Raw genomic sequence first — 57,671 nt, 5'->3', positions numbered from 1 at the left:
AGCCTTACGGGCGGCCTTGACGGCACGGTCAATATCGGCAGCGTCGCCTCGGGGAATGGTAGTAAAAACCTTGCCATCGCTGGGAGCGACGACGTCAATGGTTTGCTTGCTGGCGGCATCCGTTTTCTGGCCGTCGATAATCATTTGAGTCATAGCACTTTCCTGTCTTACAAAGTTTTCTGAAGCTCGATGGAGCCCCGCTCGATGGACCATATCCGGTCAGGGATATCGCCCAACAATTTGATATTTGATTCGGTAATGACAACACACAAATCTGGCTGCATGGTTTTGAGCCGGCCAAGTGCCTGGGTATAGATCAAGCCCAGCTTGGGCGCCAGGCCCTGGTAGGGCTCATCAAGCAGCAACAGGCGAGTACCCACCATCAGGGCGCGACCGAGCGCCACCATCTTGCCCTGACCGCCCGACAAGGCCGAGCCCGAGCGTTTGAGCAGAGGCTTCAGGTCGGGGACTGCCTCGATCACTACCTCGAGGCGCTGATCAATGGCCTGACGCGATTGCTTCAGGGAAGCACAAGGCAAACGCAGGTTTTCCTCTACGGACATGGTCGGGAAGATTACCCTGTCTTCGGGGGAGTAGCCTATTTGAAGGCCCGCACGGGCATGTCCGGGCAAGGCGGCAAGATTCACGTCATCGAGCATGATTTCGCCCGAACGCAACTTGACCAGGCCCATGATGGAGCGCAATAAAGTCGTTTTGCCCGCTCCGTTGCGGCCCACAATCCCCACTGTGGAGCCCGCTACAAAATTGCAATGAATGTCGCGCAGAATTCGATTACCCGCAAGGTCGACATTGACACCGGTTAACTTAAGCATATGTCAGGTTCCCAATACTTCGCTCTTGATTTTCGGGTTGTTCAGCACTTCCTGGGGCGTGCCATCGGCCACGATGGCACCGTTGATCCAGGCTGCCACACGCGTAGCGTATTGCTCGACGATATCGACGTCGTGCTCGACAAACCAGCTGGTGACCTTGCGTTCTTTAAGTGCATTCATGACGGTTTGCATCAAACCGTGCTTGTCTTCGGAGGCCACGCCGCTGGTGGGCTCGTCCATGATGAGCAGCTTGGGGCGCAAGGCCAGCGCCATGGCCACGTCGAGCAGCTTACGCTTGCCTTCAGGCAAGTCGGCTGACAAGACATTGGCATCTTCTTTGAGCCCGACCAACTCCAGCGTACTTTCTACTTCGTGGCTATCGAGCGTGGCGGCCAATGGCTTGAACATGCTTAAACGCGCATTCTGGCGGGCCGCCGAAAGCTGTATGCACTCGCGCACCGTATGCTCAGTGAACAGTTGCGGAAGCTGAAAGGAACGGCCCAGGCCCAGCCGCACAATCTTGCGTGGCGTCATCGCAGTGATGTCTTGGCCATCGAAGTAGACTTTGCCGGAAGCGGGTGTCAAATACCCCGTGCAGATATTGATGAACGTGGTTTTACCCGCACCGTTCTGGCCGATAACTGCCAGGCTTTCGCCACTATGCAGTTCAAAGTCGATATTGTCGGCAGCCATGACCGCGCCGAATGTCAGATTCAGGCCGGTGGTTTTGACTAAAGCTTGCATTGCTTCGGCCCCCTTAGAGTTTGATACGCTTGGACAGCTCGCCGACGATGCCCCTGGGAAACAGGAAGATCACGATGATAAGCGTCAAGCCCAATATGAATTGCCACAGGCCCGGAAAGTAAGCAGTCGACACCAGCTTGACCGCCTCGAATACCAGCGCGCCCAGGAAAGCACCAATAACATGGCCGGCACCGCCCAGAATGGCAATGAAGACGTACTCGCCCGAGCGCAGCCACAAACCGATTTCTGGTGTGACCAGACCTTGTATGAGCGCAAGCATGCTGCCTGAGAAGCCCACCACAATGGCCGAAATCAGATAACCACGCCACATGACCGAGTAGGCCGAAAAACCCAGGTATTCGAGACGTGTTTCATTGGTCTTGATGGCAGCAAGGGCCTCGCCATTGCCGGAGCGAAAGTAGCGCTGTACCCACCACGCAAGCAAAAGCGCGATGAATAGCGTAACCACCAACAGGACGAATTCGTAAGGCGCGCGTTCGAGCTCCATGCCCAGGATGCTGGGCCGTTCGATGCGCAGGCCGTCGGTGCCACCCGTGATGTGATACAGCTTACCCAGCAGTGCAAACAACACCATGCTGAGCGCCAGATTAAGCATGCCAAAGAAAATGCCGCGATAGCGCGCCACGAACACACCAATCACCATACTGGCGATACCGGCGGCCAACACACCGGCCAGTACCAGCACGACGACATCCAGGCCTGGATAGGCACGGGCCAGGAACGCCACCGTGTAGGCTGCAATACACGCATACATGGCATGGCCGAAAGACACTTGACCCGCCCGCATCATGACGGAAACACCCAGTGCTGCAATGGCATAAGTGATGCCGATGATGATGGGCGTGATGATCCAGGACACAAAGTAGCCAGTAACCAGGGCCACTACCGCGCCAATAATTCCAATTGCGTAAATCATTAGATGGTCCTCGCCTGGGCAACAGTAAACAGGCCGTGCGGGCGAACAAGCAATACAAGACACATGATGATGTAGGGTACGGCAACCTCGAATTCGGGTGCCATGTAAACGGATATTGAGCGGACAATGCCGATCAGCAATGCGGCGACCAGTGCCCCCGTGATCTGCCCCAACCCGGCGGTAGCCACCACGGCAAACGACAACACAATCATGTCGGCGCCCACCCCAGGGACCAGCGACGTGGTCGGCGAGGCAAGCGCACCGCCAAGTACACCAAGCACAGCGCCGATTATGAAGGTGATCAAACCTATCTTGCTCGCATTGATACCTTGGGAAATCGCGACTTCACGGTGGTGTGTGACAGCCACCATCTGCTTGCCCAGATTGGTGCGGCGCAGAAAATACTCCAGGCCTACGTACGCCACCAGCGCCGTCACCGGTACGACAACAAGCTGATAGGTGGTATAGGTAATGTTGCCCAGTTCGATATTGCCCAGCCGATTGACCACTTCGCTGGCGCTATAGGGCTGAGCGCCCCAAATCAGACGCTGGATGTCTTCCAGCATGAGAAGCGCTCCGAAAGTAAGCAACAGCTTCAGAATGGGGTCGTAGGCTTGAGTGCGGCGTATCAGCAAGAACTCCATCAAGCCACCCAGCACTGTACCTACCACGATGGCGACCAGAAAGAGTGAAATGAGGGGAACCCAGGCAGACTCGGTGGCTGGCGCGATCATGATGATGAACGATGCGGCAGCATAGCCGCCAAAGGCGTAGAACGCCCCATGTGCAACGTTCAAAATACCCATGACGCCGAAAATCAGCGTCAGACCCATGGACACCAGGAACAACAAGCACGCGTAGGCGATACCATCAACCAGAGCCAGTGGCAGAATGTTAAAAAACACGGACTTTCCTCGGGAATTACAAAAAACACCCCCATGCTGCGCCCCGATTTTCTGCCCCACGAGGGACGTTTTTTACCTTAAGGCGGCCTGGCGGCAAAAAAAACTGTACCCCAGTGTAAGTAGCAGGCTCACTGGGGGCAATTAGCTTTTGTAAAAGCTAGGGTTTCTAACAAACGTAACCTCGGGTAAACCCTGGGACTTTTGGTTCAAGAACACGTTCAAGGAATCGACGGCACCTAGAATTTATACTGCAGGCCCGCCACCACAAAGCTGTAGCGCTGACGCCCCAGCCCTACGTCCCAGGATGCCGTAGGCAGATGCAGGCCGGGGTAATCTGTGGGCCCAAAGGTATAACTGGTGGAGCTGATGGACAGGTAACGATACTCGGTAAACAAATATAGATGCCTGGACAGCTGGCCTTTGACGCCCACTTTGAACTGCATGGCAAAAGCCGTGCTGGAGGCATCCGGGTCTGAGTTGAAGTGGTTGATGCCCGGCTCGGAAGGATTGGCCGAATCACTGTTCTTGACCGAGATAAAGGCCGCTCCTGCCCCGACGCCCAGATACGGAAAGACCTTGTCTGAATAAGGGGTCTTGAACGTCAGCACGGCATTGGCAAGCACCACCCCCGTCGACGTGGGAAAGTACACGTATTGAGTACCCAGGAAACGGGGCGTGACGGGCATTTCTCCCACGGCCGTATGCCTGGCTATGTAAAACCCTTCTATTTCGACGGCGGGTTTCAGGCCCCATTTGCCCCCACCCAAGCCCCGGCGCCCCCAGTCGTAGCCAGCCTGGACACCGCCCATCCCAACACGCGTATCGCCGGTGGCACCACGCGCATTGATGGGCAGCGACAAGTGCTGATTGAGGTGGACCGCGCCCTTTTGCTGCATGCTGGCTGACGCCGCCGAACCCAGGCCACCGAACACGCCCATGTAAAAGCCCGGCTCGCCGGATGCCTCGGCCAGGCACGGCATAGGGATGATCGCGCCCAGGCACAGGGGTAAAAGATAAGCAATGCCCTTCATATTGCCCCTCCGTTTGCAAAACAGACATGTTAGGTTACGAATACATACTAACTGCATTAATGCTCACTTGCCAAAACCTTAAGAGAAATCAGCATCTTTCAAATAGGAATTGATTTAAAATTACGTCCCGATTTTCACAGGGGCCAGCCCCATCATGAAACCCACGCGCGCACTTTCTGCGCATGTACTCGCGCCTCATGGCGCCACCACACGCCAGCCGGCAACCAACGACACCACCGCCTATAACCCTTGCCTGAGCTGCGGCGCCTGCTGCGCCCATTTTCGTGTGTCCTTCTATTGCGGCGAAGTCGCTGGCGAGAGCGGCGGCACGGTCCCGCCAGAACTGGTAACCCAGGTAGGCCCTTTGCGAGCCTGTATGCAGGGCACGGAATACGGCGGCAAGCGCTGTGTTGCACTGCGCGGCGAACTTGGTCATAGCGGTATTCACTGCGCCATCTACGAGCAGCGGCCATCGCCTTGCCGGGAATTTTCCCCCTGGCTGGAGCATGGCGAGCCCAACCCCGATTGCCAGCGTGTACGCAAGGGTATTGGCTTGCCAGCCCTGCCGCCCCGTCCTCATGACGATGATGAGACGCCCACTCATACACCTCCGCGGCGCGGCGATATCGCCGCCTAGCATCTTGCCTGGTGCTGGTACGATAGACGGGAGACAGGACTGCCCTGCGCAGTCCTCTCAACTCTTTTCAAAGGACGTACAGTGACTGACTTATCGAGCTTTCCCATTACCCACAAATGGCCGGCCCAACACGCTGATCGCATCCAGCTCTACTCCTTGCCCACCCCTAACGGCGTCAAGGTATCGATCATGCTTGAAGAAACCGGCCTGCCTTACGAGCCACATCGGGTGGGCTTTGAAACCAACGATCAAATGTCGCCGGAATTCCTGTCACTGAATCCCAACAACAAGATTCCCGCCATACTGGATCCCAACGGCCCCAATGGCAAACCCCTGGCTTTGTTCGAATCAGGCGCCATTCTCATCTATTTGGCCGAAAAAACCAGCCAGCTTCTACCGCAAGACCCCGCCCTGCGCTACGAAACCCTTCAATGGCTGATGTTCCAGATGGGCGGCATAGGGCCAATGTTTGGGCAACTGGGGTTTTTCCACAAGTTTGCCGGCAAGGACTATGAAGACAAGCGCCCACGCGACCGCTATGTAGCCGAGTCCAAACGTTTGCTGGGCGTGCTTGACGGCCGCCTGGCCGACCGTGCGTGGATCATGGGTGACGACTACACCATTGCCGATATCGCGACCCTACCCTGGGTACGTAACCTTGCTGGCTTCTACGAAGCAGGCGATCTGGTGGAAATTGACCGGTTCTTGAACGTCAAACGCGTCTTGCAGGCGTTTGTTGAACGCGAAGCCGTGGCAAAAGGCCTGCAGATTCCCGGCAATTGAGCATGACAGCGACCGCCTAAGAGCGCGCCCACGCATCAACGCCCAGACAAGGGCGGCGCCAACTGGCGCACTATTTCATTCAGACTGTCGGCAACGACAGTCTGCAAGCGTTCTTGAGGCAGGATGTTGGCCGGCCCGCCGCAGCTCAGTACAAAAGTGCCCTCGCCGGTCAATGTGGCGAACGGAGCTGCCACGGCATGTATGCCAGGCTGCCAGTCCCCGATACCAAAACAGCAACCAGTGGCTTTGAGCTCTCGACAAGCTTTGGATATCTTTGTGGACGATACCAGCCCGGGTTCCAGCGTTTGAAGAAGCGCTGTACGCTCCGGCAACGATAAACTGGCCAGATAGGCGCGCCCCATGGTGCTGTTCATTCCGACACGATAGCCCACTGGCAAGCGCAGATATAAGGCGGATGAGCCATGAACAGCCTCGATGTAGGTCATGGCCTCGCCATCGAAAGCACCCAGCGCGACAGCGGCGCCCGTTGTCTGGGCCAGCGCCTCCATGAGCGGGCGGGCCAGTTGGCGTACCCCTTGGTTGGCCAGACATGCGAAGCCCAGGGCCAATACACCATAGCTGGGTGAGTAACGTCCGGTATCGGTGTGATAGCGCAAATACCCGAGCGTGGTCAGCGTGTAGACAATACGGCTGACCGTAGACTTGGGCAAGCCCGTACGCTCGGCCAGCTCAAGATTGCCCAATGACTCCACGCTGGGATCAAAACAACGCATCACCTGCAGTCCTCGAGCCAGCGCTTCAACAAAATTCGGCGAGGCCGCACCCGCATGGTCCGGCTGACGCTTGCGCCTGGCTGGACGGCGTGAAGCCGATGAGGCGGACTGGTGGCTTTCTGAAGAGCCGGGACGACGGGAAAAGGTTTGCATTTATTAGATGAAGCTCTTATATTGAATCTAAAAACAGGAACTGAATTCCATTCTACGGAATTAAGTCATTTTGTTCAAACCATTTTGTACAAACAAGTTCACAGAACCCACCCAAAATCCCGCAGGAGACCTCATGTTAAAAACGTGCACCCGCATCATTGCAGCAGGCTTGCTCAGCAGCCTGGTCACACTTGCCTCAGCAGCGAACTATCCCGAGCGTGCAGTCACCGTCGTGACACCGTTTCCGGCAGGCGGGGCCACCGACGCCCTGGCCCGGGTTCTGACAGAACACATGAGCAAAACACTGGGGCAGTCCATGGTCGTCGAGAATCGGGCCGGAGCAGCCACAACCATAGGCGCCTCGTATGCGGCACGGGCAAAACCCGACGGCTACACCATACTTCTGGCCACCAACTCCACCCTGGTCACCAATCGCTATCTATTTAAAACACTGTCCTACGATCCTGACGCTTTCACGCCCATAGGCATGATAGGCATAGGCCCCATGGTGCTGCTCAGCGCAAAAAAACATGACTTCAAGTCTGTGGCGGACGTCATCAACTTTGCCAAGAAGCAACCCGGTGCGCTCAGCGTCGCATCCTTCGGCGCAGGTACCTCGTCACACCTGGCCGCCGAATACTTCCAGCAAGTGGCAGACATCGATATGCTGCATGTGCCTTTCAAAGGCTCAACCCAGGCGCTGCCACAGCTGATCAACGGGGACGTCGATGTATTTTTCGACATGGTCTCTACAGGCATGCCTCAAGTCGACGCCGGCAAGGTCGATGTGCTGGCCATTACCAGCAAAAACCGATTATCTTCCTTGCCCAAACTGCCCACCATCAGCGAAGCAGGCTATCCAGGATTTGAAATCACGGCATGGTTCACTCTGGTCGCACCACCGAATACACCATCAGACGTTACCAGCACTTTGCGCCAGGCACTGCAAGCCGCACTGAAAGACCCAAAGATTCATGACCAGATGTTGAATATGGGGCTGGAACCGGGTGATGGGTCCGCCGAAGCGCTGACCACACAAATCAAGACTGAAAAGCCCATTATCGAGGCGCTGGTCAAACGCGCAGGCATAGTCGTCCAGTAATTCATTCTCAATCACATACAAGAGGCCAACGTGTCCGCCAATTCGTTCTGGGAATTTCCCCACACAAGCCAGCGCATGCCTGTACTGGCCGCCAACGTCGTCAGCACCACACAACCCTTGGCAGCGCAGGCCGGCCTGCGCATGCTGCTTGCCGGCGGTAATGCTGTCGACGCCGCCCTGGCTGCTGCCATTACTCTTACGGTTGTCGAACCCGTCATGAACGGCCTGGGCGGCGACGCTTTTGCTCTGATCTGGGACCAAGGCAAACTGCACGGCCTGAACGCTTCAGGCCGTGCACCTCAAGCCTGGACGCCAGAGCATTTTGCAGGACTAGAGGCCATGCCTCAAATGGGCTGGGACACCGTCACGGTGCCAGGCCAGATAGCAGGATGGGCAGAGCTGTCCCAGCGGTTTGGCAAACTACCTTTCGCAACGCTCTTTGAGCCAGCCATCGCCTACGCTGCCGAGGGCTTTGCGGTTACCCCTATCATCGCCCGCCAATGGGCGTCGCAGGCACCACTGCTTAAAGATCAGCCTGGCTTTGCCAGCACGTTCTTTCCCGACAACTCAACCCCAAAGGCCGGTCAAGTCTGGCGCTGCGCAGCACAAGCACGCACACTGGAGCGCATTGCCAGCAGTCTGGGGCGCGACTTTTATGAAGGTGAATTAGCCGATAAGATCGCTGCCTTTGCCGCCAGTACCGGCGGAGCCCTGACAGCCGCCGACCTGGCCTCCCATCGCTGCGAATGGGTGGAGCCGCTCTCCATGCCATATCGGGGCGAATACACCTTGCACGAAATACCGCCTAACGGCCAGGGCATTGCCGCCTTGATGGCACTCGGCATGCTGGACAGCTTCGAACCTCCCCGCCCCGATCAGCCGCTCGATCTCTTCCACCTGCCCATCGAGGCAGTCAAGCTGGCATTTGCTGACCTGCACGAGTATGTGGGCGAACCGGCCAATATGGGCAAGTTGACGGAACAGCTGCTGGACCGCAGCTACCTGAACGAGCGGGCCAAGCTTATCGATCCCGCTATTGCGCGCACACCGTCAGCGGGCATGCCTTCGCAAGGCGGAACAGTCTATCTGACAGCCGCCGACAGCAGCGGCATGATGGTGTCGTTCATACAGTCCAACTACCAGGGCTTCGGCTCCGGCGTCGTCGTGCCGGAAACCGGTATTGCCATGCATAACCGGGGCCGTGGTTTTTCACTGAAGCCAGGACATAGAAACCAGGTAGGCCCAGGCAAACGCCCCATGCACACGATTATCCCGGCCTTCATCACCCGTCAGGGCCAACCTTTTGCCAGCTTTGGCGTCATGGGCGGAAACATGCAGGCACAAGGCCACGTCCAGATGATGCAACAACTGATCGACCTGGGCCGTAATCCTCAAGCAGCGGTCGACGCACTGCGTTTCCGGGTCGAAGCCGGCCCACGTGTCATGCTTGAAGCACACGCCCCGGCGGACTTGGCCGCCGCACTGCAGGCGTACGGCCACAAGGTCGAACTGCAAAGCCCAAACAGCCTTGACTTTGGCGCTGCACAACTCATACTTCGTCAGGATAATGGCATTTACATTGGCGCATCCGATCCTCGCCGAGACGGCCAGGCCGTCGGTTTCTGACGCTGTAACGATTTACCCACTAGGAGACACAACGATGATCAAAATACGTTTTCAAAGCGCCTGGGCCCACTATGCATGTACCGGCCTGGCTAGCCTGGCCATGGCTGCAACCGTTCAGGCCGCCGGTTTTCCCGACCATCCCGTTACTCTGGTTGTACCCTACCCACCTGCCGGCACCACCGACATCGCCGCGCGTACCATCGCTCAAGCTATGGAAGCCAGCCTGGGCCAGACCATTGTTGTCGAAAATCGCGCAGGTGCAGGCGGCAGCATAGGCATGGGTTACGTAGCACGAGCCAAACCCGACGGCTACACCCTCGGCATGGGTACGATAGGCACTCAAACCATCAACCAGTTTTTGTACAAAGACCTGCCCTTCAACCCCGAACAAGATTTCGAGCCTATTGCGCTCGTCATGACTACACCCAACATCATCGCCGTCAACGTAGAGTCCAAGATCAAGAACATGGATGACCTTATCGCCGCAGCTAAAGCATCAGGCGATGAAAAACTGAGCTATGCCTCGCCAGGCGTGGGCTCATCGGTACATTTGACGGGAGCCTACCTGGAACAAGTCGCCGGTATCGATATGCTGCACGTACCGTTCAAAGGTGTTTCAGGCTCTTTACCTGCACTCATAGGCGGCCAGGTGGATATCTTGATGGACAATCTGCCCAGCACCCTGTCCCAGGTCAAAGATGGTTCCAAGATTCGCGGCATTGCCATCACTTCGGCAGAACGCTCGCCGTCCATTCCCGACATCCCCACCGTTGCCGAAAGCGGTCTTAAAAACATGGACGTCACCGCCTGGTTTGCCTTGTACGTACCCAAAGGCACACCCAAAGACGCGAAGGACAAGCTGATAGAGGCAGCCAAACAAGCCTTGAACACACCTGAGCTGCAAGCCAAGTTTGTGACTTTGGGCGCGCAGGCCGGCACACTTTTCGGTGATGACCTGAAAGCCTTCGAAAAAACAGAACGCAAACGCTGGAGCACACTCATCCAAGAGCGCAACATTACAAAGCAGTAAATTCTTCCCCATTTGTTTAACGCGCCCTGTCAGGGCGCTCGCTTAAAAGGTTTTATCCATGAACGGTGCAGATAGTCTTTGCGACACCTTATTGGCCAATAACGTCGACGTGTGCTTTGCCAACCCCGGCACATCCGAAATGCATTTTGTTGCTGCGCTCGACAAAAAGCCCCAAATGCGTTGCATCCTTGGCCTGTTCGAAGGCGTAGTCACCGGTGCTGCCGACGGCTACGGGCGCATGGCCGATAAGCCTGCCGCAACGCTTCTGCATCTGGGTCCCGGCCTGGCCAATGGCCTGGCCAACCTGCATAATGCCCGCCGTGCCCACACCCCCATGATCAACATCGTGGGTGAGCACGCCAGCTATCACATTCAGTACGATGCCCCCCTGACCAGCGATATCGAAAGTCTCGCCCGGCCTATGTCAGACTGGCTGCATCGTATTGAGTCTGCAGCCAATGTATCGCCGGCTGCCGCCGCGGCCATCGAAGCTGCCAACCAGAATCCGGGCGGTATCTCCACACTGATTCTGCCCGCCGATGCAGCCTGGACGGAAGCACCGGAAGCCATACAGCACGCCAAGCCCATCCCAGCAACCGCGCTGGACACCCAAGCGCTTCAAGCGGCCAGCACTGCCCTGGGCAATGGGCGCAAAACTGTTATTTTGCTGTCAGGCAAAGCCTTGCGCAGCGGAGCGCTGGAAACAGCAAGCCGTATTGCCGCCAAAACCGGCGCCCGCCTGCTGGCACAGCAAGCCAATAGCCGTATTGAACGCGGCGCAGGCCGTGTCATGATCGACCGGGTTCCCTTCAATGTCGACTTGGCGGTCAAGGCCCTGGAAGGCACTGAGCAACTCATTCTGGTCGGATCTCGTGTCCCCGTTGCTTTCTTTGGCTATCCCAACAAACCCAGCGTACTCATTCCAGAAAACTGCGAAGTCATCGCACTCACTCAGCCTGGCAATGATTTACCACAAGCCCTGCACGAACTGGCCGATGCCGTCGGCGCTGACCGGGCAAGTCCCATCACGACAGCCGAGCGTAACGCCACCACGCTACCTACCGGTAGCTTGAACGCGGCGTCCGTCATCCAGGCCATCGGAGTACTCAGCCCTGAAAACGCCATCATCTGTGATGAATCGGTGAGCTCTGGCCGCGACTCCTTCAAATCCACTTTCGGCTCTGCCCCACACGACTTCCTGCAAATTACGGGCGGAGCCATCGGCATAGGCATTCCCTTGGCCACTGGCGCATCGGTGGCTTGCCCCGACCGAAAAGTCATTTTGATGCAAGCCGATGGCAGCGGCATGTATACCCCACAAGCCTTATGGACGCAGGCTCGCGAACAGCTCGATGTAGTCACCATTATTTTCGCCAACCGCAGCTATGCCATCCTGCATAACGAGTTGAAAATGGTGGGTGCCGGCGAGCCGGGCCACAATGCCCGACGCATGCTCGATCTTGATCACCCTGCCATCGACTGGGTTCACATGGCACAGGCTGCCGGAGTCGAGGCTGCCCGCGCAAGTACCCTGGATAGCTTCATCGATATCCTGCGCTCGGCAATTGCTCGCAAAGGCCCGTTTTTGATTGAAGCCCTTATTTAATCAAGCCCACGAATTTACACTGGACACCAGCCTTCTTTCAGGAAAAACCGCCATGACCACACTCAGTACGGCACAGCATCGCGATATTACCTATCAGTTGCACCCCTATACCAATGCTGTCAAGCATCGCCAGATCGGGCCGCGCATCATCGAGCGCGGCGAAGGCATTTATGTTTATGACGATCAGGGCAAGCAGTATATAGAAGCCATGGCGGGCCTCTGGAGCGTGGCGGTCGGCTTCAATGAAGAGCGACTCGTCGATGCCGCGCATCGTCAGATGCAAAAGCTGCCCTTTTATCACACCTTCACGCACAAGACGCATACGCCCTCCATTGAATTGGCCGAGCGCCTGGTCCAGGCCACGCAGGGGCAAATGAGCACCGCGTTCTTCACCAACTCGGGTTCCGAGGCCAATGACACAGTCATCAAGATGGTGTGGTACTACAACAATGCCCTGGGTCGCCACGACAAGAAGAAAATCATTGCTCGCAACCGCGGCTATCACGGCGTCACCGTAGCGTCGGCCAGCCTGACTGGCCTGACGCCCAATCATCGCGGTTTCGACCTGCCCCTGCCCACCATGAAGCACACGCTGTGCCCGCACTACTATCGTGAAGGCCTGCCAGGAGAAAGCGAAGAAGACTTCGCCACCCGCATGACCAATGAACTCGAGGCCCTGATACTGCGCGAAGGCCCCGATACTGTTGCGGCCTTCATTGGCGAGCCCGTCATGGGCGCTGGCGGCGTCATCGTGCCACCCAATACCTACTGGGACAAGGTCCAGGCGGTATGCCGCAAATACGACATACTGGTGGTTGCCGACGAAGTCATCACAGGTTTTGGTCGACTCGGTACTTTTTTCGGATCGGAAAAGTACAACATCAAAGCGGACATCATGGTCTTGTCCAAGCAAATCACCTCGTCTTATCTCCCACTGGCGGCTGTTCTGCTGAATGACAAGGTCAATTCCGTCATTACCCGCCAAAGTGGCGAGCTGGGCACCTTCGGTCATGGCTACACAGCCAGCGGTCACCCTGTCACCACCGCCGTCGCCATTGAAAATCTGAACATCATTCAGGAAAAAGGTCTGGTCCAGAATGCAGCAAGTACCGGCCAAGTCCTGCAATCGGCGCTGCGCGAACTGAGCGATCATCCTCTGGTAGGCGAAGTGCGTGGCACAGGCCTGATTGCCGCAGTCGAGCTCGTGGCCGACAAGGACAGCCGCCGGCCCTTCGATCCACTAGGTTCGGTCGGCGCCGCCGTCTATGAGCGCGCGCACGAGCACGGCCTGATCGTTCGTGGCATACAAGACAGCATCGCATTCTGCCCACCACTTATCATCACGGAAGCCCAAGTGCGTGATATTGTGGAGCGCTTTGTCACAACCCTGGATGAAGTGCATAAAACACTGTAGGCAGAAAAGAAATATGGATGTACACACTGCAAGTCACACGCCGACTGACGACCCACGCTGGCAATTCTGGGTGGATCGCGGCGGCACCTTTACTGATATTGTGGGCCGTAGCCCCGATGGCGCGCTCGTCACCCACAAACTGTTGTCTGATAACCCCGCACAGTATGCCGACGCCGCTCTGGCGGGCATACGCAAGCTGCTGGGCATTGCGCCAGACGCAGCGATTCCGGTCCACCTGATTGAAGCCGTCAAGATGGGCACGACGGTCGCTACCAACGCCTTGCTGGAACGCAAGGGCGACCGCACCGTGCTGTTTACCACGCGCGGCTTCCGTGATGCGCTGCGTATAGGCTATCAGGAACGCCCCCGCCTGTTCGATCTGCGCATCGTGCTGTCCGAACTGCTGTACGAGCGCATAGACGAGGTCAACGAACGGGTCGATGCCCAGGGCAATGTGCTGCAAGCACCCGATCAAAACGAGGTGCGTCGCCAATTGCAAGAAGCCTATGCGGCAGGTTTTCGTTCCATAGCAATTGTGCTGATGCATGCCTATCGCTACCCGGCTCACGAAAATGAAGTGGCCATATTGGCACGCGAAGTCGGCTTTACACAGGTATCGGTTTCGCACGAAGTCAGCCCCATGATGAAGCTGGTCGGCCGTGGCGACACGACTGTCGTCGATGCCTACTTATCTCCCATCTTGCGCCGCTACGTCGATGGCGTGGCTGGCCAGATGCAGGGCGTGCCCCTAATGTTCATGCAGTCCAACGGTGGCCTCACCGCAGCCGAGCAGTTCCAGGGCAAGGACTCCATACTCTCGGGCCCCGCCGGTGGTATCGTCGGCATGGCTCGCACCGCACAGTCCGTAGGCTACGGCGCCCTGATAGGCTTCGACATGGGCGGCACCTCAACCGACGTGTCACACTACAACGGCGAATTCGAGCGCGCCTTCGAAACCGAAGTAGCCGGCGTCCGCTTGCGCGCGCCCATGATGAATATTCATACCGTGGCAGCCGGTGGCGGCTCCATTGTGCACTTCGACGGAACCCGTATGCGCGTTGGGCCAGATTCGGCAGGCGCCAACCCGGGACCCGCCGCCTACCGCAATGGCGGCCCCCTTACCGTGACAGACTGCAACGTCATGCTGGGCAAGCTGCAACCCGAATTCTTTCCCAAAATATTTGGCCCCGAGGCCAATCAAGAGCTAGACCTGCAGACCGTGCGCGACAAGTTCACGGATCTGGCCCGAACCATCGAGCAAGACACCGGACATGCCAGCACACTCGAAGCGCTGGCCGAAGGCTTTATTGATATTGCCGTGGCCAATATGGCCAACGCCATCAAGAAAATATCGGTCGAGCGTGGCTACGACGTCACCAAATACACGCTGGTCTCTTTTGGTGGCGCGGGCGGGCAGCATGCCTGCCTGGTTGCCGATGCGCTGGGCATGACTCGTGCACTCATACATCCCTTGGCTGGTGTACTGTCAGCCTACGGCATGGGTCTGGCCGACATCACCGCCATGCGCGAGGCCAGCGTAGAACTTGTACTGGAAGAAAGCCAGCTGACGCAGTGCGAGCAGGTATTGGCCACCATAGGCCAGGCCGCTTACGAACAAGTAGCCCATCAGGGCGTGGCCGCAGAGCGCATCAAGCTCGTGCAGCGTGCGCACCTGCGCTACGAAGGCACCGATGCCGCGCTGGTCGTGGCGTATGGGTCGGTCTCTGAAATGCAGGCGCGCTTCGAAGACACTTATTCACAGCGCTACAGCTTCCTAATGCCCGACAAACGCCTGGTCATCGAAGCCGTATCGGTCGAAGCCATAGGCATGAGCGCCGAGCAAGCTCAGGCTGGGGCCGAGCCGGCCAATGCAACAGTCGACGAACCCTCGGCACAAGCCACTATTGCGCTGTACTCCAATGGCAAGCATCATGATACGCCCGTGTATCAGCGCGATGCCCTGCAAGCCGGTGCCCTCCTGCAAGGGCCGGCCATTGTGTGCGATGCAAACGGCACCACCATTATTGAACCTGAATGGCAAATGCAGATCCTGACAGGTGGCGAGCTCTTGCTTAGCCGCGCCGTACCCAAGGCTGGCCGGCACGCCATCGGAACAGACGTTGATCCCATCATGCTCGAGATTTTCAACAATCTGTTCATGTCGATTGCAGAGCAAATGGGTGCCACGCTGGCCAATACCGCCTTCTCAGTCAACATCAAAGAGCGTCTGGACTTTTCCTGCGCCCTATTCGATGCCGACGGAAACCTGATCGCCAATGCGCCTCACATGCCAGTGCATCTGGGTTCGATGGGGGAAAGCATCAAGGCTGTGCTGCGTAAAAATGCTGGCACCATGCGTGCAGGCGACAGCTATGTCTTGAACGACCCCTATAACGGCGGCACACATCTGCCCGACATTACTGTCGTCACCCCGGTCTTCGACACCAGCGGCCAGGACATCCTCTTTTTCGTGGCCTCACGCGGACACCACGCCGATGTAGGCGGCATCACCCCTGGCTCCATGCCGCCCAACAGCAAGACCGTGCACGAAGAAGGCGTCCTGATCGATAACTTCAAGCTGATCGAAAACGGCCGTATGCGTGAGGCCGAGCTGCGCGAGCTTCTGACCGGAGCCCAATATCCTGCCCGCAATCCCGAACAGAATATTGCCGACTTGCGCGCCCAGATTGCCGCCAACGAAAAAGGTGTGCAAGAACTGCGCCGCATGGTCAGGGAGTTTGGCCTGGACATAGTGCATGCCTACATGAACCACGTACAGGACAATGCCGAGGAAGCCGTGCGCCGTGTTATCGGCGTGCTGAACGATGGCGAGTTTACGTACGAACTGGATAACGGTGCCATCATCCAGGTGGCCGTGCGTGTCAATACTGCCGAACGCAGTGCCGTTATCGACTTTACTGGCACATCCATGCAATTGGCCAATAATTTCAATGCACCATCGGCCGTATGCATGGCAGCTGTGCTTTACGTATTCCGCACCTTGGTGAACGACGAAATACCCATGAATGCCGGCTGCCTGAAACCACTGCAAGTCGTCATACCGGTAGGGTCAATGCTGAATCCGCTCCCTCCCGCCGCAACCGTAGCGGGCAATGTGGAAACATCACAGTGCATTACCGATGCGCTGTATGGCGCGCTAGGTGTCATGGCTGCGGCGCAAGGCACCATGAATAATTTCACCTTTGGCAACGAGCGCTATCAATACTACGAAACCATCGCCGGCGGCTCGGGGGCAGGCCTGCTGCAGGGCAAGGACGGCCAGCCCGTCTATTTCGATGGCATCGATACCGTACAGACCCACATGACCAACTCGCGACTGACCGACCCCGAGGTGCTGGAGTGGCGTTTTCCGGTACTGCTGGAAAGCTACGAAATCCGGCCCAACAGCGGCGGAGCGGGCAAGGCTCACGGTGGTAATGGCGGTATACGCCGGCTGCGCTTTCTGGAGCCCATGACAGCGTCCATACTGGCCAACCGACGTCGTATCCCGCCTTTTGGACTCCATGGCGGATCACCCGGTCAGTTGGGACGTACCTACGTGCAACGCATCGACGGTAGCCAAACCGAACTGGGCGCTACGGGGTCAGCCGACATGCAGCCCGGCGACGTCTTCGTCATTGAAACCCCCGGAGGTGGTGGATATGGCGAGGCCAAGGTTTAAACACCAAGGCCAGTCGACAAGGCAGATGGCGGATTGCTACCGTCGTCTGCTTTACCCTAGCCCTCAGGCGAACTTGCCTGCCTGATAATCGGCAACAGCCTGAAACAGCTCTTGCTGCGTGTTCATGACGAAAGGACCGTGCTGTGCAATGGGCTCATTGAGCGGCCGGCCTGCGATCAACAGCACGCGCGCCGGCCCTTTGCTGCGTATGATCACTCCATCTGCATCAGGATCATTCTTCAGGATGCCCATGCGATGCAGGCCGATGGTTTGCCCACCTACCTCCACCTCACCACGATACACGTAGACAAAAGCATTGTGTGCTGCGGGCAAGGTCTGGGCAAACTCGCCTTCGCCATCGAAGTGCACATCAATATAGAGCGGCTCGGTGACATCACGCTGCATGGCCGCCGCCCGCCCATGGCTGCTACCGGCGATCAGTCTTGCCACGACCCCCTGACCGAGATCGAGCTCTGGAATATCGCTACTTTGTATGTCTACGTATCCCGGCTCACACATTTTGTCCTTGGCGGGCAGATTCAGCCATAGCTGAAAGCCTTCCATCCGGCCCTCTTCCTGCTCGGGCAACTCGGAATGCACCAAACCACGACCTGCGGTCATCCATTGCACACCACCGTTTTGCAACAGGCCCTCGTTGCCGCCGCTGTCGCGATGACGCATGCGGCCATCGATCATATAAGTGATGGTCTCAAAGCCGCGATGCGGATGATCGGGGAAACCACCGATATAGTCTTCGGGATTATCCGTACCGAAATTGTCCAGCATCAGAAAGGGGTCCAGCCTGTGCTGCAGGTCGCGCGTCAGCACGCGGGTCAGCTTGACACCCGCACCATCGGAAGTAGCCTGGCCCTGGATGATGCGCTCCACCGCACGAGTCTGTGTGATGGTTGCTGCATTGAGGGAAGAAACGGGTGTAGCCATGAGAAGCTCCTAGAACTGACTGATTGATATTGATTATAGTTATCTACCATTTTTGAAACCAAGATCTAAGAATGGGATTTATTATTCCATTTATACAAGCAATAAGAAGAGCAGTACAATTTCGCCGTTTCATACACAATCACCGGAAGCAGAAGTATCTTGAGCACGAATAGAAGCAAACGTTGGAATGGCGAACTGAGTTCGCTAACGCCGGACTTTCTTAAGGAAGTCATCGAAAAAATGAATTCTTATGGCGACAGGATTCAGTTCGAAATGCCTACCAAGGCCCGTACGCCCAGCTATCAGGTCATCAATGCACGTGACATGAAAATGGGATTCGACAACAGGCATTTGCTGATGCGTCTGAACGACGCGGGCAATGTCGGCGATGAGATGAGTACGGCTTACACGTTAGAGGCCATCAAGGCAGCGCTTGCCAATGATGGGCGCAAGACAGCCAGCCGTGGCAGCGCACGCAGCACTTCACCCTCTTCCCGCGGCAGTTCGCCAAGAGCATCGAGCAGCCGCAGTACAGCGCCGGCCGCGCCTGTCGATACCATTGAGCAAGACAAATACGCTTACTTCAAAGCCAACCGGGAGTATCTGCCCGACGAGATTACCAAGCATTCGCAAGAGATCAGCAAGCTGATGCGTGAAGGGATGTCGGCCGAGCAGGCTTTCGAGGCGACCATCAAGGCGCATTTCTGAATAGTGTTTGCCATGCACATTGGCGCACTGTGCCGATGCGTGGTCATCTGTATACGCGCGTCGGGCGGTCACTGGTTCTTGAGGCTGTGCAGGAGAGGCTTCAGGCCAGTGAGGCTCGAATCGCTGCGATCCCGTCTACGACGGGATTTCCCATGCATTCGGCTTCAGCCAGGGCGTGCGCGAACTCGCCGGATGGACAGCAAGGACACAGATTACTGCCGGCAATGACACCGACTGGGTCAATGGCACAAACCGAATATTTGATTGACGCAGGGATTGAGCACGCCAGAAAACAAGCTCACCACCTTATCCACATCAACTGTGCATAACCCTGAGCATAAGCCTGGAGCATGTTGCCGAAACGTAATAAATATGCCGAATTCCGACCCATGAGCTAGAAATGACCAGCTCGTCGTTACCCATCGTATCCCCTCGATAAGTCTACCGACAGAATGCGCTTGTACTCCGCTCTAATGCTGTCATGATGAAAGCTCATTCATGGCAATAGAAAGGAGATTGCATGCACAAACGGATCACTACCGCGATTTCGACCGGCCTGCTTGCCATTGGCATCACGGGTGGCGTGGCGATGGCTCAGCAGCCTTCCACACAGCCGCAGCCCAAAGCACCCATGACCGTACCTACGCCCGACTATTCGGATGCTCAGCTGGAACGCTTCGTCAGCGCCTCGGAAAAAGTAGCGATGATTTCCCAGGAATACACCCCTAAGCTGCAAGCCAGCAAAGACGAAACAACCCAGAAAAAAATATTTGAAGAGGCCGACCAGAAAATGGTCAAGGCCGTGCACGATGAAGGCATGACCGTCGATCAGTTCAACGGCATCAACCAATCACTGCAGCAGGATCCGAATCTGGTGAAACGGGTTCAGAAAATAGCACAGTAAAAGCCATCAGCAGGGCCACGTTGACTTGACATCATCGTGGCCCACTTCCTTGAGCATTACATGGCAACACTGAAGACGCGCTGTATGAACTCGGGAACAGACATGACTTGTCCGTTCACATTCACACTGCCCTGTTCATAAACAACAGAAGCAGCTGCATCGTCTCCCACTTGTTTGATCAAGCCTGCCATTTTCAAACGGTTGACGTACTGGTCGTAGATCATCGCGCCCAGCATTTCCATTTGCATTTTTTTGTCGGCCTGGCTTTCTGCCTGACTGAATGCTTGAATAAACATGGGCTTGGACAAATCAAGATCAAACTTGACCTGCTTGAAACCTTGCATGAATAAGTCATCGACAGTCTGTGCGCTGTCGTCGTCAGGAGCAGACATGTTCACCTGCAGGCTGGCCTTGCTTTCACCCTTGGCATTTTTCCAGACCAAGGACTCGATGGCTATCGAAGGGTCGGAGGCCAGGACAGCAGCCAGGCGGTCGCGCAGCAATTGATTGTCTTCACGGCTTAACGCCTCTTGTTGGCCGATTTCACCGCCATGCTTGGCGGCAATCTTTTCGTAATCGGTTGCCAGTGCAGCCAGGGCTGCTGTATTGAGTTGCTGTATACGCCCGGCGATCAAGAGACTGCCCAGATCAGCCGTACCCACCGCTATACGGCCAAAATCATAGCGCAGGGAGCCACCCACAATACTGCCTGACTGCTCGCCTTCGAGGGCCAGCTGTATCTGCTCGAGACTAACGTCTTCAGCTTCGGCGCTGCCCATGACCAGCGAGGCGATGGTGGCGGTAGTTTGGCTCTGGGTGAGCTTGTCTTCCGTGCCCTGTGTCTGGCTGGTGATCTTGAGATCTTTGACCTGCAGGCTTTCACCGGCTTGCGCATCGTTGACAGCGAGGTCCTGGAACTGACCCTCGGACGTACTGTTCTTGAAATGGTTGCTGAAATCCATCTCGATGGTGCCGCCCGAAAAGCTGACTTTTACATCTTCGGTAGCCAGTTCTACAGGTTGGAAATTCCAGCTGGAGTGCCCGGCTCCGCCAAAACCCACACGAGTATTGATCAGGAGCGGTGACTCGCCTTTCTGACTATCGACCCAGGCTTGTGTAGCTGGCGTTGCAACAAGCTTTGCCCTGCTGTAGGCCAGCAAAGGTATGAAATGCCCGTCGCGCAAAGCATTCAGGGAAAAAGGGCCATGCTGCAAATGATCGGTCAATGCAATATCGATGGGACGGCCTTCGCCATCTTTCATGCGCAAGGTATACAAGACATCAGATGAAAAAATGCGGCGCTGGTAGTCGTCTATGTCGAGCCTTGCCGTGCTGCGCGCAAGCTCTCCTGCTGCTGCGCCTGCCAGCATTGCGGCCATGCGCTCATTGGCCTGCGCGACGGCCGCCTCGATGGTTTGCTGTGCTTGCTTGCCCACATACCAGCTGGCCCCTACATAGGCTACCCCCAGAATGACGACTATACCCAGCACTCTTGTACTTTTCTTCATTGCTTCATGCCCATATAAAATTGATCGTGTCATTTAAACATGAAAGCCGGTACGATATACATCGTCACAACACCCGAAAAGGCAGCCCCAAACCATGGCCGACCATATAGATTTCTACTTTGAATTTTCATCGCCCTATGGCTACTTCGCCAGCACCCAAATCGAGGCTTTGGCGGCAGAATTCCAGCGGCAAGTAAAGTGGCATCCCATCTTGCTGGGCCCCATGTTCCAGGCCACAGGTTCTGCGCCGCTGGTTGACATACCCGTCAAGGGGCAGTATTCGCTGCACGACATGAGTCGCACAGCCGAACTGTTCAACATTCCCTTCAAGCAGCCCGACCCTTTCCCCATTGCCACCGTGAGCGCTGCGCGTGCAGTGCTATATCTGCAGAAAAAGAATGCCGGTCAGGCCTCCGAGCTGGCCAAACGCCTGTACCACGCCTATTTTGCCGAAGGCCGAAACATCGGCAAAACCGAGGTCACACTGGCTGTCGCCGAAGAGGTCGGACTATCGGCCGCCGAACTGCAGGACGGCATCGCCCAGGACGATATCAAGGCGCAGCTCAAACAAGAAGTGAACGACGCCATGGCCCGTGGTGTATTTGGCTCACCCTTTATGATTGTCGATGGCGAGTCTTTCTGGGGCTTTGATCGCTTCGATCATATTCGGCGCTGGCTGCAGCAAAAGAGCTAGACCCGTTTTCAGGCCACGTAGTCGGGCTGCTGCTCGGGTGCGGCCAAGCTGAAAGCGTCGAGCTCAGCGCATGCAGCATCAATACGAACGATGGTCGGAAATGCACTTTCATCGCAGTTGAAGCGGCGCGCGTTGTACAGCTGCGGCACCAGGCAAAGGTCGGCCAGCGTAGGCTGATCACCGTGGCAAAAACGTCCGGTGGCGGGGCTATTGGCCAGCATGGCTTCAATACCAGACAGCCCCACACTGATCCAATGCCTGTACCAGGTATCTTTGTCTTGCTCGCTGAGCTTCATGTCGTGCTTCAAATACTTCAAGACGCGCAGATTATTCAGCGGGTGGATGTCGCAAGCGATGGTTTGAGCAATGGCGCGCACACGTGCGCGTGCTACAGCATCAACCGGCAGCAATGCAGGCGAAGGATGAGTTTCTTCCAGATATTCGATAATGGCGATGGATTGCCCGATGGCTTCAGTGCCATCACGCAGCGTAGGCACTAGCGCCGTCGGATTCATTGACAGGTAATCGTCGGCAAACTGCTGGCCACCGTCTTTCAACAAATGCACCGATACGGCATCGTAGGCCAGCCCTTTGAGATTCAGGGCGATACGAACGCGATAGGCAGCCGAACTGCGAAAATAGCCATATAGTTTCATCACGACTCCCGGGTTTTTCTGGATAATTCCTTGGGCAGCGGAAACGCCACGTTTTCTGGAGTGCCATCCAGAGTGCGCACCGAGACGGCACCCAGCTCTTTCAGCCGTTCTACGACCTGACTGACCAATACTTCGGGGGCCGAAGCACCGGCGGTGACGCCTACTCGTTTACTGTTCTGCAGCCAGGCCGGGTCTATCATGTCAGGGGTATCGATCAGGTAGGCGGCTGCGCCCTTGCGCTCGGCAACCTCGCGCAGGCGATTGGAGTTGGAGCTATTGGGACTACCCACCACCAATACGAGATCACAGGCAGGCGCCATGATCTTGACGGCATCCTGCCTATTCTGCGTCGCGTAGCAAATATCGCTTTTCTTGGGCTCGACAATAGTAGGAAAGCGTGTGCGCAAGGCCTGGGCGACGACGGCGGCGTCATCCACCGACAGCGTGGTCTGCGTAACAAAAGCCAGGTTTTCCGGGTCGATGACCTGCAAGGCGGCGACGTCTTCAGGCGTTTCGACCAGATACATGCCATCTTGTGCCTGCCCCAGGGTTCCTTCGACCTCGGGATGCCCGCGATGACCAATCATGATGATCTCGCGCCCCGCTGCACGCATCTTGGCCACTTCGATATGGACCTTGGTGACCAGAGGGCAAGTTGCATCAAATACCTTGAGGCCCATCTGTTCGGCCTCGGCACGCACCGTCTTGGCTACACCATGGGCTGAAAACACCACGATGGCGCCGGCTGGTGCTTCGCTCAGCTCGTCGATGAATATGGCGCCCTTCTCACGCAAGTCCTGGACTACATAACGGTTATGCACGATTTCATGTCGCACATAGATAGGTGCCCCATGCAGTTCGAGCGCTCTTTCAACGATATCGATCGCACGGTCCACGCCTGCGCAAAAACCCCGGGGCTGTGCCAGGACGACTTCGATCTCATCTTGAGCGGGATGCTGGACTGACATTAAAGGACCCCCAGTATCGAGACTTCGATCCGCAAGTCGGCCCCTGCCAGGGGATGATTGAAGTCGAATAGAGCGGAAGTTTCACCCAACTCTTTCAAGACTCCTGAATAGCGCCCGCCATTGGGTGCAGAAAACTCCACCATATCGCCGGGCACGAGAGGTGTTTCCGGGTCGGTATGCTCGGTCAGCATGGTCCGGCTTACCCGCTGCAGCAGATCGGGATTGCGATCACCGTAGGCCTGCGCTGCAGGTAGCTCGAAGGTATGGCGGCTGCCTTCTTCGAGATCAAGCAGGACCTGCTCCATGCCAGGCGCCCACTGCCCTGCCCCCATTTGCAGGGTAGCTGGCCGGCCATCAAACGTGTTGGCAAAAATGGAACCGGCAGCCGGACCCGAGACGAGCTCGATGCGGTAATGCAGGGTTAAGTAGGAATCAGGGCGGACAAAGGCTTTCACTGAATCGGATGCGGAGGTCAAAATCGGTCACCGTAGAGGATCGTTACTGTTCCCCCTATTTTAGAGCCCTTTATGACACTGTACAGCGCAAGCCCAAAATCCGAACTCCCGCGCGAGCGTTTGCTGGCCCACCGAGCCCACATATTGACCTCGCCCGGGCGACAGGCCACCAACGAACTGAACACCGGTGGCCATCAGGTGGATGCCAGACGCAGATTGGCGCTCGAAAGAGTATCCGCCTCGTGATCCGATGAGTAGGCCTCGGCCTGACCTTGTTGTGGCTGTGCTGCGTCCTGTATATCGAGCACCACATTCGCGCTAGCGGCAATTTTGAACACCGCCACGGCCTGTGCCAGCTGTCGAGCCTGTTCCTGCAATGATCCCGCCGCTGCGGCCGCCTGCTCCACCAGTGCCGCATTCTGTTGGGTCACTTCATCCATTTGCGATACAGCCACATTGACCTGATCAATGCCGCTGGACTGCTCTTCTGATGCCGCGGCGATCTCTTTTACGATCTCGGTTACCCGCTGAACCGAGGACAACAGCTCTTGCATGGTGTCGCCTGCTCCGGAGACCTGACGTGATCCAGCATCAATCTCCGACAGAGATGTTTCGATCAACTTTTTGATCTCTTTGGCCGCCTCGGCGCTGCGCTGCGCGAGAGAGCGAACTTCGGAGGCAACCACGGCAAACCCCTTGCCCTGCTCACCCGCCCTGGCAGCTTCAACCGCCGCATTCAAGGCCAGAATATTAGTTTGAAAGGCAATACTGTCTATGACAGTGACGATCTCGCCTATCTTGCCAGAGCTGCCGGAAATACGCTGCATGGTGTGAACCACATCGGTGACCGCGACTTCGCCCCGTTGTGCAACGCTGGAAGCGGCGGCAGCCAAAATATTAGCCTGACGTGCGTGATCCGTGTTTTGTTGGACGGTGGCGGCCAGTTGCTCCATGCTGGCCGCGGTTTCCTGTAGGGACGCAGCCTGCTCTTCGGTACGGCTGGAAAGATCGCTATTGCCAGTGGCGATCTCGCTGGAGCCGATATTGATCTCTTCGACACTGGCCCGCACAGTTGCAATCGTACGCGACAGATTCAGCTGCGTGCGTCGCAAATTGGCCAACAAGGTGTGAACCTCGTTCTTGCTGGCTGGCGGCGCATCGGCGATGCGGGCGCTCAAGTCGCCCTGGCCCAGTCGCTCCATACCCTCGATAACCTGCTTTACCGGCCGCAAGGTTCTGGCGGCAAGCCAGCCTACCAGCAAAGAAATAAGCAAAGTGCCGATCAGCATCAGACCCAACTGGTACGCCAGCTGCTTGTAACTCTGCATCAGAAAGGCATGTTGATCTCCCATGCCGTACGTCAGCCAATTCCAACCCTTTACTGTGCTCCAGGCAACGAACTGGTCACCGGCATTGTCGCCTTCGCCCAGAGTAATCTGAGCAAATCCTTCAGGCTGTTCGTATAGCGCCTGTAACGTGACCAGGTCGGTGCTGGACACCTCCGACGCCAGATTGCCGCCACGCTTGCCCTGCGACCCTGCGATCCGCATCCAGCCCTTGCCGTCCGGCGCACGTTGCAACACGCCCAAAGTTCCGTATTCGGCGACCGTGGCCTGCTCTACCCAGGTCAGCAACTGCTGCACTTGCTTATCGACATCGACACGCACCGACAAACCACCATAGACCTTTCCGGCTTCGTCCTTAAGCGGCTCTATGCTCATGGCGTACCACTTGCCCTGGCGCTGCACTACGCCGCTAAAGGCCACACCCTTGTCAAGCGTGCGGGCCAGCAGGTCATTGGCCTGCACCGTGCTGCCCACCCTCGCCTCACCCTCTGCATTGCGCAGCAGTGTTGCTGCACGCACCCATTTATCGCCATGCCGGACGATAATCGCCGGATCCGCTCCCGTGCTGGCATTGATTTGCATCAAGGTATCGGTATCGCCATTGATGATGTTACCTTCGACAACCAGCAATGGAATTTCACCGCCCTCGTTGCTATCCATCATGCTGCCGTCCAAGACCGGCACACCACCCAGGGCCTCTTGCACGACCGGGATAAGTTCACGGCCACGTTCGCTAGCATCAGCAAACACCAATTGCAAGGATTGGTCGACGCCCTGCAAGGCGGCCGACATCTCGCGATCGACGGCAACGATGGCATTGGCGCGGCTCTGCCAAGCCATGATCCCGGCAAGAAGCACCATTACAACGACAGTGACTGCGGACGTGGCAAGGAACAGCCTGACGGCCAAAGACCGTCTGGTCAGCCAGCCGGTGCGAGGCGTGCGCGTTGCGCCCGCCTGGATTGTTGTCTCCATGATTGCCCCTTATGTATTGTCAAGGCTAAGTGTTGTAATTGTCTTAACGGCAGAAAATCTTCCAACTTTATGCAAAAGACCTAAGGGTTTCCCACAGGCAACGCAGCAGACCATCCGCAGGTGCAGACGGCGAGGGAACTTATTCAGAGCCGCACTAAGTAAGAATCAGGGCGGACAAAAGTTTGCACTGAATCAGATACAAAGATCAAAATCTGTCACCGTAGAGGCTCGTTCCTGTTCCCCCTATCTTCGAGTCCCTTATGACACTGTCCAGTTCAGGCCCAAAATCCGAACGCCCGCGCGAGCGTCTGCTGGCTCATGGTGCACATGTACTGACCGCTCCCGAGCTGTTGGCCATTATTTTGCGCACCGGTATCAAAGGCTGTGACGCAGTCAGCCTCGGGCATCGCCTTATAGAGCAATTCGACGGGCTGCGCGGCCTGCTGTCGGCCGACGCCCAAACACTGATGGGAATACCCGGGCTGGGCATGGCCAAAACCTGCGAACTGCTGGCCATTAACGAACTGAACCGCCGTGCCCTGGAAGAAAGCCTGAAGACTGGCCAGGCTCTCGATCAGCCTCAACGTGTAAAACACTACTGCGCCGCCAAGCTTGGACACCTTTCCGTCGAACACTGCATGGCCCTGTACCTGGACAGCCAGCTCAGGTTGATTACTAGCGAAGAAGTCGCTCGTGGTACCCTCAGTCAGGCCTCGGTCTACCCGCGCGAGATCATCAAGTCAGGGCTCAAGCATCATGCTGCGGCGCTGATCCTGGCTCATAACCATCCCTCGGGTGTAGCCGAAGCCAGCGAGGCCGACCTGTCTCTTACCCGGCACCTGAAGCGCGCCCTGGCGCTGGTCGATATACGCCTGCTCGACCACTTGATCGTCACCGGCACAGGCGCCGTATCGCTGGCCGAACAGGGCCTAATTTAAGCTTGCGTGTCAAGTTGCGCTCCACTATAATGCCGGGTTACTTGGATACGTGGCCAGCATTATTTGTGCCTGGTTGGCGACCCGCCCTTTAAAACACAGGAATCGACCATGAAAGAAGGCATCCACCCTGAATACCGCGAAGTGGTATTTCTGGATCAGCAAACCGGCAACAAATTCATTTCGCGCTCTACACTGAACAGCCGCGAAACCATCGAACTTGACGGCAAGACCTACCCCTTGTTCAAGTGCGACGTTACGTCTGAATCGCATCCGTTCTATACCGGCGCGCAAACCCGTATCGTTGAAACCGGCCGCGTTGAAAAATTCCGCGCCCGCTTTGCCCGTACCACTGGCACTACGCGCAAGGCTTCGTAAACCGACAAGGTTTCCCCACGCGCTCGCGAAAAGGCAGCCTCGAGGCTGCCTTTTTACTTTAAGATACCCCCATCTTCCACTTTTAGTACCTGTGCGCTCCCTGTGTCATCCAGCGACTCCTTATCCACGCCTGCCCGCCTGACTTCCACGGCTACCGTCAAGCTGCCCCGACTTTTCCTGTTCGGCGTAGGCCTGGTCTATATTCTCGCGGGCCTGTTCTTCCGGGATCCCTGGAAAACCGATGACGTGGTTGGACTGGCAACCATGCTGACCGCTTTGAAAGAAGGCGGCCAGGCCATGTTGCTGCCCCAAATCGGAGTCCTCGCACATGCCCAGGACGGCCCGCTGGTCACTTGGGTAGGTGCCTTCAGCATCTGGTTGTTCTCTCCCTTTTTCGAGCTGTTCGTTTCACCGCTTGATGCCGCGATCATCGCCTCACGACTGCCCAATTTTCTTTGGTTTGGCTTACTGACTGCTTCGGTTTGGTATGGTACTTACCTGCTGGGGCGCCGTCCCGAACCACAGCCGCTGGCCCTGCCTTTCGGCGGCGAACCCACCGAGCGCGCCTATGGCCGCATGATTGCCGATGCCGCCTTGCTGCTGTTGGTGGCCACGGTAGGCATTATCTGGCGCATGCACGAAACCTCCGAGGTTCCGGCCCTGATCGCCTTCCAGGCACTGGCTTTCTACTCAGTTGCCCGCATGCTTGATCATCCGATATCGGGCTCTGTCACGCTGGGTTTTGCTCTGGCTGCCGCATTCCTGACTCGCGGGTGGATAGGCTCCCTGCCCATCATGCTGGCTGTGCTGTTCATCTTCATACCCGGCAGTGTGCTGTGGCGCCAGAAAAAATGGCTGCTGATCAGCGCGGTGCTGAGTGCGGCCCTGATTCTGCTCTGGTGGATCCCTGCCAAGCACACCAGCGAATACTGGACACAAAATTGGCTGTTATGGAACACCACCGCATTTGGCTGGCCCGATTACCATGAAATCCTCAAGGCGCTACGCGACTTGCCCTGGTTCATCTGGCCCACTTGGCCTCTTGCATTGCTGGCCATATGGCGCTGGCGTTCGTGGCTGACTGCACCACACATCTGGCTGCCCCTGATGTTTGCGGTATGGCCCCTGGTCGCCATCGTATTCCTGGCTGACTCGTTCGAGCCTGAGTATGCCCTGATGGCCGTTCCCTCTGCCATTCTTGCTGCCTTTTCCCTGCCTACCTTGCGCCGCGGGATTGTGAACTCCCTGGACTGGTTCGCCGTGATGTGTTTTTCGCTCACCACGGCAACCGTCTGGCTGGGCTGGATCGCACTGCAAACAGGCTGGCCAGAACAGATTTCGCACAATATTGCTCGCCAGACTCGCGGTTACGATGTGTATATTTCATGGCCGGCCGTCATCGCGGCTCTGCTAGGCACGCTGGCCTGGGCAGCACTGGTCCGCTGGCGCTTGCATACCAAGCCCGCCGGGCTTTGGCGCGGCACAGTTTTGTCGGCTGGTGGGCTTATCGTCACCTGGCTGCTGCTGGTTACCTTATGGATGCCCGCTCTTGACTATGTGCGCAGCTATCGCACCGTATCCGGCCAACTGTACAACGCCCTGCAGCTTCATCAGCAAGCCGGCGAATGCGTGCGTGCACAAGGCTTGGGCACTGGCCAACGGGCGTCATTCCTGGTCTTTAACGGCATCAATTTCACATACAGCTCCGACTGCACGCTGGTTTTGCAACAAACATCACCGCAAAGCCTCGAGGATGGCACCGCCGCCTACTCCGGCACCGGCACGGTTTTATGGATGGGCAAGCGAGAGCCCGAGCGCCATGAAATCTTCCGTCTGCTGCGTCTTGGCAAGCCGTGACGTCCTCCTCACGGTCGGCCGCTCTGTGGCCGCAAGCACGTGAAATTTTGCGACAAAGCTGGCCGGTATTAATCAGCGCATGGGCCAGCATTATTTTTGGCGTCATGGACACCGCGATGGCGGGCCATGCCAGCGCAGCCGACCTGCAAATCATGGCGCTTGCTGCGTCCATCTATATAACCGTCTTTGTCGGCCTGATGGGCGTGGTTCATGCCCTTATCCCCATCATCGCCCAGCATTTTGGTGGTGGACGCTACCTCGAGGTCGGCCAGACCTGGGGCCAGGGCATATGGCTGGCACTGGGCCTGTCTTTAGTGGGTGCAGCCGCCATGCTGTTTCCTGGTGCGTGGCTTTCTTTGTCCGGAGAAGTCGATCCCATCGTACGTGATGGCATCACCTGGTATTTGCGTGCGCTGGTGCTAGCCTTGCCTGCAAGCCTGGTATTTCGCACCATCTATGCCTTGGGAACGGCCGTATCACGTCCCAAGACCGTCATGGTGATCAATCTGCTCAGCATAGCTTTCAAGTTCCTGTTCAACTGGATACTTATTTTTGGCAAATTGGGTTTTCCCGCCCTGGGAGCCGTTGGAGCTGGCCTGTCTACGGCCATCGTTGGCTGGATGACACTGATCGCAGGCTTGTGGGCCATTCGTCACGACCCCTATTACCATCGCTTCAAACCCACATTGGCGCGTCCGCACTGGCCCAGCCAGAAAGAGCTGCTGCGCCTGGGCATCCCCATGGGTGCCTCTTACCTGATTGAAGTATGCGCCTTTACCTTCATGGCACTGCTGATCGCCCGGGAAGGCATGTTCGTCACAGGCGGCCACCAGATCATGTCGAATCTGGCGGCACTTTGCTACATGATGCCAATGGCGATAGGTATTGCAACAGCGTCGTTGACAGCACAAGCCATAGGCGCAGGTGATCTGCAAAGAGCCCGCACGACGGGGCGGGCCGGGATTGGCATTGTCGTATTGGGGGCCACGATTACCGCCACTGTCCTGGTTGTCGCCAAACAACCCATACTGCGCCTTTACACCGACAATATGCAGGTGGCGATTGTTGCAGCAGCCCTGTTGCAAATATTGCCCTGGTTTCATCTATTCGACGCCACGCAGTGCATAGGCTCCTATCTGCTGCGCGCCTACAAAGTGGCGGTGGTCCCCCTGATACTGCAGATTGTGGCGCTTACCGGGCTGGGTCTTATAGGCGGCTGGTGGTTGGGTTTTGGTCCGGCAGCGGGCAGTCTTCAGCCCCTGGTGACACGCATTGCACCAGGCGCGCCCATAGGGGCGGCCAGCATGTGGCTGATGGCACTGTCAGGGCTGGCACTATCGGCAACTCTGTTGTTCGCCTGGTATGCGCACGTCGTCAGATCCTATCTGCGAACTGGCCACGCCTGATTTGCACAGCCACAGCCAGATTGGGTCGACAGCTGCCTAGGCCACGCTGCGATCCGTATTTTCTGACGACGTTCCGGACGACTCCACGGCTTCCGCCATGTCGTCGTTCGAGAATGGCTCCGTGCCTTCAATGGCGGGCGTCACCAGCTCAACCACCTTGCTGCGCGACAGCATGCCCAGGAATTCATCGTCTTCGCCCGTTACGGCCAAGGGTTCCGTGCTGCGCAACAAACGGGCCAGGACTTCGTCCAGGCCCGCTGTAGCAGGCACCGATGCCATGTCCTGGACATAGCGGGCAATATCGCGCGCCCCTTCCTGCACCGCACGGACAGCAGCAGAACGGGTAAGAATGCCTGCCAGCCGTTTACCATCAAGCACCGCAGCATAGTCAAAGTCCAAACCCGCCATCCGTTCGGCCGCATGCGCAGGGCGTGAGCGCATGGTCAGTGTCAACGAAGGCGCATTACATGCATGCGCGGCATTCAAGACTTTGCCACGATTCACATCCTGCAGAAAGGACTGCACATAATCATTGGCAGGAGCCAATAGAATGTCTTCCGGCGTGCCTTCCTGGATCAGTTCACCATCTTTCAGGATGGCGATACGATTGCCCAGGCGCAGGGCCTCGTCCAGATCGTGGGTAATGAAAACAATGGTTTTATTCAGCTGCGCTTGCAACTGCAAAAGCTGGTCCTGCATTTCACGGCGTATCAGCGGATCGAGTGCCGAGAAAGCTTCGTCCATCAGCAGGATTTCGGCGTCGGTAGCCAGCGCCCGCGCCAATCCAACCCGCTGCTGCATGCCGCCTGACAACTGATGCGGATACTGGTTCTCGAACCCTGCCAGCCCGACTTGCTCGAGCCAGTGCTGTGCACGTTGACGGCGTTCTGTTTTGCTCATGCCCTGCACTTTCAGGCCATATGCCACATTCTCGATGACGGAACGATGAGGGAACAGGCCAAAACGCTGGAACACCATGCTCATTTTTTGCTGGCGGAATTTTTCCAGTGCCGACTTGCTGAGCGTGACCACATCGACATCATCAACCAGTATCTGTCCTGCACTGGGTTCGATCAAGCGATTGAAGTGTCTGATGAGAGTGGATTTTCCGGAACCCGAGAGTCCCATGATGACATAAATGCTGCCATCTTCAATCGACAGGCTGATGTCTCGCAAACCCAGCGTATGTCCGCTTTTGGCAAGCAACTCTTCCTTGCTGATACCTTTCCGGGCGGCATCCAGCCAGCGTTCCGGTTTGGGCCCGAAGATTTTGAAAATATTGCGTACTTCGATTTTGCTCATGTCAGGCCCCCTTTTGTTGACGACGCCCGAACTCTTGCGTGATGCGATCGAACACAATGGCAATGATCACTATGCCCAGACCGGCCAGAACACCACGGCCAACCTGCAAGCGGTTGATGCCTTGCAAAACCTCGTAACCGAGTCCCTTGACTCCAATCATGGAAGCAATCACCACCATGGCCAATGCCATCATGGTCGTTTGATTGACGCCGGCCATGATATTGGGCATGGCCAGGGGAAGTTGCACGCCGAACAGCTGCTTGGCCCGGTTAGCGCCAAAAGCTCGTGACGCCTCCAGGACCTCGGAATCGACCAGACGTATGCCCAGGTCTGTCAGTCTGATGACGGGCGGCACGGCGTAGATAATGGTTGCAATAATGGCGGCAATCTTGCCCAGATTGAACAGCATGACCACCGGAATCAGGTAGACGAAGCTCGGCATGGTCTGCATGACGTCCAGTATCGGCAGCATGATGGTGCGCAGCCACTTGAAGCTGGCCATCAGTATGCCCATTGGAATACCTATGCCGACGGAAATGAACACGGCAACAATCATGAGGGAGAGCGTCTGCATGGCAGCATCCCACAGCCCGATAAATCCGATCAGGCACAGCATGACACCAATGAAAAATGTGAACCCTATGCGGCGGCTGGCCAGCCAGGCCAGGCCCATGACTACAAGCACTACCGCCCACCAGGGTGAGTAGCGTACGATTTGGTCCATCCAGATCAGGACATCCAGCAAAGGCTGGGTCAATGCGCGCAGCAGTTCGGAGTAGTTGGAAACAATATTACCCACGAAGTCGTCAATGGGCGCGCGCAGCGCACGGGGCGCTATAAATTCTGGAAACATGAAAGAAGCTCCGTAAAACTCGTCAAGACAGTGAGCCGCCAGGCTCACTGTCTATGGAACCGGCCATGGCCGGCTGAATGAAAGACGAGTGTTAAAGAGCGGCTTTCACACGCTCGGCAACGTCGGCAGGCACCCAGGCGCTCCAGACATCAACCTGGTTTTTCAGAAACCACTGGGCGGTCGCATCGGGCTCTGCCTCGTTTTCTTCCATATATGCCATGGCTTTATCCATGACAGGCAGCGGCACAGCCACTTTGGAGAGGAACTCGGTCAGCTTGGGCGCATCTTGTGTGAACTGAGTAGTGACTGCCGTAAAGACAGGATTCTCGGGATAAGCGCTGGGTTCGGGATTAGCACAATCGGGATCGGTCAGGCAGCTATGCTTTTCTTTATCGTAGGCTGGCAACTCAAGCTTGACCAGATCCATGGAGCCCACCAGAGGCGTTGGATACCAATAATAGAAAACGACGTTTTCCTTGCGCTTGTAAGCTGCTGTCAATGCGGCTTTTTGCGTAGCACCTGTACCGGGCGAGAACAAGGTAAAGGTGTCGCCCAGGCCCAGGGCTTTAAACAAATTGCCACTAACGACTTCGCAGCCCCAACCGGCCGGACAACCATAGAAGCGGCCTTTGCTAGGCTCTTCCGGATCTTTAAACTCATCCTTGAACTTGGGCAGGTCAGCTGCTTTTTTGAGTTCAGGTAGACGCTCGGCCGTGTACTTTGGAATAAACCAGGCTTCACCGCCCATGTAGATGTCGCCTATGCGCTTGACCTTACCGGTAGCCTCGGCCTTTTCCCAAGGTTCGGCAACGCTGTTCAACCAGATCTCGGTATTGATATCCAGGTCGCCGCGCTCCAGAGCGGCCAGCGCCGGCAGGGTCTCGGTGGGCAGGACTTCGGACTTGCAGCCATAGCCCTTGTCGGCGATAAAGCGTTCGACTTCGACCAGGACCAGATTGGACTCCCAATTCATGCCGCCAAACTTGATGGGGCGATCAAGTTCGCAAGCGGGGCCATCAGCTGCTTGCGCAACGTTGGTGCCAGCGCTCAGGCCCAGAAGTGCGGCAGCCAGGCCAAGGCCCAGCACAGATTTTTTAAACGACGAGGAAATGGCGCTCGAAGAGAACGCAGGATGCGTGGAAATCGCATTTAAAGACATGGCTGTTTGCCTCCTTAAGTTACTTGGACGCATCGCATGAATGTGGTGCGCCATATGGCTCAGGGGGTGTGCGGAAGACGGCTGTGCCGCCGATACATACCGACACTAGCGTGTGAAGAGTACCGGGTACTCGTTGACAGGTAATGGAGTCGAACAGACCTACCATACGCCAGAACTGAAAAGACTAAGCCAGCCAAGGCTGGCTTAGTAGGTGGCAGCATTTTATAAGTTTTTAACGCTAAATGTAAACGAGCATTAACCCTGCACCGTATTTGCCCGGCCCCTCAGGACTTATAAATATAGTCGCGACGCCACGGATACGCGATATCTGCGGGGTAATCCAGTTCATCGCTGCGGCCATGACCGCGAGACTGCGCCAGCACTTGATGCAGCGCTATCCAGCCATGCTCGAAACCCATGGCGCAACCTGCCAGGTAGATACGATAGGCGCGTAACGAGCGCTCGCCGTTTTCGGCGCTCAGGGTCTGACGCGCCTCGGGCAGCTTCGCTTCAAGCGCATCACTCCAGGCCCACAGAGTGCGGGCATAGTGAGGGCGCAGATTTTCGATATCGAGGTCTTCGAGTCCACCATTAGCCAGATGTTCGAGTACATGACTGATGTGGGTAAGCTCGCCCCCGGGGAAAATATATTTTTCAATGAACTCGCCCATACCTGCGCCCAGTTCGGCATTATCGACGCCACCCGCAGTGATGCCGTGGTTCATGATCAGTCCGCCCGGACGCAACAAACGCCTGAGCTTGGAGAAGTATCCGTCGAGCTGCGCCCTGCCCACGTGCTCGAACATACCCACTGACGCAATCTTGTCGTAGGGCTGGCCCTCGTCCAGCTTGCGATAGTCGAGCAGCTCCATGCGCACCCGCCCACCCAGGCCTTTTTCTTCGATGAGCCGGTTGACATATGCATGCTGATTCTTGGACAGCGTAATGCCTGTGGCATCTACACCATAGTGCTCGGCCGCCCACAGCAACAGGCCGCCCCAGCCGGCCCCAACGTCCAGGAAGCGCTCGCCCTGGCTCAGCCTGAGCTTGCGGCAGATATGGTCGAGCTTTGCCTCTTGTGCCTGGGCGACGTTCATATCGGGGGTTTTGAAGTAGCCGCAGGAATACACCCGGCGCGGATCCAGCCACAAGCCGTAAAAATCGTCGGAAAGATCGTAATGAAACTGAATTTGCCGTGCATCGCGGTCGACGGAGTGACGCCACACCGACACCAGGCGTCGAATCAGCTCGGTCAGCCGCCCTACACGCGCCGCTTCGATTGGCGAACCGGGCAGTATGGACGCGGCCAGGCGCATCAGGTCGCGCATGGAACCCTCTATGTCGAACTTGCCTTCGACATAGTCTTCGCCCAATACGCCCACCTGCCCCGTAGCCAAGTGGGTCAGCGTCGAGCGATCTTTGACGAGAAGGTGTATTTCGGCATTGGAATCCCCCACTTTCTGACCATCTGGCATGGTCAGACGTACAGGCAGGGGCAACGATGCCAGCTTAGTTTCAACAACAGACAAGACCGAACTCAAGACCGACTCCTCTAGTAAAAAAACGCCGGACAATATGGCGCCATTAATATTTGGAAAAGGAAATTGACACTGTTCAAGCATGCTAAGATGCCACACGATACCACTATATAGAAACACCTTCCGCCCCCTGTTGCGCTGATGCTGCAACACTCTTCAGATCAGCCGATGCCTTCGCAGCAAAACACCTTGACCACCATCCCCCCCTGGCTAGTCCTGATGGGGCTGCTGACCGCCATAGGGCCGTTGGCCGTCGATATGTATTTGCCGGCTTTCCCTGCCATCGCGCAAGGACTGGGTGCCACACCCGGAGACGTTGAACGCACCCTGGCCAGCTATTTACTGGGGCTGGCCCTGGCCCAGTTGTTCTACGGGCCGCTTGCAGACCGCTACGGACGAAAAAAACCCCTGATGCTGGGCCTGACCATCTATACCGTGGCAGCCGTTGCTTGCGGCTATACCAACGATATCGAACACCTGGGTTTCTGGCGTGTGGTCCAGGCCTTCGGCGGCGCAGCAGGCATCGTCATTCCCCGCGCAGTGATCCGCGACAACTTCGATACCCGGGACGCGTCCAAAGCCTTGTCCCTCCTCATGCTGGTCATGGGCGTCACACCCATACTGGCGCCTATCCTGGGCGGACAGGTACTGGCTTTCGCGAGCTGGCGCGGCATATTCGTCATCATGGCGGCTTGTGGTGCCATGTTGCTGGTAGCGGTGGCACTGACCATGCGCGAGACGCTCAAGCCGGAAAGAGTTGTCCCCCTTGGGGCAGGCGTCATTGCCCGTAACTATCTGGCATTGCTGTGCCACAAGCGCTTTATGTGCTACACCCTGGCGGGTGGCTTCGGGGCGGCTGGCATGTTCAGCTATATTGCGGGATCACCCCGTATCTTCATCGATATCTACCAGATCGACCCCCGTTACTTCGGCTTGCTGTTCGGCCTGAACGCAGCAGCCCTGATTATTGCGGCACAGGTCAGCGCACGGTTGCTCAGCCGCCATACCCCCGAAAAGCTGTTGCGTCCCGCACAAATCGTACTGACCGGCGTCACCCTGGTGGCCGTCGCCCTGACGCTGGCCAATGCCATCAACCTGGTATCGCTGATGGCTTGCCTGATGATCTTCATGGCCAGCCAAGGCTTCGTCAACCCCAATTCCGCCGCACTTGCCTTGCGCGAGCAAGGCCAGCGCCTTGGTGTGGCCTCGGCCATGATGGGCGCCCTGCAGATGCTTTGCGGCGCCGCTGCCGGATTGGCTGTCAGCATCTGGCAATCGCCAACGGTCTTGCCACTAACCGGCGTACTGGCGCTTTGCGCCTGCCTTTCGTGGTTTTTTGGACGCATGGCACTTAACGCTGCCCCACAAGCTACTTGATTAGATTAGACTTTTCATATTAGAATGATGGGCTATTTCGGTTTAGGCCGAACCTGGTATATGCTTTGCCAGGGCATGCATTGAATGCAAGCAGCAGGTTTTTCAGGCGCTGCGTTTCAAATGATTTGTTTCTGGCGATTCGCACACCGGTCAGGCAATACGTACTGACCTTGCATGTTTTTTTAAGCACATTACACAAATTAAGAGGTATGACCATGGCACGCGTATGCCAAGTTACCGGCAAAGGCCCAATGGTGGGCAACAATGTTTCGCACGCAAACAATAAAACCAAGCGTCGCTTTTTACCTAACTTGCAATCGCGCCGTTTCTGGGTTGAAAGCGAAAACCGTTGGGTTCGCCTGCGTGTTTCGACCAGCGCGTTGCGCACCATCGACAAGAACGGTATCGACTCCGTCCTGGCCGACCTGCGCGCCCGTGGCGAGCTGGTCTAAACCCTCGCCAACGATCTAACTTCAGGAGCTCATCATGGCAACAAAAGGCGTTCGCGAGAAAATCAAGCTCGAATCCACTGCCGGTACTGGTCATTTCTACACGACCACCAAGAACAAACGCAACATGCCCGAGAAAATGCTGATCAAGAAATTTGATCCCGTTGCTCGCAAGCATGTCGACTACAAAGAAATCAAGCTCAAGTAACGAGCCCGGAAAGGCGCAGGCCTTACGCACGAAACCGGCTCTAGCCGCCGTACTCGTACGACTCCTGGCGCCCTCCCGCAAACCCTGCTCCGGCAGGGTTTTTTTCTGTCCAAGCGCAGCCACCGCCACCATACCGATTGCATCTTATAATCGATGGTTTGCATAACCTCTTTACGAATACTGGATCCCATGCAGGAACGCTACAGCCCGAACGACGTCGAAAAAGCCGCACACGATAATTGGCAGGCGCGCGACGCATATCGCGTCACCGAACACGCCAAGGCGGCTGATGGCTCCAGCAAACCCAAATTCTATGCCTGCTCCATGCTGCCCTACCCCAGCGGCAAGCTGCACATGGGGCATGTGCGCAACTACACCATCAACGACATGATGGCGCGTCAGCTACGCATGCGTGGCTACAACGTGCTCATGCCCATGGGATGGGACGCTTTCGGCATGCCTGCCGAAAATGCGGCCATCAAATCGCAGGTTCCTCCGGCCAAATGGACCTACGACAACATCGCATACATGAAGAAGCAGATGAAAGCCATGGGCCTGGCCATCGACTGGTCGCGCGAAATGTGCGCCTGCGACCCCAAATACTACAAATGGAATCAGTGGCTGTTCCTGAAAATGCTCGAGAAAGGCATCGCCTATCGCAAAACCCAGGTCGTCAACTGGGACCCCGTCGACCAGACTGTGCTCGCCAATGAGCAGGTAATAGACGGCCGAGGCTGGCGTTCCGGTGCCCTGGTCGAAAAACGGGAGATTCCAGGCTATTACCTGCGCATTACCGATTACGCCGAAGAGCTGCTGAGCAAGGTCAAGGATGGCCTGCCGGGCTGGCCAGAGCGCGTACGCCTGATGCAGGAAAACTGGATAGGCAAAAGCGAAGGCGTACGCTTCGCCTTTACACACAACATTACCGATGCTTCCGGCAAGCTGATACAAGACGGACGCATGTATGTATTCACCACGCGCGCCGACACCATCATGGGTGTGACCTTCTGTGCCGTGGCGCCCGAACATCCCCTGGCCACACACGCAGCGCAAAGTAATCCTGAGCTTGCCGCCTTCATCGAGTCCTGCAAGAAAGGCGGCACAACCGAAGCCGAGATGGCCGCACGCGAAAAAGAAGGCCTGCCCACCGGCCTGTCCGTCACCCACCCCATCACGGGCGAACCCGTACAAGTATGGGTAGGTAATTACGTGCTCATGAGCTACGGTGATGGCGCCGTCATGGGTGTTCCCGCCCACGACGAACGCGATTTTGCTTTCGCCAAAAAATATAATCTGCCCATCCAGGACGTGATTACGATCCCAGGAAAAACATATTCCACCGAGCAGTGGCAAGACTGGTATGGCGACAAGCAGCAGGCGCAAACCGTCAATTCCGGCCGCTACGATGGTTTGAGCCACGCTCATGCGGTTGGCGCGGTCGCCGCCGATCTGGCCACTCAAGGCCTGGGCGAAAAACAAACCACATGGCGCCTGCGCGACTGGGGCATATCGCGCCAACGCTATTGGGGCACCCCCATACCCATTATTCACTGCCCCGACTGCGGTCCGGTGCCCGTGCCCGAGCAAGACTTGCCCGTGATTTTGCCCGACGATCTCATACCCGACGGCAGCGGCAACCCCCTGACCAAACACGAAGGGTTCTTGTCCTGCCATTGCCCCAAGTGCGGCGTGGCAGCACGGCGCGAAACCGACACGATGGATACCTTCGTGGACTCGTCCTGGTATTTCATGCGTTACACCTCGCCCGACAACGACAATGCAATGGTCGACGAACGCAACGATTACTGGATGCCCATGGACCAGTACATCGGCGGGATCGAACACGCGGTCCTGCATTTGCTGTACGCCCGTTTCTGGACGCGTGTCATGCGCGACCTTGGCCTGCTCAAGTTTGATGAACCTTTCACCAAACTGCTATGCCAGGGCATGGTGCTGAATCATATTTATTCGCGCAAGAACGCAAAAGGTGGCATCGAATACTTCTGGCCCGAAGAGGTCGAGAATCAGTACGATGGCAAAGGTGCCATTATTGGGGCAACACTGCGTGCGGATGGCTCGGCGGTGCAATATGGTGGTATCGGCACCATGTCCAAATCCAAGAACAATGGCGTCGACCCCCAGTCGCTGATCGACTCAATGGGAGCCGACACAGCCCGCCTGTTCGTCATGTTTGCCAGCCCCCCCGAGCAAACGCTCGAGTGGTCTGACTCTGGTGTGGAAGGTGCCAACCGTTACCTGCGTCGCCTGTGGTCCTTCTGCCACAACAGGCAAGCCGATATACGGCAAGGTATCAGGCCCGGCATCGACTGGTCCAGCGCCGACGATGCCTCGAAAGACTTGCGCCGCGAAATACATACGCTGCTCAAGATGGCCGATTACGATTACCAGCGTACCCAGTACAACACTGTCGTGTCCACCTGCATGAAAATGTTGAATGCCCTGGAATCCGCTACGCTGAACAGCACTCCAATGGCCCAGGCTGCACTGGCTGAAACAACCTCGATACTACTGCGTGTACTCTACCCGGTCGTGCCGCATATTACCTGGCAGCTCTGGCAAAACCTGGGTTACAGCAAAGTCCACGGTGACCTGCTCGATGCCCCCTGGCCTACCGTCGATGAAGCGGCCCTTATCGCCGACGAAATCGAACTGATGCTACAGATCAATGGCAAGCTGCGTGGCTCCTTGCGCGTCGCCAATGGCGCCGAAAAGTCCCAGATCGAGCAAATAGCCACTCATCACGAGGCAGCCTTGCGTTTCCTTGAAGGCCGTCCACCCAAACGGGTTATTGTCGTGCCTGGAAAACTGGTCAACATCGTCGGGTAAAATCAAGCATGCACATCTCCATGACCAAGCTCGCCCCCTCCGCCCTGGCGCCGCAATACTGCTGGCGCGGCTTGGTCTGCATAGCGCTCTGCCTGGTTTTGACGGCTTGCGGCTTTCGCCTTAAAGGCGTATCGCCGCTGCCGTTCGACACGCTGTACACCAACATCAACGAAAACTCCGAATTCGGTTCCAATCTGCTCAGAGCCATCGCTGCAAGCTCGCCTGGCATACGCTTCGTCGATACACCTGCCGACGCCGAAGCCAGGCTTACACAATTGCAAAACAATCGATCTCTGCGTGAACTGTCCATCAACGCCGAAGGCCAGGTTGAAGAATACGAGCTGAATCTGGTGTTCACATTCCAGCTGACCGACAATCAAGGGCGCATTGTCCTGCCCCCCACCGTGCTGCGATCAACGCGCGAACTGCCTTACGATCCAACGGTAGTGCAGGCCAAAGAGGGTGAAATCACCATGGTCTTCCGCGAAATGCAACAGTCGCTGGTCAGCCAGATCGTGCGCCGGCTGTCTTCCCCAGAAGTCAACACAGCCTTTGAAAATGCAGAGTCCCTGCCTGTAGACGAAAGCCTGCTCGCGCCGCCAGCAGAATCCACAACCGACGCAACGACTTCGGTTCCCAAAATGGGCCCCATGTCGCCGCGCAGCGCGCCTCAAATCAATCTTGATGGCAGTTCTTACTGAACCGGCCAGGCCATATGGGACGCCGCCTTGATGCCGACAGTCTTTTAAATCTGCTCAAAAAGACGCCCGCTCTTGAGCCGCTGTACATTGTGTCCGGCGACGAACCGCTGCTGGTCATTGAATCCTGCGATGCCCTGCGCGCGGCTGCCAGCCAGGCAGGCTACACCGAAAGAATCAGCCTGACCATGGACGCGCGTAGCGATTGGTCCACAGTCATTGGCGCCACGCAGAATGTTTCCCTTTTTGGTGACCGCCGCCTGGTCGAACTGGCCATTCCCGGCGGCAAGCCCGGCAAGGCTGGTGCCGAAACCCTGCTCAAGCTGGCGAACCTGATACAGACGCAGGCATTGGCCGACACCATGCTGATAATCAGCCTGCCACGACTAGACAAGACAAGTCGCAACTCAAAGTGGGCTCAAGGTCTGTTCGAGGCAGGCACCTCCATCGAAGTCACCAGCATCGGACGCCCGGCGTTGCCACGCTGGATTGCCCAACGCCTGGCGCGCCAGGATCAGCAACTGGACAACGCAACGCTGGAGTGGATGGCTGACAAGGTCGAAGGTAACTTGCTCGCTGCACATCAAGAAGTTCAGAAGCTGGGTCTGTTATACCCTTCCGGCCAGATCAGCGGCCCGGAGGTTGAGCGTGCCGTGCTGAATGTGGCACGTTACGATGTGTTCGGCCTGCGCGACGCCATGCTCAAGGGCGAGCCCGCCAAGGCGCTCACGATACTGACGGGACTGCGGGCCGAAGGCGAGGCCCTGCCACTGGTATTATGGGCAATTGGAGACGAAGTTCGTGTGCTGGCGCGCCTGGCAGCCAGCCGTGGCGCTGGTCATGACCTGACCGCCGAAATGAGACGTCAGCGTGTATTCGGCCCGCGCGAACAGCTCCTGCGGCAAACCCTGGACAGACTGCCAGCCCAGGCATGGCCCGCTGCCGTACAACACGCGCACGACATAGACAAGCTGATCAAAGGCCTGAAAGTGCCGGGCCGGCTGGACGACCCCTGGGAAGAGCTGGGCCGGCTGGCATTACGCATTGCCCTGGTAAAAAAACTGGGATAATCCCTGTAGCAAGCCTTTTATCGTTATCACCATGACAAAACCTTTAGCTTCCGGCGCCAGCGCCAACCATACGCTCAATGCCGATATCACCGTGCTGGGCCAGCAGGCACGCGCTGCCGCAAGACAAATGCGCAACGCTTCGGGCCAGACCAAGACGCAAGCCCTGCGTGCCATGGCACGCCTGTTGGACACAAAAAAAGAAGAGCTTCAGGCGGAAAATGCCAAAGATCTCATTGCGGCAGAAAAAAACGGCCTTGAGCCTGCGTTGCTGGATCGCCTGAGGCTGTCGGACAAGGCACTTGCCACCATGGCTGCAGGCCTGCGGCAAATTGCCGATATGCCTGACCCGGTCGGCAGCCTGACTGCCAGCAGCACGCGTCCCAATGGCATGCGCGTCGCACAGATGCGTGTGCCGCTGGGGGTGATCGGAATTATTTATGAGTCCAGGCCCAACGTCACTATTGATGCGGCAGCGCTATGCCTGAAATCAGGCAACGCCACAATATTGCGGGGCGGAAGCGAAGCCATACATTCCAATGTGGCGCTGGGCACCATCATAGGCCAGGGCTTGGCCGAAGCCGGCTTGCCGTCGCATGCGGTACAAGTGGTAGGCACCACCGACCGGGCCGCTGTCGGCCAGCTCGTCACCCTGACCGACTACATCGATGTCATCGTTCCACGCGGCGGCAAAGGCTTGATCGCCCGCCTGGCCCGGGAAGCCAAAGTACCGCTGCTCAAGCATCTCGACGGCAACTGCCATGTCTATATTGACTCAGCAGCCAACCTCGACAAGGCGCACGACATCACGGTCAATGCAAAAACCTACCGCTATGGCATTTGCGGAACCATGGAAACCCTATTGGTCCACACCGACATCGCGGCCAGCATCTTGCCGCGCCTGGGCCAGACTTTTAAAGAAAAAGGCGTGGAACTGCGCGGCTGCGAACGTACGCGCACCTTGCTGCCCCAGGCCCTGCCCGCCACCCAAGAGGACTGGGAAACCGAATACCTGGCACCCATTCTGGCCGTACGCATCGTAGATACGCTGGACGAGGCCATGGACCACATCGCACGCTACAGCTCGGAACACACAGAAGCCATCATCACCGAAAACCTGTCGGCCGCCACGCGCTTTCAGCGCGAAGTAGACTCCAGCTCGGTCTATGTGAACCTACCCACCTGTTTTGCAGACGGTTTCGAATATGGCCTCGGCGCCGAAATCGGTATTTCCACCAACCGCCTGCATGCCCGCGGCCCTGTGGGCCTTGAAGGCCTGACCACCCTTAAATGGGTGCTGGCTGGCGACGGACAGTTGCGCGGCTAAGGCCGAATTGAAATGCTTATGCTCTGGATCAAAACCCTGCATATCCTGTTTGTCATATCGTGGTTTGCAGGCCTTTTTTACTTGCCTCGTATTTATGTCAATCTGGCACAAGCCACCGACGCGGCCAGCACGGCCACGCTACTGGGCATGGCACGCCGCCTGTACCGCTTTATGACCCCTCTGGCCGTACTGGCACTTGCATTTGGCCTCTGGCTGTTCATGGGCTATGGCCTGGGTCAGGGCCAGGGCTGGATGCACGCCAAGCTACTGGGTGTAGCACTACTTGTGATTTACCACCTGGCCTGCGGCCGCATGCTCAAAAACTTTGAACAAGGCCGCAATTCCCGCAGCCACCAATACTATCGCTGGTTCAACGAGATTCCAGTCCTGTTGCTGCTGATCATCATCGCCATGGTCGTGGTACGACCCATTTAACATCACCCTCATGACAGACTCCAAATCAGGCAAAACCCTGACACTGAAAAAGAAGGCCGCAACACCTGCCGCCACCGAATCAGGTGAGCGCCGCAAGCGTGCCGGTGGCCGGGCCCGCCAAGTCGCACAACAGGGACGAGAACGGGATAAGCTTCGGGCGGCCAAAACACCCGTCACACCCAGCCAGCCAGACACGACAAGCCCTGTACCCCCTGCGTCCCGCAATCAGGAGTCCAGGCAGGATCATCACACGCACAGTAACGATTCGGTGCAAGCCGAGGCCGCCAGGCCGCATGTTGCCGTACGCCGGGCGCGTCGGCCGGCTCAGACAGAAATATTTCCTGTTTTTGCACCCTGCCCCCAAGGTCTGGAGGAAGCCCTGGCGGCAGAGATGCAGGCACTTGGCTTTGAAGATGCCGAGCCCGCCCGCGCAGGCTGCCGCTTCCATGCCGACTGGTCCGGGATTTTGCGTGCCAATCTTTATTCTCGGCTGGCCACCCGCATTCTGGTGCAAGTCGCCCATGCACCTGTTCAGCACGAAGACGATATTCTGGAACTGGCCCAACAGACGCCCTGGGAGCGCTGGTTCGGTGCCGAACAAACACTAAGGGTCGATACCTCGGCCATACGCAGCCCCATGCAAAGCCTGCAATACTGCAATTTGCGCGCCAAGGATGGTATTTGTGACAGGCTGCGCGAACGGGAAGGCGAACGTCCCAGTATCGACACGGTGCGCCCTGACGCCCGGGTACACCTCTTCCTCAGCGAAGACAGTGCCACGCTCTACCTGGACACCTCGGGCGAGTCGCTGTTCAAGCGCGGCTGGCGACTGGACAAGGGCGAAGCCCCTTTGCGGGAAAATCTGGCAGCCGGGCTGCTGGCGCTTTCGGGCTGGGATCCAGCTCAGGCCCTGCTGGATCCTTTCTGCGGCAGCGGCACCATACTCATCGAAGCCGCATGGATAGCCCTGGGTGTACCTGCCGGCATCTGGCGTCCCTTCGGCTTCGAACGTTTGCGCAATCATGATGCCCGGCATTGGCGCGACATCAAAGACGAAGCACGCTCACATATTGCCACCCGTCTCGACAGCCCCATCGTCGGCTACGACCTGAACCCGCAAGCTATCGAGGCTGCCAGAGCCAACCTAGAGCGAGCCTGGCTCACACCCGACTCCATACGCTTTGAGGTTGGTGATGCCCGTCACGCAGCACCGCCAGCATCCAGCGGCTGGCTGGTCACCAACCCCCCCTACGGAGAACGTCTGCCCGGCGACGATGTCGAGCTATGGAGCGACTGGGCGCAGAACCTCAAGCATCACTACAGTGGATGGCAGGTCAGCGTGATTTCCAGTGACCTTGAATTGCCCCGCCAAATGCGGCTGAAGCCCCGGCGGCGCTATCCCTTGCATAACGGCGCCCTCGACTGCCGTTTATTTATCTTTGAAATGGTGCAAGCCAGCTACCGGAAAGAAAAACAGTAGCATTCGGGCAACACTACGCTGCACCGCAATATAAGACCTTGTAAATAACAAGGGTTAACCCTATAATAGGGTTAACCCTTGAACGAAACGTTCATTTTTTACAAGAGGCTTTATTATGATCAACGTAGCCAAAGACGCCCGCTTAACCGACGAACTCGAACGCCAACTGATGCAGCAGGCCATCGAAGAGCAGTACCGTTTCAAACCCGTCGAAGCCCTTAAAAAATTGCTGACAAAATTGTTTGCAGCGGCTGATCGCGTTCAGACTCCAACCGCAGGCCGGGTTGTGGAGTCCGCGAGCTAACTCGTTCTCCTTGGTTGCTGACCATGCAACCGGCGCGGTAAAACCGCGCCAGCAAGCCGCTTATTGCGGCTTTTTTTTCGCTTCGACAAACCTCACCCTGACGGAGTGCGGGATAATACCGTCTGTCGTCACATTCCCGGTTATCGCAATGCAACAATCATCCGCCAGCCATCCTTCCACACCTCCCAGCCGATGGCGCCGTTTTGCCTGCATGATGTACGAGGGAGTACTGCTGTTTGGGGTAGTCTTTCTGGCCAGTTATCTGTTCGATACCCTTACACAAAGCCGTAGCGGCATGATGTTCCGGCATGGCCGCCAGGCGGTGCTGTTTATTGCCATTGGTGTCTACTTCATTATGTCCTGGCGCAAGCGCGGCCAGACCCTGCCCATGAAAACCTGGAACATCAGGCTGGTCGGCACAGACGGACAAGTTCCGGGTCTGGGACGCTTGTTGCTGCGGTATGTGCTTATCTGGCCCATCCCCTTGCTGGCCGCATTGGCCGTGCTGCTGGCCTCCCGGGTTACTGGCTATGGTTCCACCGATCTGCTGATCGTCTTTGCTCCATTTACGCTGTTTTTCTGGACCTGGCTCGATCCTCAGCGTCAGTTCCTGCATGATCGCCTGGTCGGCACGCGCCTGATAGATGTACCAAAAGCATAGATCAATGTCCGTATAAACCCTAGTGTCATTGGCTTTCTGAAACGTAGGGATTGCACAGAAACTGCTTGTCGTTCATGCTTCGGGGTAAGGAAAGGGGCTCGCCCCTATTCGATCCATTGAATCAAAAAGACAATGAACGACCAATACTCGGCGCTGTACCAGTCTTACCAGTGGTTTGTCCCCTCTCAATTCAATATTGCGCAAGCGTGCGTGCACCGCTGGGCGCAAAATCCACTTGAAGGGCGGCGTATCGCCATCTTCCACGAAAACGCACAGGGCCAGCGCGAAGTCTGGACCTATACGCGGCTTTCCGATACGGCCAATCAATTAGCCAATGGCCTGATCAAAATGGGCATACAGGCAGGCGATCGCATCGCCGTGCTCACAGAGCAGCGCCCAGAAGCCGTTGCTGCTTACACAGCCATATTCAGCGTAGGCGCCATTGTCGTGCCGCTGTCTCCCGGGTACAACACCGATGAGCTCGCCGCCTGCCTGCAAGACGCCAATATCCGCATTGCTATCGTCGATGCGGCCTGCGCCAGTAATTTGCTACTGGCTCAAAACAAGTATTCGGCGCTGTCACAGATTATCGGCCTGGACTTCCAGCACGAAGCCATTATTCCGTGGCACTCGCTGCTGGCACGGCAGCCCACCAGTTTCAAGCCCTTACCTACTTCGTCAGGCAGCCCGGCGCTGCTGTTGTATGCACCAGATCACGGCGTGGCCACACCCAAAGGTATCTTGCTGGCTCATCGTACGCTCATCGGCGTACTGCCCGGCTTCGTCGCCTCGCAGAACTGGTTTCCCCAAGCAGGCGACGTATTCTGGAGCCCTTCGGGCTGGCAGTCAGCAGACGGCCTCATGAACGCCCTGCTGCCCACACTGTATTTCGGCCATGCGATCGTCAGCACCATCGGTCAGTTCACACCGGTGCTCGCCTTCGAGATCATGGAACGCTATCAAGTCAGTAACGCCTTCCTGACACCTGCCGCGCTCAGCGCTCTGATGCACGATATTCCCCAGCCACGTAGCCAATATAAGCTGAGCTTACGCGCCATGACAATCAACGGCACAGGCCTGGACGAAGACATCTTCCAGTGGTGCCAGGATGCCCTGGATATTACACCCAACCAGGAGTTCGGCCAGGCTGAAACGAATCAACTGATAGGCAATAGCCACAAAAGGTGGCCAGCCAAGCCTGGCAGCATGGGACGTCCCTATCCAGGACATCATGTGGCTGTCCTCGATAATAAAGGCAAGCCTTGCCCGCCGGGCAAGACCGGCGAAATTGCACTGAACCGCTACGATTTGCACGGCCATATTGATCCGTTGATGTTCCTGGGCTATTGGCGCAACGATGAGGCAACCCTGTCACGATTCCAGAACGACTGGTACCTGACGGGCGAACTCGCCCAGGTCGACGACGATGGTTATTACTGGTATGCCGGACGCCGCAAAGAACCTCAAGGGACAGCACAGTCATAGGCTAAAATTCGCTTATGACTGATCAACTCAAGAAATACCTGCTGTCCGACCACAGCACTCGCATTCAGGCCGTCAAACTGACCGAAGCCTGGCAAACCGGACTGGCGCACCAACATTACCCCGCCTGCGTGCAATCGCTGCTGGGCGAACTAGTGGCTGCAGCCATCCTGCTCACCTCCAACATCAAGTTTGATGGTTCTCTGGTACTACAGCTACAGGGCGACGGCCCCCTGGCCCTGCTAGTAGTCGAATGCACCACCGACCTGTCCATACGCGCCACGGTAAGCGTGCGCGAAGGGCACGATATTCCCGCTGATGGCACACTGCAGACGCTGCTCAATACTCAGGGCACAGGCCGCTTTATGGTGATTCTGGACCCTTCCGTCAAAAATGCACAGCTCAAGCCCTACCAGGGAATAGTTCCTCTCGAAGGAGACTCCGTAGCACAAGTGTTGGAGCGGTATATGCGCGACTCCGAGCAACTCGACACCCGCCTGTGGCTGGCGTCCGATGCCGAGCACGTCGCAGGCCTGCTGCTGCAACGTCTGCCAGCACATGGCGGCATCGAGAGCACGACACCCGAGGCACAACAAGAAACCTGGCAACGTGCGGGCTTTCTGGCCGCCACACTCAAGCACGACGAGCTGCTGAGCCTCGATACCGACTCGCTGATTACACGGCTGTTCTGGGAAGAAGAACTGATTTCTTTCGAGCCGCAAAGCATACGCTGGTATTGCCCCTGCAACCGGGATCGAGTCGCCGCCATGCTGCTGGCACTGGGACGCGAAGAAGTCGAAGATATCCTCAGCGAGCGCGAAAAAATCGATATCTTGTGCAATTTCTGTGGCAAGCCCTATCAATTCGACGCCGTAGACTGCGCAGGCCTTTTTACGAATCAACCCGGCGCGACACACGGCAACGACGGCTCAATTCACTAGCCTTCTACAAGCGCAGGGCGCAATATATCTACACGGCCCGCCCGCAACGCGGGCAGCCCTGCCGCCTCCAAAGCGGCATAACCTAAGCAATATCCACAATCGACAATACGTCAGGCTGGCGCCACACTGCATGCCATGCCACCAGCCCGTATCGATCTCGTTCCAGCTTTCCGCCGCCGGGTACGCGTTTTCGCCTACCCTCGATCCGGCAGAGTTCGTCAGCACTCATCACAAGCTGGTGCCGGACTGATTGAGTTTTCCATCATTGCCGTACCTATATTGCTATTGGGCCTGGGCAGTATCGAAGTCGCCCACTGGCTCCTGACTCGTCAGGTCGTCAGCCTGGCCTTGCTCGAGGCCGGCCGAGCCGGCATCAGCACGCATGCGCGCCCTGAAAGCATGGCCCAAGCCTTCGAATACGCCCTGCTGCCGCTGTTTCCCGCAACTAGCGGTCACAGTGCCCGCCAGAACCAGCAATTGGCTTTCGAGCAACGTAAACGCGACACCGCAAGCACACCATGGAAAATCACGGTTCTGTCCCCCTCGTCCGCCGCATTCAACGACTTTGCCGACCCCCAATTGCGCCAAGCAGCATATGACAGGCTACCCGCTATCAACAACAACTATCAGTTCGAACAGGATCAGCGTCGCCGCGCCTCGGGTTGGCTCAATGGCCTGGGGCCAGAATCAAAAGCATCCATTTATCAGGCCAATACCCTGACTCTTCAACTCAGCTATCTGCACAAGCCCGTACTTCCTGGCATCAAAGGGTTGCTGCGCCTGCTTGGCAACCCCCATGGCGGCTACAGCCAGCGTGCACTGGCGCATGGCTACCTGCCAATGAGTCGTGAAATCAGCCTGACCATGCAATCTCATCCGGTACGCTGGCCCATGCCAGCTGGCGGCCACATCGTTCGGCCGGCTACGCTTGCCGACAGCAGCCAGACAGCCTTTGTCGCCAAGCCTTGCACCGGCATGTGGTGCTTACGTCAACTTCCGGCGGGTGGCGGCGCCCCTCGACCAGACCCCGTGGCCGATACGCCCATCCTGGGTAGGGTGCCACACACTGAAGACCCCATGGTTTCGTTGCCGCATCCCGCAGCAGCACCGTCGGCTCCTCCGGGTACAACCGAGCTGGCCGTCACCCCTGACGACCCATCCTGCGGGCTAAGCTTGTGCTGCACGCCTGCTTAAGGCCAGCCAGCATCCGCCTGGGGGCGTCAGTTTCCTTTTCTGTCTGGGATTTTGGGTGTTTTTACCCGTGGCTCATGCTCGTTGGGCTTAAGAATTTGCACGTAAATCTCGCCCTCTTTGATCATGCCGAGCTCGCCGCGGGCACGTTCCTCGATCGCATCGGTACCTGACTTGAGATCCTGAACCTCGGCTTGCAAGGCGTTGTTCCGGGCCAGCAAGGCATCATTGGTTTCTTGTTGCGTAGTAACTTTCTTTTGCAGTTCCTGTACTCGCATCCACCCGCCTTTTCCCCACCAGAGCGGGTACTGGGTAAGGATAGTCAGGAGAGCCAGAACGATAAGTAGCAGTCGCATTTTTTACCAAAAACAACCCGGCCAGGCCGGGCTGCTTTACCGCCGGAATTTCTAGCGCAGATTATAGAAGGCATCGCGGCCGGGATAAGAGGCCACTTCGGCAAGCTCTTCTTCGATACGGAGCAACTGGTTGTACTTGGCCATGCGATCGGAACGCGATAGCGAACCTGTCTTGATTTGCATGGCATTGGTAGCAACGGCAATATCGGCAATCGTGGCATCTTCGGTTTCGCCCGAACGATGGGAAATGACTGCGGTATAGCCTGCACGCTTGGCCATTTCGATGGCCGCAAACGTTTCGGTCAGGGTGCCGATTTGATTGATTTTTATGAGAATGGAATTGGCAATACCTTGATCTATGCCTTGCTTCAGGATCTTGGTATTGGTCACGAACAGGTCGTCGCCCACCAACTGCACTTTTTTACCCAGCTGATCGGACAGCACCTTCCAGCCTTCCCAGTCGTTTTCGGCCATGCCGTCTTCGATCGAAATAATGGGGTATTTGTCGCACCAGCCGGCCAGCAAGTTGGCGAAATCTGCCGAGCTCAGTTCAATACCGCCTTCGCCGTCCAGGCGATACTTGCCATCCCGGTAGAACTCGGAGCTGGCACAATCGAGGCCCAGGGCGACTTGTGAACCTGCCTCGTAGCCGGCTTCGGAAATTGCCTGCAGTATCAGTTGTATGGCTGCTTCGTGATTAGTCACATTGGGCGCAAAACCGCCTTCATCGCCCACTGCCGTCGACATGCCCTGCTTGTTCAGCAGCTTGGCCAGGGTGTGGAAGATCTCGGCGCCCATACGCAGCGCTTCGCGAAAGCTGGTGGCGCCAATAGGCAGAATCATGAACTCTTGCATGTCGAGCGTATTGTTGGCATGCGCGCCACCATTGATGACATTCATCATGGGCACAGGCATCTGCATGGGGCCACTGCCGCCGAAATAACGGTATAGCGACAAGCCTGAGTCGTCGGCGGCAGCACGCGCGACAGCCATGCTGGCGGCAAGGAGGGCATTGGCGCCCAGCCTGCTTTTTGTTTCGGTGCCATCGAGGTCGATCAGTGTACGGTCAACAAAAGTCTGCTCTTGTGCGTCGAGCCCCATGAGTGCCTCGGAGATTTCTGTATTCAGGTTCTCGACGGCACGCAGGACGCCCTTGCCCCGGTAGCGGCTTTCGTCGCCGTCGCGCAGCTCGATGGCTTCGCGCGCCCCCGTAGAGGCACCGGATGGCACGGCAGCACGCCCCATGGCGCCGGACTCTAGCAATACATCACATTCAACGGTCGGGTTGCCGCGCGAATCAAGAATTTCGCGACCAATGATATCTACAATTGCACTCATGATTTTGACTGTCCTGCCTGAATGTAAAGTTACGCGGAAAGAAGGCCGAATTACGGCCCGGGTGCTTGGCGCGGCTGATGCATAAGCGCAAACACAATCGCCCGATTGTACCTGTGCCGAGCATGAGACGGATTATATTGCCTTCAAAAGATAAGAAATTTCATACTCAGTCACTGAATGGCTTACTGCGGCGCTGCTGCAAACCCTGCTCCAGAGTCTGCAGCAGGGTCGTCAAGGCCTGGATTTGCCCCAGCGGCAGATCCCCAAAGGCATGCTCGATGAAATCCGTACGCAAAGGCATGGTTTTCCGGACGATATCGCGTCCCGTATTGGTCAGCGCCACATTGGTCAGCCGGTTATCGTTGACATCGCTATGGCGCTCTATCCAGCCTTCACGCTCGATGGCCTTGATATGCCGCGTCAGGGCAGCCGGGTCTATGACCAGGTCTTGAGCCAGCTGCTTCTGCGAGCTTTCACCCTTTTGATGCAAAGTCAGCAATATGCGCCAGCGCGGCATGGAGTGTCCTATATTGCTTTCAAAGGTGGACATCAAGGCACGATAAGTACGCCCCAGTTGTTGCATGGCCTGCAATTGAGGAAGCTCACTCATCGGAAGACACCTGTTTTTCCGCGGGCTTGACGCCTACCGTCCGGGTAAAATGAATGACGGGCACTCTGTATACCCAGAACAGGCCAATCAAAGCCATCAGCAAGGCAGTCACCAAACCCGAGTGCACGGCATCGACCAATACAACACGCGCCTGCTCTATAAGCCCCTGACCTGACAGGCCCAGCTCTTCCAGCTGCGCCATGAAATCGCCCTGAATGCGACTATTGACCAGCACCTGAGGATTTTCAAGCAAGTTCAGCCATGGCTGGCCATGGCCCTCGGGAACCGCCTGGCGTATACCATCGGTATAGTAATAGGTCACCATGGTACCCACTATGGCCGTGCCCAGCATGCCGCCTATCATGCGCACCGATTGCAGCATCGCAGTCGAGATACCCAGCAAGGCACGCCCAGCAGTTTCCTGAGCAAATACCGTCAAGTTAGGCATGACAAAACCCAAGCCCAGGCCCGCCATCATCATATACAGCACAATCAGCCACTGAGAAGTATGTTGATGCGCCGTCACCATGCCTGCGCAAGCCAATACCTGCAAGACGAAACCGGCATACAACATATGATTGGGTCTGGACAGACGAATAATAATTCGTGCGTTGGCAACACTGCCCAAAGTGATGCATACCACCAATGGGGTAATCAGCAAACCCACCTGCTGCGGGGTCAGGCCAAACCCGCCTTGCAGCATCAAAGGCAAATAAAACAACAAGGCAAACAAGATAAAGCCCATGAACAGCGACAGACAGAATAAAGCTGCCAGGCTTTTATTCCGGAACATATCGAGTGGTATCAAAGGATGCGGACAACGCTTTTCCCAAAAGATAAGCGCGGTCAGCATCAGGCCGCAGAAAACACCCAAAGAGACCATGGGCAGACCCGCCCCATAGCGGGGTAGCAGCTCAACAAAAAACTGCAAACTCCCGAGGAACAGGGCAACCAGCACTGCCCCTTGCCAATCCAGGCGAATATCGGCGGATTGAATCTGACGTATGCGCGGCAGATAGCGCCACAGAAAGAACAGGCTCAACACACCAATAGGCAGGTTGACAAAAAACACCGAGCGCCAACCCATATATTGGGTCAGGAAGCCGCCCAAGGTGGGGCCCACGGCATTGGCAATGCCAAAAGCACTACTCAGCAAAATTTGCCAGCGTAATCGCACATGTGAGTCGGGGAACAGATCGGGGACGCACGCAAAAGCAGTGGCCACCAGCATACCGCCGCCTATGCCCTGCAAGGCGCGCGCAAACACCAGCTGCACCATGCTGTCGGAAATGCCGCAGAGTACCGAAGCCAGCATAAAGACGACTACGGAAGCCACGACGAATGGCTTGCGGCCATAGTAATCGCCCAGTCTGCCGAAAATGGGAATCGTAATGACGGAAGTCAGCAGATAGGCGGTAGCCACCCAGGCGTAAAGCTCGAAGCCATTGAGCTCGGCAACGACAGTGGGTAAGGCCGTGCCGACAACTGTCTGGTCGACAGCGACCATCATGGTAAGGAATGCAAGCCCGGTCATCGCCAGCAAAGACTGACGGACGGAAAGTACACGTCCTGTTTCAGAGGGCGATGCAGAGACGGCAGGAGCCATACAGTTCTATTGATAGATCAATCATTGATAAGTCAATGATTCTATCGCAGGCCTGAATTGCTCGCAAGCGCAGCAAGGAACAGGCTGCAAGGTCAATGGTGCACATGAGGGCGCCATGGGGTGGCACCCATGCCAAAGATTAGCTCAGGACGCCGCCGGCTTTTACACAACGATCGATATCTACCAGCGTGCTGAGCAAGCTCTCGATTTGATCCAGCGGAACGGCATTGGGGCCATCAGAGAGCGCTTGATCAGGGTTGGGGTGCGTTTCCATGAAGATCCCGGCGATGCCAACCGCCACGGCCGCACGTGCCAGCACTGGGACGAACTCACGCTGGCCACCCGAACTGGTGCCCTGCCCGCCCGGCAACTGCACCGAATGGGTGGCATCAAAGACCACAGGACAGTTGGTTTCACGCATGATCGCCAGGGAGCGCATATCGGAAACCAGATTGTTATAACCAAATGAAGCGCCGCGCTCGCACACCATGATGTTGTGGCCGTCTCCGCCCGCCGTCAGAGCAGCGGCACGAGCTTTGGCAACGACCTGGGCCATATCGTGCGGAGCCAGAAACTGGCCCTTCTTGATGTTGACAGGCTTGAGCGTGGCGGCACAGGCATGAATAAAATCGGTTTGCCGACATAGAAATGCTGGTGTCTGCAGGACATCAACCACCGCAGCCACCTGGGCCACCTGTTCGGTGGTATGTACATCGGTCAGGACCGGCACCTGCAACTGCGAGCGCACATCGGCCAGAATTTGCAACCCTTCTTCTTGCCCCGGCCCGCGATAAGACTGATCGGAGCTCCGATTGGCCTTGTCGAACGAACTTTTATAGATAAAGGGAATACCCAGTTTTCTGGTGATTTCCTGCAGCCGTCCGGCGGTGTCAAACGCCATCTGACGAGATTCGATCACGCACGGCCCGGCGATCAGGAAAAAAGGATGTTCAAGTCCGACGTCGAAGCCGCACAGTTTCATGGCAATTCCTTATTCAGCCGCCTTGCGCTGTTCCTGATAGTTGATGGCTGCCTGGATGTAGCTTGAAAACAGCGGATGCCCGTCGCGCGGCGTTGAGGTGAACTCTGGGTGGAACTGAACCCCCATGAACCAGGGGTGGCCAGGCAACTCCATGATTTCAGGCAGATTTTCAGTGGGCGTACGAGCGCTGATGACCATACCCGCTTCTTCGAGCCGCGGCACATAGACATTGTTGACTTCGTAGCGATGACGGTGGCGCTCGTTGACTACGTCGCCGTAAATCTGGTGGGCACGCGTGCCTGAGGTGACCGGGCAACGCTGTGCACCCTTGCGCATGGTGCCGCCCAGATCGGAATCAACGTCGCGTTTTTCGACCTTTCCTTCTCGATCTTGCCACTCGGTGATCAGGGCAACCACAGGATGCGGAGCGGAGGGATCGAATTCGGTACTATTGGCGCCGCCCAGCCCTGCCACATCGCGTGCGAACTCGACCACAGCCAACTGCATGCCCAGACAGATACCCAGATAAGGCACACTGTTTTCACGTGCGTAGCGTATAGCCTGAATCTTGCCCTCGGTGCCACGCTTGCCAAAACCGCCTGGCACCAGAATGGCATCCAGACCTTTCAGGCAATCAGTGCCCTGCGCTTCGATCTCTTCGGAGTCCAGGTATTCGACCAGCACGCGCGAACGAGTGTGTATGCCCGCGTGAACCAAGGCTTCGCTAAGCGATTTATACGACTCGGTCAGGTCGACATACTTGCCCACCATCCCAATGCGCACGGTGTGCAGGGGATTTTCGATGGCATCAACCAAACGATCCCACATGGTCAGGTCGGCCGGAGGCGGCGTGATGCCCAAGGCATCACACACCAGATTGTCGAGGCCTTGCTGATGCAGCATGGCTGGAATTTTATAAATGGAATCTGCGTCCCAGACTGAAATGACGGCATCAAGCGGTACATTGGAGAACAAGGAAATCTTGGCGCGCTCGTCGGCCGGGACGGGACGATCGGCACGGCAGAGCAAAGCATTCGGATAAATGCCGATTTCACGTAATTTCTGTACGGAGTGCTGAGTAGGCTTGGTCTTAAGTTCGCCTGCCGAGGCAATAAAGGGCACGAGCGTCAGGTGCACAAATGCGGCATTGTTACGCCCCAGACGCAAGCTCATTTGCCGGGCAGCCTCGAGAAATGGCAAGGATTCGATATCGCCGACGGTGCCGCCAATTTCAACAATTGCGACGTCGGTAATGCCATCGTGGGCCGCCTTGGCACCCCGTGCGACGAAATCCTGGATTTCGTTGGTAATGTGGGGAATGACCTGCACAGTCTTGCCCAGATAATCGCCGCGGCGCTCTTTGCGCAGCACCGACTCGTAGATTTGCCCAGTAGTGAAGTTATTCACCTTACGCATGCGCGTAGAAATGAAACGCTCGTAGTGGCCCAAGTCAAGGTCTGTTTCGGCGCCGTCTTCAGTAACGAAGACTTCGCCATGCTGGAAGGGGCTCATGGTGCCCGGATCGACGTTGATATACGGGTCGAGCTTCAGCATGGTGACCCGCAGGCCCCGCGACTCAAGAATGGCTGCCAGCGACGCTGCAGCAATGCCCTTACCGAGGGAGGAAACGACACCTCCCGTGACAAATACGTATTTGGTCATTGTAAATTTACATGCCCGGGGCAACCGGGCAGGAGCGGGAAATTTGGATTATAGCCCGATCAAATCGGGCCTGGGCCAATTGCCTGCCAAATCGTTCGGCAGCGTCAGCACGCCCTGGTGCGTTCGAGCAACCAGTCTTTTGCGCCACCCTCTACCCAGGGCAGCAAACGCTCGCGCACCTGCTCATGATAGCGATTCAGCCAGCCACGCTCAGACTCCGAAAGCAGGCTGATGTCGATGCAGCGGGTGTCGATGGGACACAAGGTAAGGGTTTCAAACTGCAGGAACTCACCAAATTCAGTCTGCGGCCCGGCAACGGCCAGCACCAGATTTTCTATGCGTATGCCCCACTGGCCCGGCCTGTATAAGCCAGGCTCATTTGAGGTGATCATGCCGGCTTCCATGGCCATGTTCGGGTTGATGGTAGCCCGGTATGCAATGGATTGAGGGCCTTCATGCACATTCATGAAGTAACCCACACCATGGCCGGTACCATGGCCGTAATCGGCACCTGTCTGCCAGATCGGCATGCGGGCAATGGTGTCAAGCAAGGGTGCCGCCGTACCACAAGGGAAAACCGCTTGCGACAAAGCGATCATGCCTTTGAGCACAGCCGTGTAGTCGCGCTTCTGTGCATCGTTGACCTGACCTACTGGCACAACGCGCGTAATGTCTGTGGTTCCGCCCAAATACTGGCCGCCCGAATCAATCAACAGCAAGCCGTTCCCGTCAATGACGGCATGCGCCTGCTCTGTGGCGTGATAGTGTGGCATGGCGCCATTCGCATTGAAGGCCGCAATCGTGCTGAAGCTGGGCGTCACAAAATTTGGCCGCCGGCTGCGTGCGGCA

53 protein-coding genes (2 of these 53 running past the window's edge) are annotated in these 57,671 nt (G+C 56.9%); 29 read left to right on the top strand and 24 right to left on the bottom strand.

Features of this window, described 5'->3' with window-relative positions:
* The 6 genes from ERD84_RS08450 to ERD84_RS08425 form a co-directional block, all read right to left on the bottom strand.
* Positions 1-153, bottom strand: partial view of an aldehyde dehydrogenase family protein gene (locus ERD84_RS08450; protein WP_130039191.1) — the start only. Its footprint begins 1,284 nt before the window's first position; the window shows 153 of its 1,437 coding nt (coding positions 1-153); the start codon lies at positions 151-153; its stop codon lies beyond the left edge, outside the window.
* Positions 154-167: 14 nt separating this feature from the next.
* A complete protein-coding gene (locus tag ERD84_RS08445; RefSeq protein WP_130039190.1) occupies positions 168-833 on the bottom strand; it encodes an ABC transporter ATP-binding protein in 666 nt (221 codons plus the stop codon).
* A gap of 3 nt (positions 834-836) precedes the next feature.
* A complete protein-coding gene (locus ERD84_RS08440; protein WP_130039189.1) occupies positions 837-1,577 on the bottom strand; it encodes an ABC transporter ATP-binding protein in 741 nt (246 codons plus the stop codon).
* Positions 1,578-1,590: 13 nt separating this feature from the next.
* Positions 1,591-2,514 carry a branched-chain amino acid ABC transporter permease gene (locus ERD84_RS08435; protein ID WP_130039188.1) on the bottom strand — a complete coding sequence of 308 codons (924 nt, stop codon included), beginning with the start codon at positions 2,512-2,514 and terminating at the stop codon, positions 1,591-1,593.
* Positions 2,514-3,419 carry a branched-chain amino acid ABC transporter permease gene (locus tag ERD84_RS08430; protein ID WP_130039187.1) on the bottom strand — a complete coding sequence of 302 codons (906 nt, stop codon included), beginning with the start codon at positions 3,417-3,419 and terminating at the stop codon, positions 2,514-2,516. The genes ERD84_RS08435 and ERD84_RS08430 overlap by 1 nt, the downstream gene beginning before the upstream one ends.
* 236 nt (positions 3,420-3,655) lie before the next feature.
* On the bottom strand, positions 3,656-4,450 hold the full coding sequence (locus ERD84_RS08425) for an outer membrane protein (protein WP_245150650.1): 795 nt from the start codon (positions 4,448-4,450) through the stop codon (positions 3,656-3,658).
* A gap of 154 nt (positions 4,451-4,604) precedes the next feature.
* Between ERD84_RS08425 and ERD84_RS08420 the strand changes: the two genes are divergently transcribed.
* Positions 4,605-5,087 carry a YkgJ family cysteine cluster protein gene (locus ERD84_RS08420; protein ID WP_245150649.1) on the top strand — a complete coding sequence of 161 codons (483 nt, stop codon included), beginning with the start codon at positions 4,605-4,607 and terminating at the stop codon, positions 5,085-5,087.
* 81 nt (positions 5,088-5,168) lie between these two features.
* On the top strand, positions 5,169-5,870 hold the full coding sequence (locus tag ERD84_RS08415) for a glutathione S-transferase N-terminal domain-containing protein (RefSeq protein WP_130039186.1): 702 nt from the start codon (positions 5,169-5,171) through the stop codon (positions 5,868-5,870).
* A gap of 35 nt (positions 5,871-5,905) precedes the next feature.
* Here the strand turns inward: ERD84_RS08415 and ERD84_RS08410 are convergent, their stop codons facing one another.
* Positions 5,906-6,757 (bottom strand): IclR family transcriptional regulator, encoded by an 852-nt coding sequence (locus ERD84_RS08410; protein ID WP_130039185.1) that lies wholly within the window; start codon positions 6,755-6,757, stop codon positions 5,906-5,908.
* A gap of 133 nt (positions 6,758-6,890) precedes the next feature.
* On the opposite strand from ERD84_RS08410, the gene ERD84_RS08405 reads away from it, so the two are divergent.
* The 6 genes from ERD84_RS08405 to ERD84_RS08380 are packed head-to-tail and all read left to right on the top strand — an operon-like array spanning position 6,891 to position 17,217.
* Entirely contained in the window at positions 6,891-7,859 is a 969-nt protein-coding gene (locus ERD84_RS08405) for a Bug family tripartite tricarboxylate transporter substrate binding protein (protein WP_130039184.1), read from the top strand.
* Positions 7,860-7,889: 30 nt separating this feature from the next.
* Complete coding sequence (locus ERD84_RS08400) at positions 7,890-9,485, top strand: gamma-glutamyltransferase family protein (RefSeq protein ID WP_371743158.1); 1,596 nt, start codon at positions 7,890-7,892, stop codon at positions 9,483-9,485.
* A gap of 34 nt (positions 9,486-9,519) precedes the next feature.
* Positions 9,520-10,515 (top strand): Bug family tripartite tricarboxylate transporter substrate binding protein, encoded by a 996-nt coding sequence (locus ERD84_RS08395; protein WP_130039183.1) that lies wholly within the window; start codon positions 9,520-9,522, stop codon positions 10,513-10,515.
* 58 nt (positions 10,516-10,573) lie between these two features.
* Complete coding sequence (locus tag ERD84_RS08390) at positions 10,574-12,121, top strand: acetolactate synthase large subunit (protein WP_130039182.1); 1,548 nt, start codon at positions 10,574-10,576, stop codon at positions 12,119-12,121.
* A gap of 52 nt (positions 12,122-12,173) precedes the next feature.
* Positions 12,174-13,535, top strand: a complete 1,362-nt coding sequence (locus tag ERD84_RS08385) for an aspartate aminotransferase family protein (protein ID WP_130039181.1) — start codon at positions 12,174-12,176, stop codon at positions 13,533-13,535.
* Between the two features lie 13 nt (positions 13,536-13,548).
* The gene (locus tag ERD84_RS08380; protein WP_130039180.1) at positions 13,549-17,217 is read left to right on the top strand and encodes a hydantoinase B/oxoprolinase family protein; all 3,669 of its coding nucleotides are present in this window, start codon (positions 13,549-13,551) and stop codon (positions 17,215-17,217) included.
* Between the two features lie 63 nt (positions 17,218-17,280).
* Here the strand turns inward: ERD84_RS08380 and ERD84_RS08375 are convergent, their stop codons facing one another.
* Positions 17,281-18,159 (bottom strand): pirin family protein, encoded by an 879-nt coding sequence (locus ERD84_RS08375; protein ID WP_130039179.1) that lies wholly within the window; start codon positions 18,157-18,159, stop codon positions 17,281-17,283.
* A 159-nt stretch (positions 18,160-18,318) separates the two neighbouring features.
* Between ERD84_RS08375 and ERD84_RS08370 the strand changes: the two genes are divergently transcribed.
* Positions 18,319-18,867, top strand: a complete 549-nt coding sequence (locus tag ERD84_RS08370; RefSeq protein WP_130039178.1) for a hypothetical protein — start codon at positions 18,319-18,321, stop codon at positions 18,865-18,867.
* Between the two features lie 520 nt (positions 18,868-19,387).
* Complete coding sequence (locus ERD84_RS08365; RefSeq protein WP_130039177.1) at positions 19,388-19,771, top strand: DUF4168 domain-containing protein; 384 nt, start codon at positions 19,388-19,390, stop codon at positions 19,769-19,771.
* A gap of 56 nt (positions 19,772-19,827) precedes the next feature.
* Here ERD84_RS08365 and ERD84_RS08360 read toward each other — a convergent pair whose 3' ends face one another.
* On the bottom strand, positions 19,828-21,279 hold the full coding sequence (locus ERD84_RS08360) for a YdgA family protein (RefSeq protein ID WP_167667366.1): 1,452 nt from the start codon (positions 21,277-21,279) through the stop codon (positions 19,828-19,830).
* A 94-nt stretch (positions 21,280-21,373) separates the two neighbouring features.
* On the opposite strand from ERD84_RS08360, the gene ERD84_RS08355 reads away from it, so the two are divergent.
* Entirely contained in the window at positions 21,374-21,973 is a 600-nt protein-coding gene (locus ERD84_RS08355) for a 2-hydroxychromene-2-carboxylate isomerase (protein ID WP_130039175.1), read from the top strand.
* Between the two features lie 8 nt (positions 21,974-21,981).
* Here the strand turns inward: ERD84_RS08355 and maiA are convergent, their stop codons facing one another.
* The 4 genes from maiA to ERD84_RS08335 form a co-directional block, all read right to left on the bottom strand.
* Complete coding sequence (maiA, locus tag ERD84_RS08350; RefSeq protein ID WP_130039174.1) at positions 21,982-22,629, bottom strand: maleylacetoacetate isomerase; 648 nt, start codon at positions 22,627-22,629, stop codon at positions 21,982-21,984.
* Positions 22,629-23,597 carry a 4-hydroxy-3-methylbut-2-enyl diphosphate reductase gene (ispH, locus tag ERD84_RS08345; protein ID WP_130039173.1) on the bottom strand — a complete coding sequence of 323 codons (969 nt, stop codon included), beginning with the start codon at positions 23,595-23,597 and terminating at the stop codon, positions 22,629-22,631. The genes maiA and ispH overlap by 1 nt, the downstream gene beginning before the upstream one ends.
* A complete protein-coding gene (locus tag ERD84_RS08340) occupies positions 23,597-24,073 on the bottom strand; it encodes an FKBP-type peptidyl-prolyl cis-trans isomerase (protein WP_130039172.1) in 477 nt (158 codons plus the stop codon). The genes ispH and ERD84_RS08340 overlap by 1 nt, the downstream gene beginning before the upstream one ends.
* Positions 24,074-24,246: 173 nt before the next feature.
* On the bottom strand, positions 24,247-26,373 hold the full coding sequence (locus ERD84_RS08335; RefSeq protein ID WP_130039171.1) for a methyl-accepting chemotaxis protein: 2,127 nt from the start codon (positions 26,371-26,373) through the stop codon (positions 24,247-24,249).
* A gap of 260 nt (positions 26,374-26,633) precedes the next feature.
* Here ERD84_RS08335 and radC point away from each other — a divergent pair, with 260 nt between their 5' ends.
* The 4 genes from radC to ERD84_RS08315 all read left to right on the top strand — a co-directional run bounded on the left by radC (position 26,634) and on the right by ERD84_RS08315 (position 30,949).
* Entirely contained in the window at positions 26,634-27,311 is a 678-nt protein-coding gene (gene radC, locus ERD84_RS08330; protein ID WP_130039170.1) for a RadC family protein, read from the top strand.
* Positions 27,312-27,419: 108 nt separating this feature from the next.
* Positions 27,420-27,686: a type B 50S ribosomal protein L31 gene (locus ERD84_RS08325; protein ID WP_130039169.1), complete on the top strand. Its 267-nt coding sequence runs from the start codon at positions 27,420-27,422 to the stop codon at positions 27,684-27,686.
* Between the two features lie 102 nt (positions 27,687-27,788).
* A complete protein-coding gene (locus ERD84_RS08320) occupies positions 27,789-29,543 on the top strand; it encodes an ArnT family glycosyltransferase (protein WP_130039168.1) in 1,755 nt (584 codons plus the stop codon).
* Complete coding sequence (locus ERD84_RS08315) at positions 29,540-30,949, top strand: MATE family efflux transporter (protein WP_130039167.1); 1,410 nt, start codon at positions 29,540-29,542, stop codon at positions 30,947-30,949. Before ERD84_RS08320 ends, ERD84_RS08315 begins: the two co-directional genes overlap by 4 nt.
* Before the next feature lie 36 nt (positions 30,950-30,985).
* On the opposite strand, the gene ERD84_RS08310 is transcribed toward ERD84_RS08315, so the two are convergent.
* From ERD84_RS08310 to ERD84_RS08295, 4 genes are all read right to left on the bottom strand, one after another.
* Positions 30,986-32,251, bottom strand: a complete 1,266-nt coding sequence (locus ERD84_RS08310) for a quaternary amine ABC transporter ATP-binding protein (protein ID WP_130039166.1) — start codon at positions 32,249-32,251, stop codon at positions 30,986-30,988.
* 1 nt (position 32,252) lies between these two features.
* Positions 32,253-33,104, bottom strand: a complete 852-nt coding sequence (locus ERD84_RS08305) for an ABC transporter permease (protein WP_130039165.1) — start codon at positions 33,102-33,104, stop codon at positions 32,253-32,255.
* A 91-nt stretch (positions 33,105-33,195) separates the two neighbouring features.
* A complete protein-coding gene (locus ERD84_RS08300; RefSeq protein WP_245150648.1) occupies positions 33,196-34,263 on the bottom strand; it encodes an ABC transporter substrate-binding protein in 1,068 nt (355 codons plus the stop codon).
* A 284-nt stretch (positions 34,264-34,547) separates the two neighbouring features.
* On the bottom strand, positions 34,548-35,804 hold the full coding sequence (locus ERD84_RS08295; RefSeq protein ID WP_130039164.1) for a class I SAM-dependent methyltransferase: 1,257 nt from the start codon (positions 35,802-35,804) through the stop codon (positions 34,548-34,550).
* A gap of 165 nt (positions 35,805-35,969) precedes the next feature.
* Here ERD84_RS08295 and ERD84_RS08290 point away from each other — a divergent pair, with 165 nt between their 5' ends.
* The 14 genes from ERD84_RS08290 (at position 35,970) to ERD84_RS08225 (ending at position 50,271) form a co-directional block, all read left to right on the top strand.
* A complete protein-coding gene (locus tag ERD84_RS08290; RefSeq protein ID WP_130039163.1) occupies positions 35,970-37,178 on the top strand; it encodes a Bcr/CflA family multidrug efflux MFS transporter in 1,209 nt (402 codons plus the stop codon).
* Positions 37,179-37,393: 215 nt separating this feature from the next.
* The gene (gene rpmB / locus ERD84_RS08285) at positions 37,394-37,630 is read left to right on the top strand and encodes a 50S ribosomal protein L28 (protein ID WP_130039162.1); all 237 of its coding nucleotides are present in this window, start codon (positions 37,394-37,396) and stop codon (positions 37,628-37,630) included.
* Between the two features lie 34 nt (positions 37,631-37,664).
* A complete protein-coding gene (rpmG, locus tag ERD84_RS08280) occupies positions 37,665-37,835 on the top strand; it encodes a 50S ribosomal protein L33 (RefSeq protein WP_130039161.1) in 171 nt (56 codons plus the stop codon).
* 189 nt (positions 37,836-38,024) lie between these two features.
* Positions 38,025-40,682: a leucine--tRNA ligase gene (gene leuS, locus ERD84_RS08275; RefSeq protein WP_130039160.1), complete on the top strand. Its 2,658-nt coding sequence runs from the start codon at positions 38,025-38,027 to the stop codon at positions 40,680-40,682.
* Between the two features lie 20 nt (positions 40,683-40,702).
* Complete coding sequence (locus tag ERD84_RS08270) at positions 40,703-41,383, top strand: LPS-assembly lipoprotein LptE (RefSeq protein WP_245150647.1); 681 nt, start codon at positions 40,703-40,705, stop codon at positions 41,381-41,383.
* Positions 41,384-41,397: 14 nt separating this feature from the next.
* Complete coding sequence (gene holA, locus ERD84_RS08265) at positions 41,398-42,450, top strand: DNA polymerase III subunit delta (RefSeq protein ID WP_130039158.1); 1,053 nt, start codon at positions 41,398-41,400, stop codon at positions 42,448-42,450.
* 31 nt (positions 42,451-42,481) lie between these two features.
* Positions 42,482-43,774 carry a glutamate-5-semialdehyde dehydrogenase gene (locus tag ERD84_RS08260; protein ID WP_218947938.1) on the top strand — a complete coding sequence of 431 codons (1,293 nt, stop codon included), beginning with the start codon at positions 42,482-42,484 and terminating at the stop codon, positions 43,772-43,774.
* Positions 43,775-43,792: 18 nt separating this feature from the next.
* On the top strand, positions 43,793-44,209 hold the full coding sequence (locus ERD84_RS08255; RefSeq protein ID WP_130039157.1) for a CopD family protein: 417 nt from the start codon (positions 43,793-43,795) through the stop codon (positions 44,207-44,209).
* A 10-nt stretch (positions 44,210-44,219) separates the two neighbouring features.
* Positions 44,220-45,689, top strand: a complete 1,470-nt coding sequence (locus ERD84_RS08250; protein WP_130039156.1) for a THUMP domain-containing class I SAM-dependent RNA methyltransferase — start codon at positions 44,220-44,222, stop codon at positions 45,687-45,689.
* Positions 45,690-45,804: 115 nt separating this feature from the next.
* The gene (locus ERD84_RS08245; protein ID WP_130039155.1) at positions 45,805-45,993 is read left to right on the top strand and encodes a hypothetical protein; all 189 of its coding nucleotides are present in this window, start codon (positions 45,805-45,807) and stop codon (positions 45,991-45,993) included.
* A 148-nt stretch (positions 45,994-46,141) separates the two neighbouring features.
* Entirely contained in the window at positions 46,142-46,654 is a 513-nt protein-coding gene (locus ERD84_RS08240) for an RDD family protein (protein ID WP_130039154.1), read from the top strand.
* Between the two features lie 132 nt (positions 46,655-46,786).
* Positions 46,787-48,139 (top strand): acetate--CoA ligase, encoded by a 1,353-nt coding sequence (locus ERD84_RS08235; protein WP_130039153.1) that lies wholly within the window; start codon positions 46,787-46,789, stop codon positions 48,137-48,139.
* A 14-nt stretch (positions 48,140-48,153) separates the two neighbouring features.
* Complete coding sequence (gene hslO, locus ERD84_RS08230) at positions 48,154-49,077, top strand: Hsp33 family molecular chaperone HslO (RefSeq protein ID WP_130039152.1); 924 nt, start codon at positions 48,154-48,156, stop codon at positions 49,075-49,077.
* 135 nt (positions 49,078-49,212) lie between these two features.
* Positions 49,213-50,271 (top strand): TadE/TadG family type IV pilus assembly protein, encoded by a 1,059-nt coding sequence (locus ERD84_RS08225; RefSeq protein WP_130039151.1) that lies wholly within the window; start codon positions 49,213-49,215, stop codon positions 50,269-50,271.
* A 26-nt stretch (positions 50,272-50,297) separates the two neighbouring features.
* On the opposite strand, the gene ftsB is transcribed toward ERD84_RS08225, so the two are convergent.
* From ftsB to ERD84_RS08190, 7 genes are all read right to left on the bottom strand, one after another.
* Positions 50,298-50,624: a cell division protein FtsB gene (gene ftsB / locus ERD84_RS08220; RefSeq protein WP_130039150.1), complete on the bottom strand. Its 327-nt coding sequence runs from the start codon at positions 50,622-50,624 to the stop codon at positions 50,298-50,300.
* 51 nt (positions 50,625-50,675) lie between these two features.
* Positions 50,676-51,962, bottom strand: coding sequence for a phosphopyruvate hydratase (gene eno / locus ERD84_RS08215; protein ID WP_130039149.1), 1,287 nt, complete (start codon positions 51,960-51,962; stop codon positions 50,676-50,678).
* Positions 51,963-52,128: 166 nt separating this feature from the next.
* The gene (locus tag ERD84_RS08210; RefSeq protein WP_130039148.1) at positions 52,129-52,572 is read right to left on the bottom strand and encodes a MarR family winged helix-turn-helix transcriptional regulator; all 444 of its coding nucleotides are present in this window, start codon (positions 52,570-52,572) and stop codon (positions 52,129-52,131) included.
* Positions 52,565-54,178: an MDR family MFS transporter gene (locus ERD84_RS08205; RefSeq protein WP_130039147.1), complete on the bottom strand. Its 1,614-nt coding sequence runs from the start codon at positions 54,176-54,178 to the stop codon at positions 52,565-52,567. Before ERD84_RS08205 ends, ERD84_RS08210 begins: the two co-directional genes overlap by 8 nt.
* Before the next feature lie 139 nt (positions 54,179-54,317).
* A complete protein-coding gene (kdsA, locus tag ERD84_RS08200; RefSeq protein WP_130039146.1) occupies positions 54,318-55,160 on the bottom strand; it encodes a 3-deoxy-8-phosphooctulonate synthase in 843 nt (280 codons plus the stop codon).
* Between the two features lie 9 nt (positions 55,161-55,169).
* The gene (locus ERD84_RS08195; RefSeq protein WP_130039145.1) at positions 55,170-56,822 is read right to left on the bottom strand and encodes a CTP synthase; all 1,653 of its coding nucleotides are present in this window, start codon (positions 56,820-56,822) and stop codon (positions 55,170-55,172) included.
* Between the two features lie 104 nt (positions 56,823-56,926).
* On the bottom strand, positions 56,927-57,671 hold the end of the coding sequence (locus ERD84_RS08190; protein ID WP_130039144.1) for an aminopeptidase P family protein. The gene runs 1,049 nt beyond the window's last position; 745 of the gene's 1,794 nt are visible here — the last part of the coding sequence; the start codon falls outside the window, past its right edge; its stop codon occupies positions 56,927-56,929.

The organism is Pollutimonas harenae (genome assembly GCF_004153685.1).
Lineage (GTDB): Bacteria > Pseudomonadota > Gammaproteobacteria > Burkholderiales > Burkholderiaceae_B > Pusillimonas_C > Pusillimonas_C harenae.
Note: the sequence above shows the minus strand (reverse complement) of the source record. Positions and strands in the feature narration are given on the sequence as shown.

Excerpts from the sequence above, each read along its gene's own strand:
- radC (WP_130039170.1), top strand. The coding sequence starts at position 26,634 with ATGACACTGTCCAGTTCAGGCCCAAAATCCGAACGCCCGCGCGAGCGT.
- ERD84_RS08300 (WP_245150648.1), bottom strand. The coding sequence starts at position 34,263 with ATGTCTTTAAATGCGATTTCCACGCATCCTGCGTTCTCTTCGAGCGCC.
- ERD84_RS08245 (WP_130039155.1), top strand. The coding sequence starts at position 45,805 with ATGATCAACGTAGCCAAAGACGCCCGCTTAACCGACGAACTCGAACGC.
- ERD84_RS08325 (WP_130039169.1), top strand. The coding sequence starts at position 27,420 with ATGAAAGAAGGCATCCACCCTGAATACCGCGAAGTGGTATTTCTGGAT.
- maiA (WP_130039174.1), bottom strand. The coding sequence starts at position 22,629 with ATGAAACTATATGGCTATTTTCGCAGTTCGGCTGCCTATCGCGTTCGT.
- ERD84_RS08440 (WP_130039189.1), bottom strand. The coding sequence starts at position 1,577 with ATGCAAGCTTTAGTCAAAACCACCGGCCTGAATCTGACATTCGGCGCG.
- ERD84_RS08390 (WP_130039182.1), top strand. The coding sequence starts at position 10,574 with ATGAACGGTGCAGATAGTCTTTGCGACACCTTATTGGCCAATAACGTC.
- rpmB (WP_130039162.1), top strand. The coding sequence starts at position 37,394 with ATGGCACGCGTATGCCAAGTTACCGGCAAAGGCCCAATGGTGGGCAAC.
- ERD84_RS08305 (WP_130039165.1), bottom strand. The coding sequence starts at position 33,104 with ATGTTTCCAGAATTTATAGCGCCCCGTGCGCTGCGCGCGCCCATTGAC.
- ERD84_RS08310 (WP_130039166.1), bottom strand. The coding sequence starts at position 32,251 with ATGAGCAAAATCGAAGTACGCAATATTTTCAAAATCTTCGGGCCCAAA.
- hslO (WP_130039152.1), top strand. The coding sequence starts at position 48,154 with ATGACTGATCAACTCAAGAAATACCTGCTGTCCGACCACAGCACTCGC.
- ERD84_RS08395 (WP_130039183.1), top strand. The coding sequence starts at position 9,520 with ATGATCAAAATACGTTTTCAAAGCGCCTGGGCCCACTATGCATGTACC.
- ERD84_RS08235 (WP_130039153.1), top strand. The coding sequence starts at position 46,787 with ATGAACGACCAATACTCGGCGCTGTACCAGTCTTACCAGTGGTTTGTC.
- ERD84_RS08405 (WP_130039184.1), top strand. The coding sequence starts at position 6,891 with ATGTTAAAAACGTGCACCCGCATCATTGCAGCAGGCTTGCTCAGCAGC.
- ERD84_RS08380 (WP_130039180.1), top strand. The coding sequence starts at position 13,549 with ATGGATGTACACACTGCAAGTCACACGCCGACTGACGACCCACGCTGG.
- ispH (WP_130039173.1), bottom strand. The coding sequence starts at position 23,597 with ATGTCAGTCCAGCATCCCGCTCAAGATGAGATCGAAGTCGTCCTGGCA.
- ERD84_RS08240 (WP_130039154.1), top strand. The coding sequence starts at position 46,142 with ATGCAACAATCATCCGCCAGCCATCCTTCCACACCTCCCAGCCGATGG.
- ERD84_RS08420 (WP_245150649.1), top strand. The coding sequence starts at position 4,605 with ATGAAACCCACGCGCGCACTTTCTGCGCATGTACTCGCGCCTCATGGC.
- ERD84_RS08410 (WP_130039185.1), bottom strand. The coding sequence starts at position 6,757 with ATGCAAACCTTTTCCCGTCGTCCCGGCTCTTCAGAAAGCCACCAGTCC.
- holA (WP_130039158.1), top strand. The coding sequence starts at position 41,398 with ATGGGACGCCGCCTTGATGCCGACAGTCTTTTAAATCTGCTCAAAAAG.
- ERD84_RS08270 (WP_245150647.1), top strand. The coding sequence starts at position 40,703 with ATGACCAAGCTCGCCCCCTCCGCCCTGGCGCCGCAATACTGCTGGCGC.
- ERD84_RS08360 (WP_167667366.1), bottom strand. The coding sequence starts at position 21,279 with ATGAAGAAAAGTACAAGAGTGCTGGGTATAGTCGTCATTCTGGGGGTA.
- eno (WP_130039149.1), bottom strand. The coding sequence starts at position 51,962 with ATGAGTGCAATTGTAGATATCATTGGTCGCGAAATTCTTGATTCGCGC.
- ERD84_RS08385 (WP_130039181.1), top strand. The coding sequence starts at position 12,174 with ATGACCACACTCAGTACGGCACAGCATCGCGATATTACCTATCAGTTG.
- ERD84_RS08435 (WP_130039188.1), bottom strand. The coding sequence starts at position 2,514 with ATGATTTACGCAATTGGAATTATTGGCGCGGTAGTGGCCCTGGTTACT.
- kdsA (WP_130039146.1), bottom strand. The coding sequence starts at position 55,160 with ATGAAACTGTGCGGCTTCGACGTCGGACTTGAACATCCTTTTTTCCTG.
- leuS (WP_130039160.1), top strand. The coding sequence starts at position 38,025 with ATGCAGGAACGCTACAGCCCGAACGACGTCGAAAAAGCCGCACACGAT.
- rpmG (WP_130039161.1), top strand. The coding sequence starts at position 37,665 with ATGGCAACAAAAGGCGTTCGCGAGAAAATCAAGCTCGAATCCACTGCC.
- ERD84_RS08255 (WP_130039157.1), top strand. The coding sequence starts at position 43,793 with ATGCTCTGGATCAAAACCCTGCATATCCTGTTTGTCATATCGTGGTTT.
- ERD84_RS08355 (WP_130039175.1), top strand. The coding sequence starts at position 21,374 with ATGGCCGACCATATAGATTTCTACTTTGAATTTTCATCGCCCTATGGC.
- ERD84_RS08335 (WP_130039171.1), bottom strand. The coding sequence starts at position 26,373 with ATGGAGACAACAATCCAGGCGGGCGCAACGCGCACGCCTCGCACCGGC.
- ERD84_RS08210 (WP_130039148.1), bottom strand. The coding sequence starts at position 52,572 with ATGAGTGAGCTTCCTCAATTGCAGGCCATGCAACAACTGGGGCGTACT.
- ERD84_RS08365 (WP_130039177.1), top strand. The coding sequence starts at position 19,388 with ATGCACAAACGGATCACTACCGCGATTTCGACCGGCCTGCTTGCCATT.
- ERD84_RS08445 (WP_130039190.1), bottom strand. The coding sequence starts at position 833 with ATGCTTAAGTTAACCGGTGTCAATGTCGACCTTGCGGGTAATCGAATT.
- ERD84_RS08425 (WP_245150650.1), bottom strand. The coding sequence starts at position 4,450 with ATGAAGGGCATTGCTTATCTTTTACCCCTGTGCCTGGGCGCGATCATC.
- ERD84_RS08205 (WP_130039147.1), bottom strand. The coding sequence starts at position 54,178 with ATGGCTCCTGCCGTCTCTGCATCGCCCTCTGAAACAGGACGTGTACTT.
- ftsB (WP_130039150.1), bottom strand. The coding sequence starts at position 50,624 with ATGCGACTGCTACTTATCGTTCTGGCTCTCCTGACTATCCTTACCCAG.
- ERD84_RS08250 (WP_130039156.1), top strand. The coding sequence starts at position 44,220 with ATGACAGACTCCAAATCAGGCAAAACCCTGACACTGAAAAAGAAGGCC.
- ERD84_RS08375 (WP_130039179.1), bottom strand. The coding sequence starts at position 18,159 with ATGGCTACACCCGTTTCTTCCCTCAATGCAGCAACCATCACACAGACT.
- ERD84_RS08290 (WP_130039163.1), top strand. The coding sequence starts at position 35,970 with ATGCCTTCGCAGCAAAACACCTTGACCACCATCCCCCCCTGGCTAGTC.
- ERD84_RS08260 (WP_218947938.1), top strand. The coding sequence starts at position 42,482 with ATGACAAAACCTTTAGCTTCCGGCGCCAGCGCCAACCATACGCTCAAT.
- ERD84_RS08195 (WP_130039145.1), bottom strand. The coding sequence starts at position 56,822 with ATGACCAAATACGTATTTGTCACGGGAGGTGTCGTTTCCTCCCTCGGT.
- ERD84_RS08225 (WP_130039151.1), top strand. The coding sequence starts at position 49,213 with ATGCCACCAGCCCGTATCGATCTCGTTCCAGCTTTCCGCCGCCGGGTA.